The organism is Pseudomonas sp. P135 (genome assembly GCF_020312125.1).
In the GTDB taxonomy this organism is placed as follows: Bacteria; Pseudomonadota; Gammaproteobacteria; order Pseudomonadales; family Pseudomonadaceae; genus Aquipseudomonas; species Aquipseudomonas fragariae.
Genome location: NZ_JAGPYR010000003.1, coordinates 402,077 through 459,747, shown reverse-complemented (window position 1 = coordinate 459,747; position 57,671 = coordinate 402,077). Strand labels below are relative to the sequence as shown.

Here is a 57,671-nt window from a genome sequence, read left to right as displayed (position 1 = left end):
ATTACTGATGCCCGATTCTGTCGCAGCCAACCTACGCCTGGCGCCCAACGCGCTGACCCGTCCGTTTTCCGCTGAGCAGTTCAGCTTTGCGACCACCCACGAGCTCGAACCCTTTCGCGGTGTCCTTGGCCAGGAGAGAGCCGTAGAGGCCCTGCAGTTCGGCGTTGCCATGCCGCGCCCCGGTTACAACGTGTTTGTCATGGGCGAGCCCGGCACCGGGCGCTTTTCGTTCGTCAAACGCTACCTCAAGGCCGAAGGCAAGCGGATGCAGACGCCGTCGGACTGGGTCTACGTCAACAACTTCGACGAGCCCCGCGAACCCAAGGCGCTGGAGCTGCCACCAGGTACTGCTCATGAGTTCACCGCCGACATCGGCGGTCTGATCGACAACCTGCTGGTGACCTTCCCGGCGGTTTTCGAGCACCCCTCGTATCAGCAGAAGAAAAGCTCGATCGACCGTGCGTTCAATCAGCGCTACGACCGTGCTCTTGATGTCATCGAGCGCCTGTCGCTGGAGAAAGACATCGCGCTGTATCGCGACAGCTCCAACATCGCGTTCACGCCGATGGCCGACGGCAAGGCGCTGGACGAGGCCGAGTTTTCGCAGCTGCCCGAAGCGGATCGCGAGCGTTTTCACGAAGATATCTCCGCGCTCGAGGAGCGTCTCAACGAAGAGCTGGCCAGCCTGCCGCAGTGGAAGCGCGAGTCCAACAATCAGCTGCGTCAGTTGAATGAAGAAACCATCACCCTGACCCTGCAACCCTTGCTGGCACCGCTTTCGGAAAAGTACGCCGAGAACGCTGCGGTCTGCGCCTACCTGCAGGCCATGCAGGTGTACCTGCTCAAGACGCTGGTCGAGCAGTTGGTCGATGATGCCAAGACCGATGCCCAGGCGCGCAAGCTGCTGGAAGAGCAGTACAGCCCGAGTCTGGTGGTCGGGAATACCCGTGATGGCGGTGCGCCGGTGGTTTTCGAACAACACCCCACCTATGACAACCTGTTCGGGCGCATCGAATACAGCACCGATCAGGGCGCGCTGTACACCACGTATCGGCAACTGCGCCCCGGCGCGCTGCATCGCGCCAACGGCGGTTTCCTGATTCTGGAAGCCGAGAAGATGCTCGGCGAGCCGTTCGTCTGGGATGCGCTCAAGCGTACCCTGCAATCGCGCAAGCTGAAGATGGAGTCGCCGCTGGGCGAGCTCGGCCGTGTTGCCACCGTGAGCCTGACGCCGCAAGTGATTCCGTGGAACGTCAAAATCATCATCATCGGTTCGCGTTCGCTGTACTACACCCTGCAAGACCTCGATCCTGACTTCCAGGAGATGTTCCGGGTGCTGGTCGACTTCGATGAAGAGATTCCGATGGTCGATGAAACGCTCGAGCAGTTCGCTCAGTTGCTCAAGACCCGGACCTCGGAGGAGGGCATGGCACCTCTGACCGCTGACGCGGTGGCACGACTGGCGACTTACAGCGCCCGCTTGGCCGAGCATCAGGGGCGTTTGTCGGCGCGTATCGGCGACCTGTTCCAGCTGGTCAGCGAGGCCGATTTCATCCGCCAGCTGGCCAACGACGACAAGACCGACGCCGGGCATATCGAGCGTGCGCTCAAGGCCAAGGCCACCCGTACCGGGCGAGTTTCGGCGCGGATTCTCGATGACATGATGGCTGGCGTGATCCTGATCGACACTGACGGCGCGGCAGTCGGCAAGTGCAACGGCCTGACGGTGCTGGAGGTCGGTGACTCGGCGTTTGGCGTGCCCGCGCGGATTTCCGCCACGGTTTACCCGGGCGGCAGCGGGATCGTCGACATCGAGCGCGAGGTCAACCTTGGCCAGCCGATCCACTCCAAGGGCGTGATGATCCTTACCGGCTACCTCGGCAGCCGTTATGCCCAGGAATTCCCGCTGGCGATTTCCGCGAGTATCGCCCTTGAGCAGTCCTACGGTTACGTGGACGGCGACAGTGCGTCGCTGGGCGAGGTCTGCACGCTGATCTCGGCGCTGTCACGCACGCCACTCAAGCAGTGCTTCGCGATTACCGGCTCGATCAACCAGTTTGGCGAAGTTCAGGCGGTGGGCGGGGTCAATGAAAAGATCGAGGGCTTCTTCCGCCTCTGCGAAGCACGTGGGCTGACCGGTGAGCAGGGGGCGATCATTCCGCACGCCAACGTCACCACGCTGATGCTGGATGAGCGTGTGGTACAGGCTGTTCGTGCCGGGCAATTCCACATCTACGCAGTACGTCAGGCCGATGAGGCGCTGAGCCTGCTGGTGGGCGAACCTGCCGGTGCGCCCGACGAGCATGGCGAATTCCCTGAGGGCAGCGTCAATGCGCGTGTCGTGGAGCGTCTGCGCGATATCGCAGAGATGCTCAGCGACGAAGACCTCAAGGAAGAGCTGGAAAAGGAGCCTGCGCAGTTGCAGCCTGAACTCAAGGTCTGACTGCGCAGGAACCGGGCGATGCCAAACCGTCCGGTGCTCCGTTCATCAGAGATGGTTTCTCGCCGGGTGGTTTTCTTCTAGTCTTGAGGTGATCGCAGTGGCCAAAGAGATTGGCGTGCATTCTGCTTCATGGGACGGATGAATACTGTTGCTGAACAGGAGCGCATCATGCCGCGTAGCCTTTGCCTTACCCGAGAATGCATGGGGCTGATGACCCGCATCGAGTGTGTCATCCGGCCTCTTCCTCATGACAACGGACAGTGGATGGTGTTCTTCGCCGCCGGTATGGCCGAAGAACAGCCTTCCGCAATCAAGTCCCAGGGGCCTTTCAAAGGCCTGCCCGCAGCGCAAACGGTGCTCACCAGCGTTATTGAAAGCCTGTCGTTGCATGGTTATCAATGCGCCGATGACGTGCCTATCTGGACGCTGCACATCCAGGCTGAATTGCGCCGTATCGATAGCGACAGGACTGTCTGTCAGAGTTCGTCGCTGTTCTAGCCTTCAACCCGTTTCCTCAAGTGCGCTAACTGCCGCTGTGCGATATTTTGTCGCACGCTCAGAGCGGCGCATTACCGCTGATATACTCGCCCGCTCTTTTAAAACACCTTGCGAGTATCAATGGAACGTTTTTTTGAAAATGCCATGTACGCATCGCGCTGGCTGCTGGCGCCGATCTATTTCGGCCTCTCCCTTGGTCTGTTGGCGTTGTGTCTGAAGTTTTTCCAGGAAATCTTTCACGTCATTCCCAACATCTTCTCGCTGGCCGAAGCTGACCTGATTCTGGTGTTGTTGTCGCTGATCGACATGGCGCTGGTCGGTGGCTTGCTGGTGATGGTGATGATCTCCGGCTACGAGAACTTCGTATCGCAACTGGACATCGACGAGGACAAGGAAAAGCTCAACTGGCTGGGCACCATGGATTCGTCTTCATTGAAGATGAAAGTCGCAGCATCGATTGTCGCGATTTCTTCCATCCACCTGTTGCGGGTGTTCATGGACGCCACCAACATCAAGCCCGAATACCTGATGTGGTACGTGATTATCCACATGACGTTCGTGATATCGGCGTTTGCGATGGGCTATCTGGACAAGGTCACCAAGCACTGAAACTACATGGAATGACAGGGGCGGGCGTTATCGTTTCTGGCATGTCGACGCTGTGTGTTGTAAAACGTCCGTTCCGATGCATCAGGCATTTGCGCAGGAGGTTCGATCATGAATTATCAGGAATTTACCGACCACGCCCATGCCGGGCGGGTCGATGAGCTGAACCTGATCTCCATCGAAGGCGGCATCTATCTGCTGGATGTGCGCATGAATGGCACTTCGGTGATGCTCAAGGACCCGGCGGGTAAAACGCTGCACCTTCGCTCGGTAGAGCATGCCCGGGAGTTGCTCAAGGACATACCGGTGGTGCCTTTTTACCTGGTCCATTGCGTGGTCCATGATGAGCTGTGCGGCATGCCGGTCAATGACCGTTCCGAAATGCGCCTGCCGATCTCGTTTCATTCTTCATGGTCCTGATCGTCAGAAGTTAGCCACCGCTGCTGTAGGACGTTTCCGGTCTGTTGTGCTAGGCTGCTCGGCCTTTTGTCCGGGGTGTATCAGCGAGTGTCGAGGTGATGGCCATCAGGCCTCAACCGCTCACTGACTGTATGCCCCCATGCGGAGCAGTGTCATGTCCGAAGTCAATCTGTCCACCGACGAAACCCGCGTCAGCTACGGCATTGGCCGTCAGTTGGGCGATCAGTTGCGCGACAACCCGCCACCGGGTGTCGACCTGGAAGCCATCGTGGCAGGCCTGCGCGATGCGTTTGGCGGTCAGCCAAGCCGTGTCGGTCAGGAAGAAATGTCCGCCAGCTTCAAGGTCATCCGCGAAATCATGCAGGCTGAAGCAGCCGCCAAGGCTGAGCAGGCTGCGGGCGCCGGCAAGGCCTACCTGGCTGAAAACGCCAAGCGCGAAGGCGTGACCACGCTGGCTTCGGGTCTGCAATTCGAAGTCGTGACCGCTGGTACTGGCGCCAAGCCAACCCGTGAAGACCAGGTACGCGTTCACTACCACGGCACGTTGATCGACGGTAACGTCTTCGACAGCTCCTACGATCGTGGCGAGCCGGCCGAATTTCCGGTCAGCGGCGTGATTGCCGGCTGGACCGAGGCGCTGCAACTGATGAACGCCGGCAGCAAATGGCGTCTGCACGTGCCGAGCGAGCTGGCTTACGGCGCTCAGGGCGTAGGCAGCATCGCACCGCACAGCGTGCTGGTGTTTGACGTGGAACTGCTGGACGTTCTGTAAGCGACCCGGTCGATGCAGACGGTCGCTGAGCGAATCGCGCCGATTCGCTCAGCGACGCAGCTGTGCTGATGCTTCATGCTCAGTGCAACTCACCCATGGGGCGCAACGCCCGCGCGTAGCAGAACAGAAACAGGTTTCTCACCAGTTCCTTGAGCACCAATGGCTCGCTGGAACTCAAGCTGCACACATCCAGATCGCCCTGATCGCGTAACTCCTCCAGCGCTTCCTCTTCCAGTACGGCACACACTTCCCCTGTCTCGCGATGGAGAATTCTCAGGTAAGGGTGGGGTCTGTCCAGCCATGCATCGATCAAATAGGTCATGTCTCATCTCCTGTGCAAGTCAGATGAGAATAATTCTTATCGGGATAATAGCAAGGCTCTATTGAGATTAATTCTCATTTTGCGCTGAATGGTTGATCCAGATCAGCGAATGCCAGCCAGAAGAGGACGCAGGGCGTACTTTTGGGCACGCCCATCGTTCCTCACGCTCCCGCGTGGGAATGCCGTGGGTGACGCTCCGCGTCACAGATCTGCGCCGCGCCGCAAGTTCGGGACAGGACGCGGAGCGTCCAGAAATGCATGCCGACGCGGAGCGTCGGCACGATAGGTGTTCTCTCGGACGCTTATCATTCCTCACGCTCGACGCGGAGCATCGGCACGATAGTTAGAGAACTATCGTTCCTCACGCTCCCGCGTGGGAATGCCGTGGGTGACGCTCCGCGTCACAGATCTGCGCCGCGCCGCAGGTTCGGGACAGGACGCGGAGCGTCCAGAACTGCATGCCGACGCGTAGCGTCGGCACGATAGGTGTTCTCTCAGACACCCATCGTTCCTCACGCTCGACGCGGAGCATCGGCACGATAGTTACAGACCTATCGTTCCTCACGCTCCAGCGTGGGAATGCCGTTCGTGACGCTCCGCGTCACCCAGCGACGCCATCGGCCGGTCAGTGGTGCTCGCGGGTGGCGCGGAATTTTACGTCGGGCCAGCGTTCTTCCATCAGCGCCAGGTTCACGCGGGTAGGGGCGAGGTAGGTCAGGTGACCGCCGCCGTCCACTGCCAGGTTTTCCACCGCCTTGTTCTCAAACTCTTCGAGCTTCTTCTTGTCGTCGCAGTCGATCCAGCGCGCTGACCACACAGTGATCGGCTCGTAGGCGCATTCGACCTTGTATTCTTCCTTGAGGCGGCTGGCGACCACATCGAACTGCAGCACACCGACGGCGCCGAGGATGATGTCGTTGCTACGCTGCGGGAAGAAAACCTGTGTGGCGCCTTCTTCGGCCAGCTGTTGCAGACCCTGACGCAGTTGCTTGGATTTGAGCGGGTCCTTCAGGCGGACGCGACGAAACAGCTCCGGGGCGAAGTGCGGAATACCGGTGAAGCCCAGCGCTTCGCCTTCGGTAAAGGTATCGCCGATCTGGATGGTGCCGTGGTTGTGCAAGCCGATGATGTCGCCGGCGTAGGCTTCTTCCAGCTGCTCGCGCTCCGACGAGAAGAACGTCAGCGCGTCGCCGATCCGTACGTCCTTGCCCAGACGCACATGGCGCATCTTCATGCCCTTGTCGTAACGGCCCGAGCAGATACGCATGAAGGCGATGCGGTCGCGGTGCTTGGGGTCCATGTTCGCCTGGATCTTGAACACGAAACCGCTGAATTTCTCTTCCGCCGGCTCGACGGTGCGCTCGTTGGCCACACGTGCCAGCGGCTTGGGCGCCCAGTTCACCACGGCATCGAGTACATGATCGACACCAAAGTTGCCCAGCGCGGTACCGAAGAACACCGGGGTCAGCTGACCGTCGATGAATTCCTGCTGGTTGAATTCGTGGCAGGCGCCCTGTACCAGCTCCAGTTGCTCGACGAAGCGCTCGTATTCATCGCCCAGGTGGGCGCGGGCTTCGTCCGAATCGAGCTTCTCGATGATTTTGGTTTCGGTGCGCTCGTGGCCGTGGCCTGCGGTGTAGACAATGATGTAGTCGTCGGCCAGGTGATAGACACCCTTGAAGTCCCGGTAGCAACCGATCGGCCAGGTGATCGGCGCCGCCTTGATCTTGAGGACCGCTTCGATTTCATCGAGCAGCTCGATCGGGTCGCGGATATCGCGGTCGAGCTTGTTGATGAAGCTGACGATAGGCGTGTCGCGCAGACGGCAGACATCCATCAGCGCGATGGTGCGTGGCTCGACGCCTTTACCGCCGTCGAGGACCATCAAGGCCGAGTCGACCGCCGTCAGGGTGCGGTAGGTGTCTTCGGAGAAGTCTTCGTGGCCCGGGGTGTCGAGCAGGTTGATCATGTGGTCGCGATACGGAAACTGCATCACGGACGTGGTAATGGAGATACCACGCTGTTTCTCCATTTCCATCCAGTCGGAGGTGGCGTGACGGTCGGATTTACGCGACTTGACCGTACCGGCGACGGAAATGGCCTTGCCCATCAGCAGGAGTTTTTCCGTGATGGTGGTTTTACCCGCATCCGGGTGGGAAATAATGGCGAAAGTGCGGCGTTTCGCGACTTCGGCGGCCTGTTGGGTCATGGGAAATCGCCTGGGATGGGATTGAAAAAGGGCGCAGATTATAGCTCAACTCGCGGCAATAACCGAACCGTTCAGACAATAAACGATGGCCAGATAATGTCTCGTGTGGGAACCTTTCAGGTCGTGGAGACGTCCACTCCCCCGTCAAGGCTCGCAACGAAGCCAACGCAAGGGGCTGATTCATCAGCATGTTGGTTTGACGAAGCTGCGCTTATGGCTTGTGTTTTCGCCGAGGTTAAACCCTTACCGGCGACCCACCCGCTGCTCTTCGCGAACGTTATTGCCGGCGTCCTTTCCGGACGTCCAGGTCAACGCGTTCGCCGACTGAAATAAGGAGTCCGCCTGTGGCAAATCGCTATGGCAAGGGGCTATTGGGAGGTGCGGTTGCGATCGCACTCCTGGCCCTGCTGATCCACTGGATCGGCATCAGTACTATCAAGCAATACCAGGATGACCTGCTGTTCTACCTTCAGGCTCACCTGATTCTGGTTCTGGTTTCGATGTTGGCGGCCTTGGTGGTCGGCATCCCTGCAGGCATTGCCCTCAGCCGACCAAGCATGGTTGGCCGCGCCGAACGCTTCATGCAGATATTCAACATTGGTAACACCGTTCCTCCTCTCGCCGTTCTGGCCATTGCCCTCGGGATTCTCGGGATCGGCAGCGGGCCGGCGATCTTCGCGCTGTTCCTCGCCTCTCTGTTGCCTATCGTGCGTAACACCTACGAGGGCCTGAAAAACGTCCAGGGTTCACTCAAGGAAGCTGCCGTCGGTATCGGCATGACCCCGCGCCAGGTGCTGTGGCGTGTCGAGTTGCCCAATGCCGTACCGATCATTATCGGCGGTGTGCGTGTCGCGCTGGCGATCAATGTCGGGACCGCGCCGCTGGCGTTTCTCATCGGTGCCAACAGCCTTGGCAGCCTGATTTTCCCGGGCATTGCCTTGAACAACCAGCCGCAACTGGTGCTGGGTGCGGCGTGTACCGCTCTGCTGGCGCTGCTGCTCGATGGTCTGGTGACACTGGCCAGTCGTCTTTGGCTGGAACGCGGACTGGCTCGCTGAGCGAAGGAATCCTCATGAAAAGAATATGCTTGTTTTTAGGCTTTGCCTTGCTGTTTCCGGCATTGGCCCAGGCTGCGGAAAAGCCGCTGTTACGTGTCGGCGCACGGGTGTTCACCGAACAGACCATGCTTGCCGAACTGACTGCGCAATACCTGCGGACCAAGAACTACGACGTGCAGATTACCGGCGGTCTTGGCAGCAATCTGGCGCGCAGCGCTCAGGAAAGCGGTCAGCTGGATCTGCTGTGGGAATACACCGGTGTGTCGCTGGTGGCCTACAACCATATCGATGAAAAACTCGACAGCGCCCAGACCTATGCGCGGGTGAAAGAAGTGGATGCGAAGAAAGGCCTGGTCTGGCTTTCTCCGTCGAAGTTCAACAACACCTACGCGCTGGCACTGCCGCAAAAAGTGGCTGACAAGTACCCGCAGGTCAACACCATGACCGACCTGACCAAAGTGCTCAAGGACGAAGCCAAAGAGGGTCATGTCGTAGCGCTGGACACCGAGTTTGCCAACCGTTCCGACGGGCTGATCGGCATGGTCAAGCACTACGACATGAATCTCGGTCGTGAAAACACCCGGCAGATGGACGCCGGGCTGGTCTACACCGCGTTGCGCAACGGTCAGGTTTTTGCCGGTCTGGTGTACACCACCGACGGTCGTCTGAATGCGTTCAAACTGAAAGTGCTGGAAGACGACAAGCACTACTTCCCGGACTACACCGCGGCGCCGGTGATCCGTCAGGAATATCTGGATAAGCATCCGGACATCGCCACGCTGCTCAAGCCGCTGGCTGACCTGCTGGACAACCAGACCATGATCGACCTCAACGCTCGCGTCGACGTCGGCCATGAAAGCCCATCCGTTGTTGCCGCAGATTTTCTGCGCCAGCATCCATTGAACTAAGGAAGGAGACGATATGAGTTTCTTGAGCGCCTTCTCCCATCTGGACTGGGCACAGGTCCTGCAACTGACCTGGCAGCACATCACGCTGGTCGGCATCGCCGTGACCCTGGCGATTGTCGTCGGTGTGCCGCTGGGCGTGTTGATGACGCGTTTTCCAGCGCTGGCGGGCCCCTTGCAGGCCAGCGCCACGGTGCTGCTGACCGTGCCGTCGATTGCTCTGTTCGGCCTGCTGCTGCCGTTCTATTCCAAATTCGGCCAGGGCCTTGGCCCGATGCCGGCGATTACCGCGGTGTTCCTCTACTCGCTGCTGCCGATCATGCGTAACACCTATCTGGCGCTGACCGGGGTAGAACCGGGTATTCGCGAAGCCGCCAAAGGCATCGGCATGACCTTCGGCCAGCGTCTGCGCATGGTCGAACTGCCCATCGCCGTGCCTGTGATCCTCGCCGGTGTGCGCACTGCCGTGGTGATGAATATCGGTGTCATGACCATCGCCGCGACCATCGGCGCCGGTGGCCTGGGTGTACTCATTCTCGCTTCAATCAGCCGCAGCGATATGTCGATGCTGATCGTCGGCGCGGTCCTGGTCAGCATTCTGGCCATCATCGCCGACCTGCTCCTGCAATGGCTGCAACGCACGCTGACTCCAAAAGGATTACTGAAATGATCGAACTCCAGAACCTCTCCAAGACTTTCCAGAGCAACGGCAAAGAAGTGAAGGCTGTCGATTCGGTCAGCCTCACGGTCAACGAAGGCGAAATCTGCGTCTTCCTCGGCCCGTCGGGCTGCGGCAAGAGCACCACGCTGAAAATGATCAACCGCCTGATCATGCCGACCTCCGGCAAAGTGCTGATCAATGGCGAAGACACCACGGGCCTGGACGAAGTGACCCTGCGTCGCAACATCGGCTACGTGATTCAGCAGATCGGTCTGTTCCCGAACATGACCATCGAAGAAAACATCGTGGTCGTGCCCAAGCTGCTCGGCTGGGACAAGCAGCGTTGCCATGATCGTGCTCGCGAGCTGATGAGCATGATCAAGCTGGAGCCCAAGCAGTACCTGCATCGCTACCCGCGCGAACTGTCCGGTGGTCAGCAGCAGCGCATCGGCGTGATCCGCGCGCTGGCCGCCGACGCGCCGTTGCTGTTGATGGATGAACCGTTCGGCGCGGTCGACCCGATCAACCGCGAGATGATCCAGAACGAGTTCTTCGAGATGCAGCGCGCGCTGAACAAGACCGTGATCATGGTCAGCCACGACATTGACGAAGCCATCAAGCTGGGTGACAAGATCGCGATTTTCCGTGGCGGCAAACTGCTGCAGATCGATCACCCGGACACCCTGCTCGCGCATCCGGCTGACGACTTCGTCAGCAGCTTCGTCGGTCAGGACAGCACCCTCAAGCGCCTGCTGCTGGTCAAGGCCGAAGACGCCGCCGACAACGCGCCGTCGGTCAGCCCGGAAACCCCGGTTGCCGACGCTCTGGAAGTGATGGACGAAAACGACCGTCGCTATATCGTTGTCACCGACAGCGAGAACAAGGCGATGGGCTATGTGCGTCGTCGTGACCTGCATCGCCAGCAGGGCACGTGCGCGCAGTTCCTGCGTGAATTCAACGCCACTGCCGCTTACGACGAGCACTTGCGCATCCTGCTGTCGCGCATGTACGAGTTCAACCGCGCCTGGCTGCCGGTGCTGGATGCCGAGAACGTATTCCTCGGTGAGGTGACGCAAGAGTCGATTGCGGCGTATCTGAGCTCGGGCCGTTCGCGTGGCATGAAGACCAGTATCGTCTCGCCAGCGGAAGCGGCGGCAGACGCGCAGGCTTGATGTAAAAATGCATAGCCCGGTGCTGCAAAGGCCTGGGCTAAGCTGATCAGATAGCGTTTGCCCTTTCACACCTCACAATGTAAGTCAACTCTCAGATCTGTCAGTAGCGTTGCGAGGGTCGCGAGTCTAACGTGGCTTCACGCAGCACCGTTTACTTTCGTGGCTTTACGTGCTGTTTTATTCAAGTGAGGGAGTGAGTGATGGCCACGCTTACGGATAAGCAGTTGGCGCGAGTGCGCGAAGACTTCTACCGCTACGATACGAATGGCGATAAAAAAGTAACCGTCGCAGAGTTTCGTTTAACGATGGAAAAGTATCTGACTCCGGAAGATTTTGACGTCTTGCTTGCCAAGATAAATTCGGATGGCAATGACGAAATAAGCTGGGAAGAGTTCCTGAAGGATTATGAGAGCGACCTGGGTTAGTGTGGCAGCGTCATCGATGCAGAATGACGACGTTCGATAGGCTGTTTTACGTCGGGACGTTATACTTTAAGCCCTGCCCGAGTTGAGTCAGGGCTTTTTTCGTCGATCTTTTTTGTGGGTGATGAGGTCAGAGGGGACATGCGGTCTTTTCGAAGTCGGGCCGTTCGCGCGACATGAAGACCCGTATTGTTTCGCCTGCGGAGCAAGTGGCTTCCTGACCGGCTGCATTGCCGTCAGCGTCATGGCTGGCGGCAATGGTCAGATTTAAAACTTTTCCAGGCCACACTGAGTGACGTCGCCTTCCTGTAACGCAGACGCAGTCATTGCGTCTGCGGCATTGCTCTCATACAACGTTGTCACGACCCCCTGATACTCGACGTCCACTCTACAGTGGTCATTACCCTCAAACTTTTCGCGGCTGGTCCAGACCCGATTGGACACAGTTGAATAGTAGGCCCTGCCTTGGGTGATCTCGGAGGCATAGAGGTCGTTGACGAAAAGCTTGTAGTTGTGATTTTTGAACGTGTCGCCCTCGAAATATACGTCCAGCACGTCATCTGTTCTGATGACCTTCGCGACCGTCAATCGCAACAACATGCTCTGGGCAATAACCAGATAAGAACGGTAGAACGCCCGGTTTGTCACGCTGATAATCGGGTTGCCATTGACGGTCATATAAAGGGCATCAACGCTTGCCTGATCGACACCTTCTGCCAGTCGAGTCATCGTATGGTCGGTGAAGAGCTGGCGGATGGGCAGGGCGATTTTTGCCTGTTCGACGTTGCCGGAGAACAGGGTATAGGTTTTCCCGATGCCTCCAGCTGCCGTGATGGTCACCTCTTGATGGCCTACTCCACACGGGCATATCCAAGCGTTGTTGGCGAGTTCGGATCCGCTGGGGTAGCCCTTTTCAAGCGTTGCGTAGGGCGTGGCTCCCAGCAGGATCGTGTAATCATGATTCTTGAAAACCTCATCCTCGAACGTCACCTGGACACCTCCTGCGCTGACGATCACGCTTCTTATCGTTTTTTGCAGGAGTAACCGTTGTGCACGGTTCAATAGTCGGCCGTGCAGTTCATCGGTCTTTTCTTCATCCAGATTGAAGAAAAGCACGTCAAGCCTTGGCTGGGTAATGCCGGGCCTGAGTTCAGCGCAACGGTCATCGGTAAACATGGCCTTGATATTGAACAGCAGGATGGGGCGTGATGCCGTACTGGCCAGAGCGTATAGCTTGCCCCCAGCAAACACCTTGACCGACGCTTCGTCCCCTTCGGAGATGGGGGCGCTGGCTTCAACGTAGGCGATGCCTTCTTCGATGCGGGCTTCACAGCCCACGCATTCACCATGGTCAACCGATGCCACTAACGTTCCGTTGAGCGTTATTTCGTAACGGTATGGCGTGTACCATTGCTCGGCAACGGTAAACTTTATCCGGTCTTGAAAGGTGCCGTTCACACTGGACAGAATATGCGCGAGTTCCGGAATATAAGTAGACAACGGCAAAGGGATTGGAATCGTCGTGTCAGCGTCGGTTTCCCAAATAGCCAGTGTCAGTGCGGGCAGGTCTGCGATCTGGTTGAGGGTTTCAGGGTTTGGGTACAATCCCCAGCGATCAAAGAATTCCGCCAGATTGACGTGGCTCAGCAGCGAGGTTTCGACGATGAAGCGCTGCGCTTTATCGTCGCTGACGGTGGGCGGGTTGTGCATAAGCCGATAGCGCTGGTGCAGTTGCGGGTAGAACGAAGTACCAAAGCTAAGGCGCAATTGCCAGAGCATGACAAGCTTGTGCCCGGAATCCTTGATGTTGTCGTACTCTCGCAGGCTACTGGCCAGGTACTCTTTCATGGGGGCGTAACTGGAGTCAGCGCCTGTAGCACGGCCGAGGAAAACCTCCTGGGCGGCCATCGAGTAGAGATTGACCGTGACCTCTGTCATTCCGGTGCCGGTGCCCCATGTCATGGGGCTGAGTTGTCGTTGATGGCCGCTTTCGTGCCAAGGGCCCCAACCATCTTCAGGGGCGGTTGACAGTAATCGCGCGAGCGCGGCCGATCCGTTAAACCCCATATGACCGTCCATAGCAAACATGTAAAGCCGGTCCGCTTCCACGTAGAAATGTTTACTCGGATCGAGCGCCCACTCCGTCGTGCTGTAATTGATCACGCCTGAAATACCATCCTGCGCGCTAATGGCATCATCGAAATTGCCCATCAGCTTTGCGGGATCGGTCAGGTAAAGCTGTGCGCTCTGATAGCGCACCACGACAATAGCCCTCGGGCTGGTAAGCAGCACGACAGGCGCATTGCTGTATTGCGCCATCTGCTGTTCCCATTCCAGGTTGGTCATATCCATTCTGAAAAACGGCACATGGTTGTACTGTCCTGTTATGTCCAGTACCACGTGACCAAGCGGGTCCAGATTGGTAAAGCCCAGTAGGCCTGTGTTGGTAGCGACAAGAACGTTCAGGCCACGTTGCAGCGGGTACGAGGTGGGAGTATCCAGTTCCGGCACCCCGATCACTGCGGATACCCGATTCATGTACAGACTGGTTGCTGTTATTTCCAGTTGATCGCCTTTCGTTACATAAATGTTGGTCGGCTGAAAGTCGGTGTGTGCCCTGGCACGGGCGTGACGTTCGCGATGACTTTCGGCAGATCCGAAGCCGAAGGCTTGCCACCGGGTTTGGGCTTGAACTGCACTGGCCGCCACGGAACTCGCGGCGTGAGGGTGTCGGTCATCCATGATCGTTACCTGATAAGGCGGTCTGAGCTGTTTATTGAGCGCGCTACCTCTGCGTCCGTCTACTGACAGAACTGACAGAACTGACAGGCTGATTTGCTTTGCGTGCCGGTGAATAAGGTGATGCCCAGAGTGCTGCGAAAAGGCATTGGCGACGGAGGTGGGGAACATCTGCCTGTCATGCAGGTCGGTTAAACAGGTCCTTGGGAAGGCAACTCGAGAGCCCTGTGCAAAAACGCGACATTTTTTGTTGATATCCGGCCCCTCAGGTCCTAAAGTTCGCGCCGAACGTCCATGCTGGAAACGATCCATCCGGCTCAAGTACTGACGACGAGACAGCAAGGCCAGGAAGGCAGCCCTTCAGGGCCTTTTTGCTTTCGGCGACATGCCTTGGGAAGTAGGCGAACCAAAGTGGGGATACGGAGGGCGTTCATTTGTACCCATTGACCAATACCGTTTGCCAATAGGAGTTCCAGCAGCATGCCGATCAATGTCGAAGACTACTACTCAGCCGAAACCTTCAAGAAAATGAAGGCGTTCGCTGACAAGCAAGAAACCCCGTTCGTGGTCATTGATACTGACATCATCAGCAAGGCATATGACGACCTGCGTGCGGGCTTCGAATTCGCCAAGGTTTACTACGCGGTCAAGGCCAACCCTGCCGTTGAAGTCATCAATCTGCTCAAGGAAAAGGGTTCGAGCTTCGACATCGCCTCGATCTACGAGCTGGACAAGGTCCTGAGCTGCGGCGTTGGTCCGGAGCGCATGAGCTACGGCAACACCATCAAGAAATCCAAGGACATTCGTTACTTCTACGAGAAGGGCGTGCGTCTGTTCGCCACCGACTCCGAAGCCGACCTGCGCAACATTGCCAAGGCTGCACCGGGCGCGAAAGTCTATGTGCGCATCCTGACCGAAGGGTCGACCACCGCCGACTGGCCTCTGTCGCGCAAATTCGGCTGCCAGACCGACATGGCCATGGACCTGCTGATTCTTGCCCGCGACCTGGGGCTGGTGCCTTACGGCATCTCGTTCCACGTCGGCTCGCAGCAGCGCGACATCAGCGTCTGGGATGCTGCCATCGCCAAGGTCAAAGTGATCTTCGAGCGTCTGAAAGAAGAAGACGGCATCGTTCTCAAGCTGATCAACATGGGTGGCGGCTTCCCGGCCAACTACATCACCCGCACCAACAGCCTGGAAACCTACGCTGAAGAGATCATTCGCTTCCTGAAGGAAGACTTCGGTGATGACCTGCCGGAAATCATTCTCGAGCCAGGCCGTTCGTTGATCTCCAACGCCGGTATTCTGGTCAGCGAAGTGGTACTGGTTGCCCGCAAGTCGCGTACCGCGGTCGAGCGTTGGGTATACACCGATGTGGGCAAGTTCTCCGGCCTGATCGAAACCATGGACGAAGCCATCAAGTTTCCGATCTGGACCGAAAAGAAAGGCGAAATGGAAGAAGTGGTCATCGCCGGTCCTACCTGCGACAGCGCCGACATCATGTACGAAAACTACAAGTACGGTCTGCCCCTCAACCTGGCCATCGGTGACCGCATGTACTGGTTGTCCACCGGTGCCTACACCACCAGTTACAGCGCAGTGGAATTCAATGGCTTCCCGCCGCTGAAGTCGTTCTACCTGTAAGCGCTGTCCTGATATAAAAACCCGCGAGTGATCGCGGGTTTTTTTTGCGTTTCATCCGGGGTCAGGCAGTCAGCTCCTGCCCAGTGTCGAACCCTTTGGAAAGACGCTGGATTTCCCGCACGTTGACCAGTAGCAGCCCTGATGCCAGGCGGTCACGCGAAGGTGTGTCGGCTTTACGTACGCCGATAATGCTGCCCACACAGGCCCAGAGCAGTTCCCACATTCGCGACAGGTAGGCACCCAGATTACTGGCGGCCGTGTAAGCGCGGGTGTACCACCCTGACGCTCGGTACGCATAACCTTGTGCACGAAACAGTCGTTCTTGCGCGTCGATCGCATCCGGTGCACCGAATGACAGCGGCAGGGCGTTTGCCAGATTTTCCCGGAGAGGGTTGCCCGGCTTCAGTCCGAACTTGCGGCTATAGCGAGAGATAGCGTCGTTCAGGAAGTCAATAAGTCGCGGCAGAATGGTGCAGATACCCTGGGTCAGTTTCTGTACGGTCTGTTCCTCGTTATCGAACTCGTTCTCGAACGCTATCAGCCGATCGCCTGCGGAGCCCCTCAGTTGCACGGCCAGCTTCTGGTGCTGCGTTGCATTTCCGGAAAACTGCGTGAGTTCTGCCGTCAGGGCGTCAAGTCGTCTGTGCATCGCCATCAACTTGGGCATAAGCGTCGACCAGACGGATAAGTCCTTGTCGGCCCTGTCAAGCACATTGCGTAGTTCGGGAATGGGGTCGGCGCTGCGTCCGGCCAGCGGCACCTGATCAAGATGGACCTTGAAAGAGCGGGTCAATGCCGGAAGCCTCTGCAAGACCTGCAGGTAAGTGGTGAGGTCCTTGAAGTCGCTTTGGTACAAGAGTTGTCCTGTCATGCTGGCCCCTCGAGAGTTGATGACTTTTTGGCTGCTGTCGAACGGCAGGTGTATAAACGCGGGTTGCAACGGGCGTACAGGCCATTCCCCTTGCAACCCGGGCTACGCTGCTATCAGCGAATGCGGCTCAAGTAGCCGATCAACTGTCGGCCCGACTCGATCAGGCGCATGCTGCGTTGACTGTCATCGGATGTACCCGTGGTGTTGACGTCCAGAAAGCTGTCCAGCGCGTTTTTGATTTTCTGGTATTGCTCGACATAAGCGGCCCGTTGCTCGTCAAAAGCGTTGAAGCATTCAAGCAGTTCAATGCGCTGTGCGAACCCCATTTTGTCCTTGTCCAGGCTTGCCAATTGCTGGGACAGAGCATTGATGCGCTCGCGAAAACCATCACGGCGTTTGATCATCGCGATGAGGTTGATTCCCGCTGCCCCCTTTTCCAGGGTCGCCTTCATTTGCTCAAGCGCCAGCATGATCACGGCGAGTTGCGGGGGCTGCATTCCCAGGCCGAGCACCTTCTCCGCAGTGATCAAGGTGTCCTTGGCAATACTCGCCAGCCCCTTGCTTTCCAGGGCGTCGATAGCGCTGCTCAGCACTTGACGCTCGTCTTTCAACTTCGCCAGGCTGGTGTGTGAAACATCGAGTTCGATGCCGACTTTTGCCATGTCACCTTCCAGACTCTGTACAAACTCAGCGGTCTGCTGTCGATCGATACCTTGCGTCAGTCCACTCACAGCATTGGCCAGTTGATCGGCCGTTGCAGTGACATTGTTCACAAGGCGCTGACACTGAGCGTCAATATCTTCCAGATCCTCGGCATCTATGGGAGTAGCGGAGGGTTGAGCGTACTGCGTCAGCAGGGTGGTCTTCGACTCGATATCAATGATCAGCCGTTCAGCGTGTTCTCCGAGGCGCTGCTGTTCAGTGACGGCCAGGATGTTCAGGCGCGTGAGCTTTTCATAAAGGTTGGGCAGGTACTGGGTCTTGGCAAACAGCAGGTCTGCCTTTACCAGACTGTTACGCATGAGTTGCAGGCTGCGAGTCATGGCGGCGCGGTCAGGTGCTTGAGCCGAGAAGGCGGTGTCATTGAGCGTGAGCGTATTTTTCATTGTCGAGTTATCCATAAATCCGTTTATATTCTTCATCGGCTTCCTTGAACACATTAAGCAAGGCGTCCGAGTCATCTTCGATGGTCTTCCAGGGTTGAACGACTTGTCTGAAGTGATTCATAAATTGCCTTAAGGACAAGGCGTCGTTTATCTCGGACGCCGATCCCACAGACGCCTCAATGAACAGAAAAAGCTTGTTCCATACGGTAATCAGGTTTTTAGTGGCCACGTCGGCATCGACCACAATCGTCGCCAGGTTCTGCAAATTAAACTTTACCCTGCTCAATGAGCCCAGAATATTGTTCTTGTCTTGCAAGGTGTCTATGTCGGCGGCTTGTTGTGCGATTAATTCATTGCGTGCGTACCTGGCATTCTCAGCCTCGACGCCAAAGTAAATGCCCAGTGCCAGACCCGCAATGTTCAAGCTACTGACCGAATTCAACGATTGTTGTACCGTCGCCTTGTATTCCTTGTTCTTTTCATCGATGTCCTTTGCGCGCTGCTCGATATCCAGGGTCAGCTTCGCCACGTCGGCTGGCAGTGAGCTGTTGTCGATGGCAACCATCTTGCGTTGTATCTCGGGCCCGACATGCAGCGACAGGTCCAGGCCGAACTGATCCAGCTCCTTCTTGATGGTTTGGGCATCGGCCAGATTGGCGGTGATCAGGTCCAGTATATCGGTGAGGTGGTAGCCTATTTCCTTGGTGATCTCCTTATCGTTTTCATCCAGCGCGATGCCCGGGAAGTCCTTGCCCAGTTCAAGGGTCAAGCGTTTAACATCCTCCAGTGTCTTGATCTGATAATGGTCAACGATTTTCCCGGTCCGGATGTCGTCGTTGATCTCCTCCATGCTTTGGCCGTACACGAGCATCTTGCCTGCGAAGACTTTCAGTTTGCTGCCTATGCCCAGAAGGTCGGTGCGCAGAGGACTCCAGCGACGTGCATGCCGGTGGATAAGGTTGAAACTTTTCAGAAAGTCTTCAGGTTCAAGCCCGACACCGGCACCTTTTGAATAGCCGAGATAAACAATGACATCGTCCAGTTCAATGGGCAGAGCGAGGCCCGCCAATTCATATTTCTTGAGGTTGATAATCTGCTCTTTGGTCAGAATCAGACCGGGTGCACGGGTGACCTGCTTGTTAGTGGCAGACGACATCGTACCGAACAGTTCGGCCGTTTTTATCGCCTCATCCGCCTTGAGGTCACCGGATAAAGGTTCTGCCTTCACGACGTCATAAAACATTGGGTGCATGGATATGTCCTTATTTCCACTGGGAGAACAGAAATTGATCCCCTCCACGAGTTAATGTTCTCGTGCTGAAAAAGATTAGAGTTTCAGGGCGGAGGGCGTCAAAGCAGAAACATGGTTTAAAGATGTAAGACACCTGACTATTTGCAGTCAGCCGTCGTGGGCAACTGCCTTTTTAAATGGAGGTGGTATAGGGGTAGATTTAATGTTCTTTATAAGGATGTTTTTACTCGTCAGCGGCGCGACTGGACAGGGAAACCCGCGTTGCCTCGATTTAAAGATGAGAATGTGTCGCGGTTGGAGCATAATGCGCGCCGCAGCCCGCAGAGGGGGGAGCGTCGGCGTTGAAGAAAGTCCTGTTTCAACTGCACTGGTTCTTCGGGATCACGGCAGGTCTGGTGTTGACCCTCATGGGGATGACCGGTGCGCTGTATTCGTTCGAGGACGAAATTCTCGATGCGCTGAATCCGAATGTGCTGTTGGTCGAGTCGCGAGGTGCCACGCTGCCGCCCGTCGAACTGGTGCGCAGGCTGGAAGCTGCGACCGGCCTGACGGTCGCTATTCTGCGTGTCGAAACCACCGGCAATCGTGTCGCTCAGGTCTTCTTCACGCCCAAAGCGGGCGAGCGTCGAGGCCCCAAGCGCAATTTCGATCCCTACACCGGCGAGCTGAAAGGCAATGCGGTGGGGGAAGGGTTTTTCGACTTTGTCCTGAAGCTGCACCGTTATCTGGCCGTGGGCGAGGCGGGCAAGCAGGTCACGGCGGCGTGTACGCTGATTCTGGTGTTCTTTTGCCTGTCCGGACTGTACCTGCGCTGGCCTCGCGCAGTGCGGAACTGGCGGGTCTGGCTGACGGTTGACTGGGCGAAGAAGGGGCGCAGTTTTAACTGGGACCTGCATTCGATCTTCGGCACCTGGTGCTTGTTGTTCTACCTGTTGTTCGCCATCACGGGGCTCACCTGGTCATATGACTGGGTGAGCAACGGCCTGAATAAACTGATCGGGGATCCGCCGCTCGAGGAGGGCATCGCTGCCCCAGCCAAGGCTGCCGGAAGATTGCCGCTGGTGGTCGATTACGTGGCGGTCTGGGACAGTATCCGGAAGACCGCAGGGCCGGACTTGCGGGCTTATAACCTGCGCCTGCCTGCTGCAGGCGGTCAGCCTGCAACCGTGTTTTACCTGCTCAAGGATTCTCCGCACCCGCGTGCGCTGAACACCATCACCCTTGATCCGGCCAATGGTCAGGTCAGCTCGGTTGTACGCTATGCCGAACGCAGTTTCGGTGCGCAATTACTGGCCAGCAATTACGCGCTGCACGTCGGCAGTTACTTCGGGCTCGTCGGGCGAATCATCATGACCGGCGCATCGTTGCTGATGCCGCTGTTCTTTATTACTGGCTGGTTGCTGTACCTGGATCGACGTCGCAAGAAGCGCGGTATCGAGCGTGCACGCGGCGATGTTCAGGGTGGTGATCACGACGATGAAGCGTCCTGGCTCGTCTGTTTCGCCAGTCAAAGCGGTTTCGCCGAGCAATTGGCCTGGCAGACCGCCGGCCAGTTGCAGGCTTCGGGATTGTCGGTACGCGTGAAGCGGCTGGGCGATCTGAGCGAAGAAGAACTATGCCGAAGCCGTAATGCCCTGTTCGTTGTCAGTACCTTTGGTGACGGGGAGGCGCCGGACAGTGCCCGACGTTTCGAGCGCAAGCTGCTGGGTAGTCCGCTTTCACTGAACCAGCTCGATTATGCCGTTCTGGCGCTGGGCGACCGGCAGTACCCGCATTTTTGCGGCTTTGCCCATCGTTTGCACGGCTGGTTGACCGAGCTGGGCGGACGCAGCCTGTTCCCGCCCGTTGAAGTCGACAGCGCCGATCCTGCAGCCCTGCAACACTGGCAGCAGCAATTGGGGCAGGTGACCGGTTGCGCGCCTGCAGCGCACTGGCAGGCACCGGTTTTCGAGAACTGGACGCTGACTCGGCGCGCGCTATTGAACGCTGGCAGCAGTGGTTCGAAGGTCTATCTGCTGGACTTGACGCCACCTACCTCGGCGCACTGGCAGGCGGGGGATCTGGTCGAGGTGATGCCGCGTCACACGCTGCGGGTCATCGAGCCGTTTCTCGCCGGGCTGGGTGTCGATCCGGATGCATTGGTCAGCGTGGATGGTTTGCAGGAGCCGCTCGCGCAGGCGCTGGCAAGCCGCCAGCTACCGCAGAACCGTGCGCATCTGGTGGGGCTGCATGCGCAGGCGTTGATCGATGCGCTGGTGCTGGTCTCCGTACGCGAATACTCGATTGCCTCGATTCCAGAGGACGGCTGTCTGCAGCTCATCGTGCGCCAGGAAGTGCATGCCGACGGCAGCCTGGGGCTGGGCTCGGGATGGCTTACCGAACACTGTGCCCTGGGCGGTGCCGTCAGCCTGCGTTTACGCCGCAACAGCAGCTTTCATCTGCCTGCCGAGCCGCTGCCATTGATCCTGCTGGGCAATGGCACGGGGCTGGCCGGTTTGCGTAGCCTGCTCAAGGCGCGTATCGCTCAAGGGCGAGTGCGCAACTGGTTGTTGTTCGGCGAACGTAACCGCGCGCATGACTTCCATTGCGGTGCTGAACTGCAGAGCTGGTTGCAGGCTGGCCATCTGACGCGTCTGGACCTGGCTTTTTCCCGGGATCAGGCAGAAAAGATCTACGTGCAGGATCGCTTGCGCGAGGCGGCCGATGAACTGCGTCTATGGCTCGACAACGGTGCAGCGATTTACATCTGTGGAAGCTTGCTGGGTATGGCGGCGGGCGTGGATCAGGTGCTGAACGAGGTGCTGGGCGAGCAGGCAGTCAGGGAACTGATCGAGGAAGGGCGTTATCGGCGGGACGTGTATTGACTAGCGAAGATCGGACGCAGAGCGTCCAGAACTGCGTGCCCACGCTGGAGCGTGGGCACGATAGTCTTGTAGCTTGTAGCTTGTAGCTTGTAGCTTGTAGCTTGTAGCTTGTAGCTTGTGGCTTGTGGCTTGTGGCTTGTGGCTTGTGGCTTGTGGCTTGTAGCTTGTAGCTACGCCGCTACGAATTGCTCGGCGTAATGGCACGCCACCTGGCGGTTATCCACCAGACGCAGCTCCGGCACTTCTGCTGCACAACGCTCGGTCGCATAGGGGCAGCGCTTGTGGAAGGCGCAGCCGCTTGGCGGGTTGAGCGGATTGGGCAGCTCGCCGACGATCTTGATCTTCGGCTTGAGCGGGTCCGGGTGGATGGTCGGGGTCGCCGACAGCAGCGCCTGCGTGTACGGGTGCAGCGGACGGTTGTAGATCTCTTCCTTGGGACCCATTTCCGCAGGCCGGCCCAGGTACATCACCAATACCGTATCGGCGACATGACGCACCACCGACAGGTTGTGGGAGATGAACACATAGGCGGTGTTGAATTCCTGCTGCAGGTCCATGAACAGGTTCAGTACCTGGGCCTGAATCGATACGTCCAGCGCTGAAGTCGGCTCGTCCGCTACCAGCACTTTGGGCTGCAGCATCATTGCCCTGGCCAGCGCGATACGCTGACGCTGACCGCCGGAGAACATGTGCGGGTAGCGCTGATAGTGCTCAGGGCGCAAACCGACCTGGGCCATCATCGCCTGCACTTTCTCGCGGCGTTCGGCGGCCGACAGATTGGTGTTGATCAGCAGCGGCTCGCCGAGCTGATCCCCGACTTTCTGCCTTGGGTTGAGCGAGGCATAAGGGCTCTGGAAGACCATCTGCACGTCCTTGCGCAACTGCTTGCGCTCGGCCTTGCTGGCCCCGGCAACTTCCTGACCGGCGATTTTGAGCGAGCCGGATGAAGGCTCTTCAATCAGTGTCAGCGCGCGCGCCAGTGTCGATTTGCCACAGCCGGACTCGCCGACCACAGCCAGAGTCTTGCCGGCTTCCAGTTCAAAGGACACCCCGTTAAGCGCACGCACCAGCGCCGAGCCCTTGAACAGGCCGCGGGAAACTTCGTAGTGACGGGTAAGGTCGCGGGCGGTCAGTACGACGCTCATTACGCCACCTCCTGATTCAAGGGATAGAAGCAGCGCGCCAGGCTGTGCGCCTTGGGATCAAGGGCAGGGCGTTCGGTACGGCAGTTGTCGCGTACGTACGGGCAGCGCGGAGACAGCAGGCAACCCTGTGGACGGTCATAGCGGCCCGGGACCATGCCCGGCAGCGTGGCGAGGCGCTCGGCGCCCATGCTGTGCTCGGGAATGGCGGCCAGCAAGGCTTCGCTGTAGGGGTGGGCAGGGACATCGAACAGCCCCGGCACCTGACCGACTTCGACGGCCTGACCGGCGTACATCACGCAGACTCGCTGGGCGGTTTCGGCCACGACAGCCAGGTCGTGAGTGATCAGCACCAGTGCCATGTCCTGCTCTTTTTGCAGGCTCAGCAGCAGCTCCATGATCTGCGCCTGGATGGTCACGTCCAGCGCGGTAGTCGGTTCGTCGGCGATCAGCAGTTTCGGTTCGCCGGCAATCGCCATGGCAATCGCCACACGCTGGCTCATGCCACCGGACAGTTGGTGCGGGTAGGCATTCAGGCGCGCAGCGGCGCCAGGGATCTCGACCTTTTCCAGCAGTTCCAGTGCACGCTGGCGTGCGGCCTTGCCCGACATGTTCAGGTGCTGGCGCAGCACTTCCTCGATCTGGAAACCCACGGTATAGCTGGGGTTCAGAGCGGTCATCGGGTCCTGAAAGACCATCGCCAGGTCTTTGCCGATGATGCGTCGACGCTGCCGCGAGTTGAGCTTGAGCAGGTCGTTGCCGTCGAAATTGAGCGCGTCGGCGGTGATGATGCCGGGGGAGTCGATCAGCCCCATCAGCGCCATCATGGTCACCGATTTACCGGAACCCGATTCGCCGACGATGGCCAGTACTTCTCCCTTTTCGACGCTCAGGGACAGGCCGTCCACAACAGGTACGGCCTTGGCGTCGCCGAAGCGGACGTTGAGATTCTTGATTTCAAGAAGTGACATGCGAATCTCCTCAGGCGGCGTTCTTGAGTTTCGGGTCCAGCGCATCGCGCAGACCGTCGCCCATCAGGTTGATTGCCAGCACGCTGAGCAAAATGGTCAGACCGGGCAGGCTCACGACCCACCAGGCACGTTCGATGTAGTCGCGCGCCGAGGCGAGCATGGTGCCCCACTCAGGCGTCGGTGGCTGTACGCCCAGACCCAGGAAGCCCAGCGCTGCGGCATCGAGAATCGCCGACGAGAAGCTCAGGGTCGCCTGAACGATCAGCGGTGCCATGCAGTTGGGCAGCACGGTGATGAACATCAGGCGCGGCAGTGTGGCGCCGGCCAGACGGGCAGCCGTCACGTAGTCGCGGTTCAGCTCGCCCATCACCGCAGCGCGGGTCAGACGAACATAGGAAGGCAGCGACACGATGGCGATGGCGATTACGGTATTGATCAGGCCTGGGCCGAGGATCGCCACGATGGCCACAGCCAGCAGCAGCGAAGGCAGGGCGAGCATGATGTCCATCAGGCGCATCACCGAAGGGCCGAGCACGCGAGGGAAGAAGCCCGCCAGCAAGCCCAGCAGAATGCCGGGGATCAGCGACATGACCACCGATGCCAGACCGATCAGCAGCGACAGACGCGAACCCTGGATCAGACGTGACAGCAGGTCGCGGCCCAGTTCGTCGGTGCCGAGGATGAATTGCCATTGGCCGCCTTCGAGCCACACCGGAGGCGTCAGCAGGAAGTCGCGGTATTGCTCGCTCGGGTCATGGGGTGCAACCCAGGGCGCGAACAGGGCGCAGAACACGATCAGGATCATGAACAGCAGGCCGGCAACCGCGCCTTTGTTTTTCGAGAAGGCTTGCCAGAATTCTTTGTACGGGGATGGGTAAAGCAGGCTTTGATCGACTGCTACCGCAGGAGTAGGGGTGCTCATATCGATGATCTCAGCGCTGGTGACGAATGCGTGGGTTGGCAAAGCCGTAGAGGATATCCACCACGAAATTGACCAGGATCACCAGACAGGCGATCAGCAGAATGCCGTTTTGCACGACCGGGTAGTCCCGGGCGCCAATGGCTTCGATCAACCACTTGCCGATACCCGGCCAGGAGAAGATCGTTTCGGTCAGTACCGCACCGGCCAGCAAGGTACCGATTTGCAGACCGAACACGGTCAGTACCGGAATCAGCGCATTGCGCAGGCCATGAACGAATACCACACGGGCAGGCGACAGGCCTTTGGCTCTGGCGGTACGCACGTAGTCTTCACGCAGCACTTCGAGCATCGACGAGCGAGTCATCCGGGCGATCACCGCGAGCGGGATGGTGCCCAGTACGATGGCCGGCAGAATCATGTGGTGCAGGGCATCGAGGAACGAACCCTGTTCGTCACTGAGCAGCGTGTCGATCAGCATGAAGCCGGTGACCGGCGGAATGTCGTACAGCAGGTCGATGCGCCCGGAAACCGGGGTCCAGCCCAGCGTTACCGAGAAGAACATGATGAGGATCAGGCCCCACCAGAAGATCGGCATGGAATAACCGGCGAGGGAAATCCCCATGACCCCATGGTCGAACAGGGACCCTCGCTTGAGTGCGGCGATCACCCCGGCCAGCAGGCCGAGAATACCCGCGAAAATCAGCGCCGCCAGCGACAACTCCAGGGTTGCCGGGAACAGCGAAGTGAATTCGGACCAGACACTGGTGCGCGTACGCAGCGATTCACCGAGGTCGCCCTGGGCGAGCTTGCCGATGTAATCGATGTACTGGGCGTAGAGGGGTTTGTTCAGACCCAGACGCTCCATGGCCTGAGCGTGCATTTCCGGATCGACACGGCGCTCACCCATCATGACTTCGACCGGATCGCCCGGAATCAGACGAATCAGGGCGAAGGTCAATAAGGTGATGCCGAAGAAAGTGGGTATCAGCAACCCCACTCGGCGGGCGATAAAACTAAACATCTTGGTGTGTACCTCATCAGCCGGTTAGGCGTGCTCCGGCGAGTCTCGGGTTATGAGCTCGCCGGATTATTTTTCTACTTCACCTGGGTAGTGGCGAAGTTGTTATTGGTCAAAGGGCTTATTTTAAAGCCTTCGACATCTTTGCGCATTGCAACGAAAAGTTTCGGGTAAGCCAGGCTGATCCAGGGCTGTTCTTGATTGAACACTTGTTGAGCCTGCTTATAGAGGGCGGCACGTTCCGCCGGTTCGGTTATTTTTCGTGCTTGAGTGATTGCGTCCTCGAACGCGTTGTTGCACCAGCGGGCATAGTTCTCGCCATTTTTGGCCGCGTCACAGCTCAGGTTGGGCGTGAGGAAGTTATCCGGGTCGCCATTGTCGCCAGCCCATCCGGCAAAAACCATGTCGTGTTCGCCATTTTTGGCGCGCTTGAGCATTTCGCCCCATTCCATGATGCGAATGTCTATCTTGATCCCGACCTTGGCCATGTCCGACTGAAGCATCTGTGCGCCTACCATCGGGTTCGGGTTGGTCACCGCGCCGCCATTTCGAGCAAACAGGGTGAATACCTGACCCTCAGGTACGCCGGCTTCCTTGAGCAGCGCACGGGCCTTGTCAGGATCGTATGCGGGGCTCTTGCTAGCGGTGTCGTAACCCATCATGGTCGGTGGATACGGGCCTACACCCTCAGTGGCCTTGCCTTCGCCAAACAGTGCCCTGATGTACGATTTCTTGTCGAAGGCCAGATTGATCGCCTGCCGCACGCGCACATCGCTCAGGTATTTGTGCGAGGTGTTCATGGCCAGGTAGCTGGTCATCATGGACTCCATCTCGTCGATCTTGAGATTGGGGTCAGCCTTGATGTTGGCAATATCGTCAGGTTTTGGGTAAAGCGCAACCTGACATTCATTCGCCTTGAGCTTTTGCAGGCGTGTGTTGTTGTCCAGAGTGATGGCAAAGATCAGTGCTTCACTCGGCACTTTGCCTTTCCAGTAATTCGGGTTGGCTTTATAGCGGACTTGGGCATCCTTGGCATAGCGAGTCAGGATGAACGGGCCGGTGCCAATCGGTTTGCTGTTGAGTTCGGCGGTCTTGTTGCTCTTGAGCAACTGGTCGGCGTATTCGGCGGAATAGATCGAGGTGAACGGCATCGCCAGATCACGCAGGAATGGCGACTCGGGATGCGCAAGGGTGAACTTGACGGTGGAGTCGTCAACTTTTTCGACGTCCTTGAGCAAGTTCTGGAAGCCCATGCTTTCAAAATAGGGGTAGCCGACCAGCGAAAGTGCGTGCCACGGATGCTTGGGGTCCAACTGGCGCTTGAAGCTCCAGACCACGTCATCGGCATTCATTTCGCGGGTGGGCTTGAAGTAGTCGGTGGTCTGGAATTTGACGCCCTTTCGCAGTTTGAAAGTGTACGTCAGACCGTCGGGGCTGATGTCCCAGCTTTCAGCCAGGCCCGGTACGGTATCAGTGGTGCCTGGGGTGAACGCTACCAGACGTTCAAGAATGGTTTCGGCCGAGGCATCTGCCGTGACGGCGGTCGTGTACTGCACGATATCGAAACCTTCAGGGCTCGCTTCGGTGCAGACCACCAGCGGTTTGGCCGAAACGGTTGCGGCGGCGCTAAGCAGCGCAATGGCAATCGACGCGCGGAGCGATAGCAGTTTCAATAGAAGCCTCCTTGTTGATCGAAGAAGCCGTGACTGACCCTGTGTCAGCCACGGCTACGGGACCGCTTAAAGAATGTTGAACGGAACGGTGGTCACCAGACGGAATTCGTTGATGTTGCCATCAGCCTGATTCTCGCTGGCGCGGTGGGTGGTGTAAGTGGCGCGGATGGCAGTAGCCTTGAGCGGGCCGGACTGCACGGAGTACGACGTACCGATACCGTATTCGTAGTGAGTCTCGCCGTCCATTGCGTTTACGCCGCTCGGTGTCCGAACGCCATTGATGGTCTGGACGTCGCCGTAGACGTTGCCTTTGTATTTGGTGCCGTCGATGTCCCAGCCACGAGCCTGGTAGATGTTGAATTTCAGACCCGGCACGCCGTATTCGGCCATGTTCAGTACGTAGGCGATCTGCAGGGATTTCTCGTTCGGGCCGTTGAAGTCCGAGAGCAGGGAGTTGGCCAGGAAGATCGCGTTGGTGTCGTGCGCATAGTCGAAGTACTCATCGCCAGATACTTGCTGATAGGCAAGGCTGATGCTGTGAGCATTGTGTGTACCGGTGAAGGACAGGCTGTAGGTATCGTTGTCGATAGGGCCCTGTTTGCTTTGACCGGAGTCCTTGGTCTTGTAGTAGTTCAGGTTGGTGCTGAGCGCCAGCGCCTTGCTGTCACCCAGTTCGTGGGTGAAACCGAAGTAGTACTGGTGCCAGAAATCTTCCAGATTCGATGCGTAAAAGCTGGTTGTCAGGCTGTCGGTCGGCTTGTAGTCAGCGCCGAACATGTCCAGACGGTCGGCGGTCTGGCTGCGATCACCGTACTCGGAGCGGAACTTGTCCAGGCTCTGCTCCATACGTGGCGATACGCGGTCGAAACTACCGGCTTGAAAGGACAGGTTATTCAGCTCGTCGCTCTGTACGGCAACACCCTGGAAGCTGGAGGGCAGTGCGCGGTTGCCGATGAAGGCGATGACCGGGGTGTTCACCGATTGGCGACCCATGGTCAGTACGGTGTTGGAAACCCGCGCCTTGACGTTGCCCAGGCCCATCTTGCTCCACTGACCGACTGCATCGCCGTCGCTGTGTGCCAGGGTACGGTTGGAGTTGCCGGCAAAGTCGTCGGTGTCACGGTCCAGCGCAATGGCGTTGTACAGCGCCAGTTCGGTGGAGAAACCTACAACACCCTGGGTGTAACCCGAGGTGTAGTTGACGATGGTGCCCTGCTGCCAGTTGATACGACGCGAGGTCTGCTCGGCAATGCCGTTGTCGTTGTAGCGGAACACTTCGCCGCGACGTTTGAGTTCATTGGCGTACCAGTTACGGGTCGTGCCGGTCAGGTGTTGATCTTCGATAAAACCGTTGGCGTCGGCCTGTGCATTCTTTGAACTCAGCTCGGTCGGTACGAACGTCTGGCTTGCCGGTTCAGCCTGAACCAGTGCGCCAAACGACGAGAGAGACAATGCCAATAACGCAGTGCTAGTTGTTTTCACGATGTGCAGCTCCCTTTATCACTTTTTTATATGCCAGTTCTTTGAGCCTGGCTTTTGGTGGTGCAGGACTTTGGGTCCTGCGTTGTTATAGGTATCGACGCGCAAGTACCCGCTCTCGCCGTGACACATGACGGCGAGGGCGTGCGGAGTTTTCGATCAATCGACGATGCTGACGCCTGAAAAGTTGTTGCGACCGAACGGGCTGACGTGGAAGTCCCTGACCTCGGCGCGCAATGGCTGATTGACGGTCGAGTGGGCAATCGGTGTGATCGGCACCTGCTCCTTCAGGTAGCGCTGCGCCCGTTGGTACAGTTCGGTACGCTTCACGCGGTCAGTGGTCGCAACCGCGTCCTTGATCAGGTCGTCGTATTTCTTGTCGCACCACATCGAATAGTTGTTGCCGCCAATCGCGTCGCAGCTGTAAAGCGTGCCCAGCCAGTTGTCCGGGTCACCGTTGTCGCCGGTCCAGCCGATCAGCGAGATATCGTGCTCGCCGTTTTTGGTGCGTTTGAGGTATTCACCCCATTCGTAACTGACGATCTTGACCTTGATACCGACCTTGGCCCAGTCGGCCTGAAGCATTTCAGCCATCAGTTTGGCGTTGGGGTTGTACGGACGCTGAACCGGCATGGCCCACAGGGTCAGTTCCGTGCCTTCCTTGACGCCAGCGGCACGCAACAGGGTCCTGGCTTTTTCCGGGTCGTAGGGGGCGTCCTTGATGCTGTCGTCATAGGACCACTGGGTCGGTGGCATGGCGTTGACTGCCAGTTGCCCCGCGCCCTGATAAACCGCGTTGATGATCGCCTTTTTGTTGACGGCCATGTCCAGCGCCTGACGGACTTGCAGCTTGCCCAGCGGTTCGTGGCGCACGTTGTAAGAGATGTAGCCGAGGTTGAAGCCTGGCTTCTCGATGACCTGCAGGCTTTTGTCTGCCTTGAGGCTGGCGAGGTCCGCCGGACGCGGGTTGACCGAGACCTGGCATTCGTTGGCCTTGAGCTTTTGCATGCGCGCGGAGGCGTCGGTCACGATGGCGAAGATCAACTGGTCGATTTTCACCCGGCTCGGGTCCCAGAATTCCTTGTTGCCCTTGTAGCGAATCTGCGAATCCTTCTGATAGCGCTGAAACACGAACGGCCCTGTACCGATAGGCTGCTGATTGATGTCGCGCACGTCGCCCTTGGCCATCAGCTGTTCGGCGTACTCGGCGGAGAGAATGCCGGCGAAGTTCATCGCGATGTTCTGGATGAATGCCGCATCGACCGTATTGAGGGTGAAGACGACGGTCAGCGGGTCGGTCTTCTCGACGGACTTGATCTTCTTGTTCAGGCCCATGCCGGTGAAGTAGGGGAACTCGGTCGGGTAAGCGACACGGAACGGATGATCGGGCTTGAGCATGCGATTGAAGGTGAACAGCACGTCGTCGGCGTTGAAGTCACGGCTGGGCTTGAAGTTCTTGTTGCTGTGGAACTTCACGCCCTCGCGCAGATGAAACGTGTAGACCAGGCCGTCTTCCGAGGTGTCCCAGGAAGTCGCCAGCGCTGGAACCACGGTGGTATCGCCTTGCTTGAATTCGGTGAGTCGATTGTAGATCGGCTCGGATGCATCGTTATCGGTGGAGGAAGTGTATTGCGCACCGTCGAAGCCAGCCGGGCTCGCTTCGGAGCAAAACACCAGATTGCTTGCCGCCTGGGCAAACGGGGCCAGTGCCAACAGTCCCAGGCACGACGTCATCGCAAGAGTTTTACGCATGATGATCCCTATCCTCGAAGGATGAGCCGAGGCTCTAATATCTAACTGGCCCAAAGGCCTCGCCCCACGCAATTTTGCACGACATGCCCGGTACACCTGGACACGAAGCGGCGTGCTTCCCGCCATTGCCGCTGCCCTTCGACGGTAAGTCGTCAGAGGCACGCGGTATATAGGCTCGAAGGCTGCAAAGCTCGTAGGAAATATCTTAGTGATAGTAGAAGAATGCCGTTATCGGCACGTTTCAACCCATCACTCGGGGCTTATATTCAAGTAGAGCGGTTTGCTGCGCCGGGTGAGCGGCGCAGCAAACAGTCGCTTTTACTTGCCGCTCACGCTCACACCGTAAAAGGAGTTCAAGCCAAACGGGCTGATCTTGAAGTCCTGTACTTTGGAGCTCATGGGTTGATAGACCGTCGAGTGCGCAATAGGCGTCATTGGCACGGCGTCTTTCAGGAGGTGTTGCGCCTGCTTGTACAGTTTGGTGCGCTCGGTCTGATCGGACGTTTGCTTGGCCTGATGGATCAGCGTGTCGAACGCCTTGTCGCACCATTTGGCAAAGTTGTTGCCATTCAGGGCGTCGCAGCCGAACAGGGTGCCGAGCCAGTTGTCCGGGTCACCATTGTCACCGCTCCAGCCGATCAGCATGGCACCGTTCTCGCCATTCTTGGCGCGCTTGATGTACTCGCCCCATTCATAGCTGACGATCTTGGCGTTGATACCGATCTTCTTCCAGTCGGACTGGAGCATTTCGGCCATCAGTTTGGCGTTGGGGTTGTAAGGACGCTGAACCGGCATCGCCCACAGGGTGATTTCGGTGCCTTCCTTGATGCCGGCTTCCTTGAGCAACTGGCGAGCTTTCTCGGGATCGTACTTGGCGTCCTTGATGGTGGTGTCATAGGACCACTGGGTCGGCGGCATGGCGTTGACCGCCAATTGACCTGCACTCTGGTAAACGGAGTCGATGATCTGCTGCTTGTTGACCGCCATGTCCAGCGCCTTACGCACTTCCAACTGAGCCAGCGGGTTTGGATGGTCTTCGCCCTTGATCTGAGGCATCACGTTGTAGGCGATGTAACCCAGGTTGAAGCCCGCCTGATCAGGCATCTTCAGGCTTTTGTCTTCCTTGAGGATTTTGACGTCGGCAGGACGCGGATAAGCCGTGATCTGGCATTCGTTTTTCTTGAGCTTCTGCATGCGCACCGAAGCATCGGTGGTGATGGCGAAGATCAGATTGTCGACCTTGACGTCCTCAGGCTTCCAGTAATCCTTGTTGCCGGTGTAACGGATGTTGGAGTCTTTCTGGTAGCTCTTGAACACGAACGGGCCAGTGCCGATCGGCTGCTGATTGATCAGCTCCGGCTTGCCTTCCTTGAGCAGCTTGGCGGCGTACTCTGCGGACTGGATGGACGCGAAGCTCATCGCCATGTTCTGGATGAACGCGGCGTCGACCATGCCCAGCACGAACTTGACGGTGTGATCGTCGATCTTCTCGATCTTCTTGATGTTGGTGTCCATCGCCATATCGGTGAAGTACGGGAATTCGGTCGGGTACGCTTTGCGGTAAGGCATGTCCTTGTCGATCATGCGATTGAACGTGAACAGCACGTCATCGGCATTGAATTCACGGGTCGGCTTGAAGTATGGCGTGGTGTGGAATTTGACGCCTTCGCGAAGATGGAAGGTGTACGTCAGACCATCTTCGGAGATGTCCCATTTGGTCGCCAGGCCCGGCACTACGGCGGTGCCGCCGCGCTCAAACTGACTCAGGCGGTTGAAGATGGTCTCTGCCGAGGCGTCGAAGTCAGTACCAGTGGTGTATTGACCCGGATCGAAGCCCGCTGGGCTGCCCTCGGAACAGAACACCAGATTCGATGCCGCGTGAGCGAAAGGTGCGCTGGCGAGCAAGCTGGCGCCGACCAGAAACGGAATGACCGCGTGTTTGAGCATGGTTGCCTCAGTTGTTGTCATTTTTGATTAGAGGGAACGACCTCGTGAGCCGATCCGTCCGATACTTATGCAGGGGCCATACCCAAAGCAAGACAGTGAGGCGAAAGAAGCGACAAAGAGTGGCACGATCGTACAGGAATGTCGCGAAAGTGTAACTTTCTTGGTAGTTGATCGTTTGCGCGACGCTTTTTCGATTATTTCGCGCACCAATAAGGCGCAACCGGGTGAGAAAAATGCACCCGGTTGGCGCTGTGTTGTTACTTCACTGTTCCCAGGCTGACACCATAAAAGGGTGTCAGACCGAAGGGACTGATCTTGAAGTCCTGCACTTCCTGGCGCATCGGCTGAAACACCTTGGAGTTGGCAATCGGGGTGATCGGCACCTGCTGCTTGAGAATGTGTTGAGCCTGTTGATAGAGCTTGATGCGTTCATCGCGGTTGCTGGTCAGCTTGGCCTGCTGCACCAGCTTGTCATAGGCCGGGTCGCACCATTTGGCGTAGTTGCTGCCTTTGACGGCTGCGCAGCTGTAAAGCACGCCGAGCCAGTTGTCGGGGTCACCGTTATCACCGGTCCAGCCGTAAATCATCGCGTCATGCTCGCCGGCCTTGGCGCGCTTGATGTATTCGCCCCATTCATAGCTGACGATGTTGGCCTTGATACCGATTTTCTCCCAGTCGGACTGGATCATCTGTGCCGACATGCGTGCATTGGGGTTCGACGCGCGCTGCACAGTCATGGCCCACAGGTCGATTTTGGTACCCGGCGCTACACCTGCTTCCTTGAGCAGCTGCCTGGCTTTGGTCAGGTCGTGCGGGGCGTCCTTGATGGTCGGATCGAAGCTCCACTGACCCGGCGGCAGCGCATTTTCAGCCAGCTGGCCCGCGCTCTGATAAACCGCTTTGATGATCGCCGGCTTGTCGATGGCCATGTCCAGCGCCTGGCGGACCTTGAGCTGATCCAGCGGCGGATGCGTAACGTTGTAGGCCACGAAGCCCAGGTTGAAGCCTGGCTGGCTGAGGACCTTGAGTTTCGGGTCCTTTTTCATCTCCTCGATGTCCTGCGGACGCGGATAGCCGCTGACCTGGCATTCGTTGGCTTTGAGCTTCTGCAGACGCACGGCGGCATCACTGCTGATCGAGAAGATCAGGTTGTCGATCTTCACATCCTCCGGCTTCCAGTACTGGGTATTGCCGACGTAACGGATCTGCGAATCCTTCTGGTAGCGCTTGAAGACGAACGGACCAGTGCCGATGGGCTTCTGGTTCAGGTCCTCGGCCTTGCCTTCCTTGAGCAACTGGTCGGCGTATTCAGCGGACTGAATGGACGCGAAGCTCATGGCCAGGTTCTGCACGAAGGCCGCATCGATGTTGCTCAGGGTGAACTTGACAGTCAGCGGGTCGACTTTCTCGACGCTCTTGATTGTCTTATTCAGGCCCATGTCGGTGAAGTAGGGCGACTCGGACGGATACGCCTTGCGGAACGGGTGGTTGGCATCGAGCAGGCGGTTGAAGGTGAACAGCACGTCATCGGCGTTGAACGTGCGCGTCGGGGTGAAATAATCCGTGGTATGGAATTTCACGCCGTCGCGCAGGTGAAAGGTGTAGGTCAGACCATCCGGCGAAACGTCCCAGCGTGTGGCCAGACCCGGCTCCACTTCCGTACCGCCACGCTTGAACTGGGTCAGACGGTTGAAAACGGTTTCGGCCGAGGCATCGAAGTCGGTGCCGCTGGTGTACTGGCTGGGGTCGAAACCGGCCGGGCTGGCTTCAGAGCAATACACCAGCGTGCTTGTCGCGTGGGCCAAAGGCGCGCAGGCCAGCAGCGCGGTGGTCAGCAGCAGCGGTTTGAAAAGTGTGTGTCCCATGGATCCCTCGCGTGGTACGGCAGTAACCGTGCTTGAAAGTCGACAATCAGCTAGACAACGGATAGTGCCGTACTTGGTCGGGGTCGGACAATACGCTTACTTGCCGGTAATCCTCGCCCAAAGGTCTGCCAGCGACACACTTTCAAAAAACACGTCCAGAAAATTGCTGCCGTCCTGACTAAAACGCTGCAAGTCCTTTTTCGTGCTTTGCTGCAATTGGATTCTGGACTGGTCCAGCTCGCTCTTGAGTGTCGCCCGCTCGACCTGTTCTGGATTGGCCTCGGCCCATTCCCGGACAATCGCGTCCTGCCAGTCGCAGTCCATGGGATGAGTGAAGAACCGCGTGGCTACCCGGACCGGATGTTCGGCGCCTTCCTTGCCATGCCATTGGCCCAGAACGGCCTGACCTACTTGCAGCACGGCCTTTCTGGCGAGGGTTGCGGCAAGCACATGCAGCGGGTGCTGCGCATGATCCTTGGCCAGTTGCGAATGTGACGGATCGGTCGAGCCGCTGCTATTGGGGTCTTCGTCGAGCAGGGTCTGCAGGTCGTCGACGCTGTTGCCAAGCCAGATGGCCAGACTTTGCATGACGGTGCCAAATGCATTGCCAAGCAATCGCCCCGGCGTACCGATAAAGGCGTAGAACTGTTCGACCTGTTCGGAGAACGGCTGGCTGGCCCACTGGTCCCGCGCTTCGAGAAAGGCCTCGTAACCCGTGAGCAGTCGCGGATCAGGGTGCTCGCCCAGAACGATCTGAATAATCTGGTCGCGCTCGTAACGTTCTCCAGCCTTGATCGCTTCGAACGGCTTTTCGTCTGTCGAGAACAGAATCCTGCCAAGCGGCTCAGCGAGGCTGGCGATGATATCGCTGCCACCGAACGTACCGGTTACCAGCGGCAGACGGTGCTTGCAGTCTGCTTCGGACGTCCAGGGCAGAATGCGCTCATGGCCGAGTTTGATCAGGCTGAGCTCGGCGAAGTTGGAGTGGGCGAAGAAGTCTTCGAGAATGTGCAGCGCCGCGCCCATGTCGCGCAAACCGTCTGTAGAGCCGGGGCCGCCATTGACGGCCGATTCCAGCCCCGCAGCCATCACCTCCACCGAGCGCTGAATGTAGCGTTTCATCGAGGTGTCAGGGTCGACCTTCAATAGCGGATCGTCAGGCAGCACCCAGGCGTCGAAGTCGGCGTCGCGTTCTTTTGGATTGGCCGGTTTGGGGTCGGGGGTTCTGGGGTTGTCGATGTGTTCAGCAGGACGATAGACGCCGAGGCGCTCTGCGTTCACGACGAAGCGCGAGCGGTCTGCCTTCATCAGATCGGTGAATTCCTTGACTGCCAGCACGTCCACAATGCGCGTCAGTGCGTCACGGGAAAGCAGGTCAGGGAAGCTTTTCGGCATGCTTGTCGCCCTGACGATTTTCGGATCAAGCAACTGCGAGTAGTCGCGCAGCCAGTTGCCGAAATAGATCGCGCGGATTTCCTCAGGCCTGAAACCTGCAGATTCGAGAACGGCTTCGATAGCGCCATGGGTATGTTTGTGTTTGTCGCCATCACCGGCTTCGAATCTCAAGGGGGTTGGAAGCGGTTCGCGATGGGTATTCATGTCCTGATCGTTGACAGTGGCAGGGTTGCGGGAAGCGTTATGCGGGGGATTCATCCTTGATTCCTTGATGGCAAGTGCGCGTTGGCCGGTTCGCTCAGCCAAGGCGATAGTGCTCGGAAGTGAGATGGCAAGTTTCGCGAGCCGCGAGATTACCGACAATCAGGCGGGGCATCAGCCAACGTAGGAGATTGCCGAGCAAGAGGGGGGAGTCAGGAGGAGGGGAGCGTGGAAAAGGGCGGCAGTCGATACTACCGCCCTGTCATTCACGGAATCGCGACTTCAATCACGCCATCTGCCGCAACGCTGACCTGGCTGGTGCCCGCTTCGACATCGGGTGTCGGTGCCGAGTCTGCACGCGAAGACTTTGCCATCATCATGACCGGCGCGCGCAGATACGGCTGCGGGTAGCCCGAGGTATTCAGGTTCAGGTTGACCAGCTTGTAGCCCGTACCACCCAACGCTTCGGTGACCAGTTGCGCGCGAGCCTTGAATGCGGTCACCGCGTCCTTGAGCAGGGCGTCTTCGCTGGTCTTGCGCGTCGATGGCGAGATCGAGAAGTCCATGCCGCCCATTTTCAGGTCGGTCAGCAGCTCGCCGGTCAGCTTGGACAGCACGGCGAAGTCTGCACTTTCCAGGCGCAGTTCGGCACGTTCACGCCAGCCGGTGATCTTCTGGCCTTTATCGTCGTAGACCGGGTAGCTGTTGCGGCTGCCCTGGCGGATCTTCACGTCCTTGACCTGGCGCGCCTGACCCAATGCCTTGTTCAGCGTCTCGGTGATCTGCGCGGCCAGTTTGGCCGGATCGCTGTCCTGCGCTTCGGTGTACAGCGTGACGAGCATCAGGTCGCGCTGCACCTCCTGATTGACCTCGGCGCGCAATGAAATCTGGTTGTAACGGGCTTCTTCAGCCATGGCGGGCAGGCTGGACAGAGCAGCGGCCAGCGCGACAAGGGTGGCGGCAGGGCGAAGGTTGAACATGAGAGCTCCTTGTTATCAAACGGCCGCCGACAGTTGTCGGGCGGCGCAAAGTGTTCTGACTGTAGCGCTTTGGTCCGGTTCCTGCGATGACCGAGTGCCCTGGCGTGCGGTGCGTTGACGCACTTTTTCAGTTTTGCCTCCCGCTTGGTTATACTCGCTGCGATCCGCCTGGAGCACTCATCAGGAGAGCTCATGCTCGCCCCCGTTCAAATGCTTTCAGCCACACGACAAAACCTGTGGCGCCTGACATTCATCCGTATTCTGGTGCTGGCCGCGCAGGCCGGCTCGGTTGGTATGGCCTGGCTGTTCGACTTTCTGCCGTTGCCCTGGCTGCAACTGTCGATCACCCTGGGCTGCTCATTGGTGCTCTGCGGGCTGACGGTCATCCGTCTGCGCACCTCGCTGCCGCTCACCGAGCTTGAATATGCGCTGCAACTGGCGCTGGACCTGCTGATCCACAGCGCGCTGCTGTATTACTCGGGGGGCTCGGCCAACCCGTTCGTTTCCTATTATCTGGTGCCGCTGACTATCGCCGCTGCCACGCTGCCGTGGCGCTACTCGCTGATCCTGTCCGGCTTTGCGCTGAGCATGTACACCTTGTTGATGGTGCGTTCCTACCCGCTGGAAACCGACTCCATCGCCCGGGAAAACATGCAGATCTACGGCATGTGGCTGAGTTTTGCCCTGGCGGCGGCAGTCATCACCTTCTTTGCCGCGAAGATGGCCGAAGAGTTGCGTCGTCAGGAGCAACTGCGTGCCGAGCGTCGCGAAGAAGGCCTGCGTGATCAGCAGTTGCTCGCCGTCGCGACCCAGGCCGCAGGGGCTGCCCATGAATTGGGAACGCCGCTGGCAACCATGAGCGTGCTGCTCAAGGAAATGCGCCAGGATCACAGTGACCCGGCCTTGCAGGATGACCTGTCCGTGCTGCAGGAGCAGGTCAAGCAGTGCAAGCAGACCCTGCAGCAACTGGTGCGCGCCGCCGAAGCCAATCGGCGTATGGCTGTCGAATATCAGGCTGCCACCCGCTGGCTGGATGAGTCCCTCAACCGCTGGCATTTGATGCGCCCGGAAGTGAGTTACCGTTTCTATAAGCTGGGCAAGGGCGAAGCGCCGATGCTGGCGCCGCCGCCGGACCTGACTCAGGCGCTGCTCAACCTGCTCAACAACGCTGCCGATGCCTGCCCCGATGGCCTTGAAGTCAACCTGGACTGGGACAGTGCGGAAATCTGCATCAGCATTCGCGACCATGGCGCGGGTGTGCCGCTGGCGATTGCCGAACAGATCGGCAAACCGTTCTTTACTACCAAGGGCAAAGGTTTCGGCCTGGGTCTGTTCCTGAGCAAGGCCAGCGTCACCCGTGCGGGTGGCTCGGTGAAGCTCTACAGTCATGAAGAAGGCGGTACGCTCACCGAGCTGCGCTTGCCCCGAGATACGCGAGGAGAAGAAGCATGAGTGACGATGACATCCAGGTCGAAGGCGAAGAGCTGCCGCACCTGTTGCTGGTCGATGATGACGCGACGTTCACCCGTGTGATGGCGAGGGCCATGAGCCGTCGTGGTTTTCGCGTGAGCACCGCCGGCTCGGCTGAAGAAGGGCTGGCCCTGGCGCAACAGGACATCCCCGAATACGCCGCGCTGGACCTGAAGATGGACGGCGACTCCGGTCTGGTGCTGCTGCCCAAGCTGCTGGAAATGGACCCGGAGATGCGCGTGGTGATTCTCACCGGTTATTCGAGCATTGCCACGGCGGTCGAAGCGATCAAGCGTGGCGCGTGCAACTACCTGTGCAAACCGGCTGACGCTGATGACGTACTGGCAGCGCTGTTGTCCGAGCACGCCAACCTCGACACGCTGGTCCCGGAGAATCCGATGTCGGTGGACCGCTTGCAGTGGGAGCATATCCAGCGCGTGCTGACCGAGCACGAGGGCAATATTTCAGCGACTGCGCGTGCGCTGGGCATGCATCGCCGGACCTTGCAGCGCAAGTTGCAGAAACGCCCCGTGCGACGTTGATGAAGGTTTTTTCATAGTGATCGATTAGGCGTTTTTTTGCTTCATTGTGCTCAGGCATCGTACGTTCAAAGAGAGCGAGCCTGAACCACATGAATCGCAATGCTGAATATTCTGCCGTCAACGATACTGTGCAAGGAGCATTTTTACCCCGCGTCTGGAAGCTGATAACGCCATATTGGCGCAGTGAGGAAAAGACCACTGCCTGGCTGCTGCTGGTCTCGGTGATCGCGCTGTCGCTGTTCAGCGTGCAGGTCTCGGTGTTCTTCAACAGCTGGTACCGAGACTTCTACAACGCGCTGCAGAACAAGGATCTGGCTGCGTTCACCCACCTGATCCTGTACTTCAGCGGCATCGCCGCGATCGCCATTCTGGCTGCGGTCTATCGCCTGTACCTGACCCAGTTGCTGACCATCCGCTGGCGTCGCTGGCTGACGGAGCAACACTTCGCGCGCTGGCTCGCCGACAAGAATTACTACCAGCTGGAGCAGGGCGGTTACACCGATAACCCTGACCAGCGCCTGTCCGAAGACCTCAACGAGTTCACCACCAGCACGCTCAGCCTGGGGCTGGGGCTGATGAGCGCGGTGGTCAGCCTGGTGTCGTTTTCGGTGATTCTCTGGGGCGTATCGGGCAGTATCGAGCTGTTCGGCGTGACCATTCCCGGCTATATGTTTTGGGCGGCCTTGCTCTATGCGCTGGTGGGCAGCCTGCTGACCCACTGGATCGGCAAGCGGCTGATCCCGTTGAACAACCAGCAGGAGCGATTCGAGGCGGACCTGCGTTTTGCCTTGGTGCGTGTGCGCGAGAACGCTGAAAGCATTGCCTTGTCCGAAGGCGAGCGCAACGAAAACCAGCGCCTGAGCGCGCGCTTCATGATGATCTGGAATAACTTCCGGGCCTCGATGAAGGTCCAGAAGCGGCTGACGTTCTTCACCTCGGGCTATTCGCAGATTGCGCTGATCTTTCCCTTCATTGTGGCCGCGCCACGCTATTTCGCCGGCAAGATCGAGCTGGGTGATCTGATGCAGATCAACTCGGCATTCGGCAATGTGCAGGAGAACTTCAGCTGGTTCATCAGCGCCTATGGCACGCTGGCGTCATGGCGCGCCACCAGCGACCGTCTGCTGAGCTTCCGCCAGGCCATGACTGACAATGAAGGTCGGCAGCCGGCCATCGAAAGAATTCACGGCGACGACACGCTGGACCTGCGCAATCTGGGCTTGAGCATTGCCGGTGGGCGTCAATTGCTGAGCGACGCCAGTCTGCAGGTCGGTGCGGGAGAGCGGGTCATGCTCAGCGGTCGCTCGGGCAGTGGCAAAAGCTCGTTGCTGAGGGCGCTGGGCGGTCTCTGGCCTGAGGGTTCGGGGCAGATTCGCTTGCCCACCGGCACGGCGCTGTTTCTGCCGCAACGGCCTTACCTGCCCATCGGCACCTTGCGTGAGGCGATGAGTTATCCACAGCCCGTCGAGCATTACCCGGCACAGCGCTTTGCCGAGGTACTGAATCAGTGCCGTCTGGAGCATCTGATACCGCGCCTGGACGAAAGCAACCACTGGCAGCGTTTTCTCTCACCGGGCGAGCAGCAGCGGGTGGCGTTCGCGCGTGCCCTGCTGGTCGCGCCGAGCTGGCTGTATGTGGATGAGGCCACCTCGGCCATGGACGAAGATGACGAGACGGCGATGCACTGCGCCATCATCGACGGACTGCCCGGCCTGACGCTGATCAGCGTCGGGCACCGCAGCAGCCTGAAACGCTTCCATGACCGGCATGTGCGCGTCGAGAGCGGCAAATTGATCGAGCAAGCGTGATCCGCAACGTTTTGAGGTCGATGCTATAGGGGACACGGCGCTTTTGAGGGTGTGATCATACAACCGCTGAGCTATGATTAGCCCATGTTTAGCAGTCCAGAGATCGATGTTGGATGGAAAATCAAAGCGCTCTGCCCCGCGCCCGCAGAAAACACCGCAGCCTCGCGCAGGAGCTGGTGACAGAGCTGTCCGAGCGTATTCGCAGCGGTCAGCTCAAGCGCGGCGACAAACTGCCCACCGAATCCGCAATCATGGAAGAGCAGGGCGTCAGCAGGACGGTCGTGCGTGAGGCGATTTCGCGTCTGCAGGCCTCCGGTCTGGTCGAGACCCGCCACGGCATCGGCACCTTCGTGCTCGATACGCCAAGCCCCAGTGGCTTCAGGATTGACCCGGCGACCATCGTCACCCTGCGCGATGTACTGGCGATTCTCGAATTGCGCATCAGCCTTGAAGTCGAGTCGGCAGGCCTGGCAGCCCAGCGGCGTAGTGATGAACAACTGGCAGCCATGCGTTCGGCGCTGGACGCGCTCAATGAAAGTGCGGCACACGCCACCGATGCCGTGGCCTCGGACTTCCAGTTCCATCTGCAGATTGCCTTGTCGACCGGCAATCGCTACTTCACTGACATCATGACCCACCTGGGCACCAGCATCATCCCGCGTACCCGGCTCAATTCCGCGCGTCTGGCACATGATGACCAGCAGCACTATATGAATCGGCTGAGCCGCGAGCACGAAGAAATCTTCGACGCCATCGCCCGCCAGGATTCCGATGCGGCCCGCGCCGCCATGCGCCTGCACCTGACCAACAGCCGCGAACGCCTGCGCCATGCGCATGAAGAGGCCGAATCGCAGCGGGCTTGAGGTTTGAAAAGAGGACGCAGAGCGTCCGGAACGGCATGCCCACGCTGGAGCGTGGGCACGATAAGTGTTCTCCCTGACATCTATCGTTCCTCACGCTTGACTATCGTTCCCATGCTCCGCGTGGGAATGCAGTTCGTGACGCTCTGCGTCACACAGCGGCTTTTCTTTGTCAGGTGGATTTGGGGTTGGCTCAGGTCACCTTTTCGCCCCTCGGCGAGTTACTTTGATGAGGCCAAAGTAACCAAAGCCTTTCGCTCCGTTTCCGGCCCGACTTCGTCGGGTTCCTTCGCCCTGTCACTAACGTCGCACTCTGCGTCGTCCGTGCCATCGTGGTAGAAAAGCACTTTTGCGGCAGTGGCTGCGATTTTGACTATCGTCCCCACGCTCCAGCGTGAGAATGCCTTTCGTGACGCTCGGCATCACACATCTACGTGGCATCGCAGGAGTCAAAACCGGGCCCCGTGCGCTCCCTCTGAAAAAACCCGAAATCCCTGTTGAGTGATTTTATTATCAGTTGTACGATGACTTACGACATCGGCGCTGACCCGGTGATCCTCTAACAATTATGTCCTCCAGGGTGTTCGAATAATGAATCCACAAGAACTGAAGTCCATCCTCTCTTCCGGTCTGCTGTCTTTCCCGGTTACCGATTTCAATGCCCAGGGCGATTTTCATCGCGCTGGCTACATCAAACGCCTCGAGTGGCTGGCTCCGTATGGCGCAAGCGCTCTGTTCGCCGCCGGCGGCACGGGTGAGTTTTTCTCCCTGGCTGCCAGCGAATATTCCGAAATCATCAAGACTGCCGTCGACACTTGCGCCACCAGCGTGCCAATCCTCGCCGGTGTAGGCGGTGCGACCCGTCAGGCCATCGAGTACGCTCAGGAAGCCGAGCGTCTGGGCGCCAAGGGCTTGCTGCTGCTGCCGCACTACCTGACCGAAGCCAGCCAGGACGGTGTTGCCGCTCACGTCGAAGCCGTGTGCAAATCGGTGAAGATCGGTGTGGTGGTCTACAACCGTAACGTCTGCCGCCTGACGCCAACCCTGCTGGAACAACTGGCCGAGCGTTGCCCTAACCTGATCGGTTACAAGGATGGCCTGGGTGATATCGAGCTGATGGTTTCGATCCGCCGCCGTCTCGGTGACCGTTTCTCGTACCTGGGCGGCCTGCCGACCGCTGAAGTCTATGCCGCTGCCTACAAGGCGCTGGGCGTGCCGGTCTACTCGTCCGCAGTGTTCAACTTCGTACCGAAACTGGCGATGGACTTCTACCACGCCATCGCTCGCGACGATCATCAGGCGGTCGGCAAGTACATCGACGATTTCTTCCTGCCTTACCTGGAAATCCGCAACCGCAAGGCCGGTTATGCCGTGAGCATCGTCAAGGCCGGCGCGAAGATCGCCGGTTATGACGCAGGTCCGGTGCGCGCACCGTTGACCGATCTGACGTCAGACGAGTGCGACATGCTCGCTGCACTGATGGACAAGCAGGGCAAGCAGTAACACCTGCCACGTCAAAGCCGCTGAGCGATCAGCGGTTTTTTCGTTGCACGGCATGACCCTTACAGGTGGCAGATGTCGTCGCCGTGACGCTGCCAAGGGGCCTGTAACGCTACACCCAAAAACAGCTTTACCCGCGTAAAAAAATAATCAGTGGGAGCTCTACCATGCAAAAGTCCAAGCCGACGCATGTCCGCTATTTGATCCTGTTGATGCTGTTTCTGGTCACCACGATCAACTACGCCGACCGCGCCACCATCGCTATCGCTGGTTCCAGCATTCAGAAAGACCTGGGCATCAGTGCCGTCACGCTGGGCTATATCTTCTCCGCATTCGGCTGGGCCTACGTGGCCGGTCAGATTCCCGGTGGCTGGCTGCTCGACCGATTCGGGTCGAAGAAAGTCTACGCCATGAGCATTTTCACCTGGTCGCTGTTCACTCTGCTGCAAGGCTATGTGGGCGAGTTTGGTGTCTCCACGGCCATCGTTGCGCTGTTCATGCTGCGCTTTCTGGTCGGTCTGGCCGAAGCGCCGTCCTTTCCGGGTAACGCGCGCATTGTCGCCGCCTGGTTCCCGACCGCCGAACGCGGCACCGCCTCGGCGATTTTCAACTCGGCGCAGTACTTCGCCACCGTGCTGTTCGCTCCGCTGATGGGGTGGATCGTCTACACCTACGGCTGGCAGCACGTGTTCGTCGTGATGGGCGCGTTCGGTATCGTGTTCTCCATGATCTGGATGAAGGTCATCTACGGCCCGCGCAACCACCCCATGATCAACGAGGCCGAACTGGAACACATTTCCAGCAATGGCGCGCTGGTCGATCTGGATCAGGACAAGGGTAAAGGCGCGCAAAAAACAGCCAGCAGCGGCCCCAAGTGGGATTACATCCGTCAGTTGCTGACCAACCGTATGATGCTGGGTATCTACCTCAGCCAGTACTGCATCAACGGCATCACCTACTTCTTCCTGACCTGGTTCCCGGTGTACCTGGTTCAGGAGCGCGGCATGACCATCCTCAAGGCCGGCATCATCGCGTCTCTGCCAGCGATCTGCGGCTTCATCGGCGGTGTGTTGGGTGGGATCATTTCCGACTACCTGCTGCGCAAGGGCCATTCGCTGACCTTTGCGCGCAAGGCGCCGATCATCGGCGGCCTGCTGCTGTCGACCTCGATCGTGACCTGCAACTACGTCGACATCGAATGGGTGGTCGTGGGCTTCATGGCCCTGGCATTCTTCGGCAAGGGCGTGGGCGCGCTGGGCTGGGCTGTGATGTCCGACGTGTCGCCCAAGCAGATCGCCGGTTTGAGCGGCGGCCTGTTCAACACCTTCGGTAACATTGCATCGATCACCACCCCGATCGTGATTGGCTACATCATCAGCAGCACCGGCTCGTTCAAATGGGCGCTGGTGTTCGTGGGCGCCAACGCGCTGCTGGCGGTGATCAGTTACATTTTCATCGTGGGTGAAATCAAGCGTGTGGAATTGAAAGAGCCGCCTGCCAAGGGGCCATTGCTGAACGACTCGGTCAGCGACCTTTCCGAAGCAAAATCCTGAGGAAACCGTGATGAACCTGATTCAACATGCCGATTCGCCACGCTATATCCGGCTGCATCCGCTGGATAACGTCGTGGTCGTGGTCAACGACCAGGGTGTGCCGGCCGGAACCGAATTCGACAACGGCCTGGTCACTGTCGATAACGTACCGCAGAGCCATAAGGTCAGTACCGTTGACCTGGCCGTGGGCGAGGCCGTGATTCGTTACGGCCACACCATCGGCTATGCACTGCAACCGATACCGCGCGGCAGTTGGGTCAGGGAAGACCAGTTGCGCATGCCTTCCGCGCCTGCGCTCGACAGCCTGCCGATGTCCGATGCCGTGCCGGAAAAGCAGGCCCCGCTCGAGGGTTACACCTTCGAAGGCTATCGCAACGCCGACGGCACCGTGGGCACTCGCAACATTCTCGGTATCACCACCACCGTGCAGTGCGTGACCGGTGTGCTCGACCATGCGGTCAAGCGCATCCGTGACGAGTTGTTGCCCAAGTACCCGAACGTCGACGACGTCGTGGCGCTGACCCACAGCTACGGCTGCGGCGTGGCGATCACTGCCACTGATGCTTACATCCCGATTCGTACGGTACGTAACCTGGCACGCAACCCGAATCTGGGCGGCGAGGCACTGGTGATCAGCCTGGGCTGTGAGAAGTTGCAGGCCGGGCAGGTCATGCATGAGGGCGACAGCTCGGTGGACCTCAGCGAACCCTGGCTATATCGCCTGCAGGACTCCAGCCACGGCTTCAACGAAATGATCGAACAGATCATGGAGCTGGCCGAGACGCGTTTGAAAAAGCTGGATTTGCGGCGTCGCGAGACGGTTCCCGCTTCGGAGCTGATTCTGGGCATGCAATGCGGCGGCAGTGATGCGTTTTCCGGCATTACCGCCAACCCGGCATTGGGTTACGCCTCGGACCTGCTGCTTCGCGCCGGTGCAACGGTGATGTTTTCCGAAGTGACCGAAGTGCGCGATGCCATCTACCTGCTGACTTCACGCGCACAGGATCAGGACGTCGCGCAGGCGCTGGTGCGGGAGATGGACTGGTACGACCGCTATCTGGCCAAAGGCGAGGCTGATCGCAGCGCCAACACCACGCCGGGCAACAAGAAGGGCGGGTTGTCGAACATCGTCGAGAAGTCTCTGGGATCGATCGTCAAGTCAGGCAGCAGTGCCATCAACGGCGTACTCGGCCCTGGCGAGCGGGTCAGCGGCAAGGGGTTGATCTTCTGCGCGACACCGGCCAGTGACTTCGTCTGCGGCACCTTGCAACTGGCTGCCGGCATGAACCTGCATGTATTCACCACCGGGCGCGGTACTCCGTATGGTCTGGCAATGGCGCCGGTAGTGAAGGTCTCGACCCGCACCGAACTGGCCCAGCGCTGGCCTGACCTGATCGATATAGATGCCGGGCGCATCGCGACCGGACGCGCGAGCATCGAGGATCTGGGCTGGGAGCTTTTCCACTTCTACCTGGACGTGGCCAGCGGCAAGAAGAAGACCTGGACCGAGCATTACCGGCTGCACAACGACATCACGCTCTTCAACCCGGCACCGATTACCTGACTGGAGTGGGACGCGGAGCGTCACGAACGGCATGCCCACGCTGGAGCGTGAGGAACGATATGTGGGTGAATACCCCTATCGTGCTCATGCTCTGCCTGGGCATGCCGTTCTGGACGCTCTGCGTCTGCGCTGAGCACCCGGTCACAATCCGAAATATTCTCTGAACTTTAAGGCTCTTTGTGACCTCTTCTACAGTAGGGCAGCCGGTCTGGCTGCCTTCGTTGATGGTGCAGGAGATTTCAAATGGGTTGGATATCGGAAAATCATTTGTGGTTGTTCGCAGCGCTGACCGCCCTGATCGTGATTTCGGACATCTGGGCAGTACTGCGTATTCGCAAGAGCAAGACACAATCCAGCAACAAGCTGATGTGGATCATTGTCGTTGTTGCCGTGCCAATCGTTGGCGTGCTGGCCCTGCTGGTTGCGGGTCCGCGTCATGTGGACACACCGGCAAGACCTGAGCAGCAAAACACCAAGTACTGACCCCGCTTTTCAAAAATACCCCGCCTGCGGGCGTGGGTATTTCCTCTTGTAGATCGCCCCTCCTGTTTTTTGACACCTTTGCTCACAAAGGTGAAATGCCGGCTGGCAAAAATAAAAATCTCTGCAATTCTTCTGCAATGGTGGGGTGTTTACATGCTTGCCATTCAGACCTGAACAAGGAGAACGCGTATGTCGATCATGACCAAGTGGGCATTACAGGCAGCTGCATTGTTTGTGCTGGGCTGGATGGCAATGTCGGTAGCGACCTGGAGCGATCACATTGCCAATGGCACCGGCAGTGATCGGCTGGCAGAGCTGAATACCGACGTATTGAGCAGCCAGGTGCTGGCAGTGTCATCGTCGCCCGGAGCGCGAGGCGAGTGATCCTGCCGGATCAGCGGGGGAGTACCGGCACTTTTCTGCAGGCAAAAAAATGGCCCACAACGTGGTGGGCCAAATGGGATTCATCAAAGGAGTAGGGTCAATTTACGCAGCCGGACGTGAAGGGGATGTGAAACGGATGTCATGGAATCGAGAAGTGGATCGATAATAAAGCGGCGTCATGACGGGGTGAAACAGCGTCGCCGGTTGCGTGGCAACGCTGTGTCGAATGATTCGCGGGGGATTGAGTCGGTCTAGCGGGCAATCGCCTGTACGCTTCTTTCAGGGACTGCGCGGTGTGCCAGATGCGGCAGCGAATGAGGCGCATCGATTCTGGATTTCATGCGGTCGGCAAATTCTCTGGCTTCCTGCCAGCTCCGGCATTTGACCGGGTAGTCGTCCAGTATTACAACCCAGGCATCGCCATATACACCTTCTTCAATTCGGATGAGCATTGTTGGCATCTCCTTTCAGTGAGGGTAAGTCTTTGCCGGGTCATCGGCGCTAGAGCAGACGCACGAAATCCTGCGCCGAAAATCGGTGTCTCGCTACAAAAAATTACAATTCCCCGATGAGCGCACACGGCCTGAAAGCAAACCGGCTCTGCAGCTTTCAAGGCTGTGTTCGTGGAGAAGCCTGACTCAGAAATGTGACAGGCTGATGGATAAGCGCCGATCAGAACGCCAGCTTGAAGCCGATCGTGCCCAGCATAATCGCCAGGAAGGGCCGTAGCAGGTCATCGGAGACACGACCGGCCATATGGCTGCCCAGGTAGATGCCGGGCAGTGAGCCCATCAACAGCCAGCCCAGCAACTCCCAGTTCATGTTGCCCATGCTCGCATGGCCAAGGCCTGCGACCAGCGTAAGAGGGACTGCGTGGGCGATCTCCGTACCCACCAGACGCCGGGTTGGCAGCAGTGGATAGAGGATGAACAACGCTACCGTGCCCAGCGCGCCCGCACCGATCGAGGTGAGTGCAACCATGGTGCCGAGAATCAGGCCGGTGATCACGGTCAATACCGTCAGGCTGGTGCCGCTGAAAAACGAGTAGCCGTCTTCGCGTCGGTGAGCGAAGGCCAGCAGTTTTTTCTTGAACAGGACGGCGAGGGCGGTGAGCAGCAGCACAAACCCCAGCGCCTGCTTGATGATCGCGTTGAGCGCTTCGGGAGCGGTATGCAGGGTGCTCAGAAACCACAGCGTCATGAGCACCGCCGGGACGCTGCCCAGGGTCAGCAGCCCGGTGACTTTCCAGTCGATGTTGTCGTTCTTGCGATGGACCAGAACCCCGCCGGATTTGGTAATCGCCGCGTACAGCAAGTCTGTGCCGACCGCCGTCGCCGGATTGATGCCGAACCACAACAGTATCGGCGTCATCAGCGAGCCGCCACCGACTCCGGTCATACCAACGATGAAACCGACTACCAGCCCTGCAATGACGAAACCCAGACCACCCGCTTCCATATCCAACCTTTTTCAAGCAAACGCATAGGCAAAAAGTGGCGGGCAGCATAACGGCTTGTGTGGTAAACGGTTATGAAGATGTGTTCTAAGGTTATAACCGTTTGTCGCGGACGACTGCCGCCTCTGCGGCTTGGGCAGCACTCTGCAGGCGTTGGTTCGGGCCGATCCAGTTCAGCAGCGCCTCGGCTTCCATGGGTTTGGCGATCAGGTAGCCCTGACCCTCATCGCAGCCCCATTGCTTGACCAGACAACGAATCTCGTCGGTTTCGATGCCCTCGGCCACGACGCAGTATCCGAGTTTCTTGGCCAGACCGATCAATGCCTTGACCAGACGCTGATCGGTCTTGTCGGACGCCAGATTGCGGATCAGCGACTGGTCGAGCTTGACCGTCGTCGCGGGCAGCTGCCGCAGGTAATTCCAGTTGCTGTAGCCCGTACCGAAGTCATCGATCGCCACATCCATGCCCATCTGACGCATGCGCTCCAGCTGATGGCGCACCTCTGCCGGGTTGTGCATCAACGCGCCTTCGGTGAACTCCAGCTCAAAGCGGGTAGGGTCTATCTTGTGCATGCCCAGCAGGCGGATCATCCGGTCGGTGAACGCCGGGCCGGTGAGGTCTTCGGGCGTCACGTTGATCGCAATACGGAAATCGAAGCCCTGCTGCTGCCAACGAGCGGCCTGCTCGATGGCACTGGTCAGCACCCAAAGGCTCAGCGGGCGCATCAGTGCGGTCTTCTCGGCCAGCGGCACGAACTCGGCCGGTCCGATGGCGCCGAGCGTCGGGTGATTCCAGCGCAGCAAGGCCTCTACCGACGTACACAGGCCGGAGTCGAGGTCGATGCGCGGTTGATAGACCAGACGCAGTTGATCATGAGCGTACACCGCTCTGGTCAACGAACTGAGCAGTTTGAAAGCGCGCTGCTGGGCAGCGTCGAAGTGCGGTTCATACATCGCCCAGCCGAGATCGCGGTCGCGGGCATCGTCGGCAGCGCTGATCACCATGCGCATCCAGTCCTGCTCTTCGACTGCACCCTGGTTCAGGGTCACGACGCCCAGACCGACCTGCATCTGTACCGGAATACCCCGGCACTCAACGGGTGTCTCGAAGTCTTTGAGGATGGTGCGAAACAGGTGCTCAGGCGTGCGGTCGCCCGCCAACAGAAAGCCGAATCGCGTAGGGCTGACCTTGTACAGGGAACAGGTCGGCGGCAGCAGGCACTCCAGGCGGCCCTTGATTGCCGTCACCAGGTCCTGGGAGAAGCTGTAACCCAGCGCCTTGACGATGTCGTTGAGGAACGCGGAGGTAATCATGTCCACCACGACCAGTTGATAATCGACACTGGATGCCACTGCCTGATGAATATCTTCCTGCAGGCGTGAACGGTTGTACAAGCCGGTGGGCTGGTCGATGAAGCAACTGAGCCTGAGGCCGACGATGCGCTTCATGACCAGCGACGCAAAGCGCTTGAGCATCTGCGTCTGGTATTCGCTCATCGGCTCGCGCGGCTTGGTGTCGATCACACACAGGCTGCCCAGGGCAATGCCATCATCGGTGATCAGTGGCGCGCCTGCGTAGTAGCGGATGTCTGGGTGGCCGGTCACCAGGCCGTTGTTCACGAAGCGCGCATCAAGCGTCGCGTCGGGAATCTCGAACAGCGTGTCGGAAAGGATGGTGTAGGCGCAGAAGGACACGTTACGTGGCGTTTCACGAGCTTTCAGGCCCACCCTGGCGCGGAAAAACTGACGGTGCTCATCGACGATCGAGATCAAGGCAATCGGCGCCTCGAAAAAAGCAGCGGTCATCGCGACGAGTTCATCGAATACGTCATCGGACGTATCCTCAAGCACGCACAGTTCCCGGATGCGCAACAGACGTTGCGTTTCATTCAGAGGGATGGGGGCACTGGCGTTCATGACGATTCTCAATGGGTACTCGATGATGACTATATGACATCACGAAACTCACTTTAACAGACGAAAAGATTCCGACCACAGCGGCGAGATCCCAATTAATCGGCCGCAGATCGGATTTTTTGAACGCTATCGTTGTTCAAGCCGCGCACGGCGAGGGGTTGACCTTTTATTTACGGTATCTTGCGAGCACTACCATTCGTCGACTGGACGGAAAAAAGTGAATCGAGCATCGTCCCGCAGGCTCTTTGTCTGCATTTCTTGCGTGCGCGGTGAGCACATCATTCATCGCATGGGTTTGTGTGTTGCTTGTCACTTTCGCTGGAAACGAGCTCACCCATAGCAATTTAGCCAGGAGGCACGTCATGAATATCGAGGTGCGACCCGCCCGCATAGCCGACGCCGATGCCATCAGTCGCGTGGTATTGGCGGCCTTGCGAATCAGTAATGCCAGGGATTATCCCGCCAGCGTGATCGAGCGCGTGCAATTGAGTTTCAGCCCGGCTGCGATCGAGCAGCTCATACAGCAGCGACGGGTATTCGTGGCGTCAGAGGGCAACGTGGTGGTGGGCACTGCCAGCCTGGAGGGGGAGGTGGTGCGCTCGGTGTTCGTCGACCCTGACCGCCATCGGCGGGGTGTCGGGCGTTTGTTGATGGCAGAACTGGAGCGCGTGGCCCGCAAGGCTGGCGCGGTGCGGATGGTTGTACCGTCATCCTTGACTGCGCAGGGGTTCTACTGGGCGCTGGGTTTCAACGTGGTGCGGGAGCATCTGGAGGGAGAGGAGCGTACGTTGATCATGGAGCGGCAACTGTGCGTCTGAGGCATTCCATGCCTTAAGCGGTAACTTCCTGCATTTCCTGCAGTTGATAGTGCGCGTACAGCGTGCTGGCGATCAGCGTGCAGAATACTTTCAGGGTATCGAGGGTATTGGCGTCATCGAGTGGCGCAGGCTTGGTATCCAGGCCGCACAGGGTGCCGAAGAAATCTCCGTTGGGAAAAATGATCGGCAACGAGAAGTAGCTCTGGAAACCGTACATTTTAGTAATGGGATGCTCTGCGTAGACGGGGTCGGTCGCGACTTCGTTGATTACGATAGGCTTGCGGTGCAGACGCAGCTCATTGCAGAACGTGGTCTCCAGCTTGAGCTGATGACCGGCTTCCAGCCCGAACTGGATTTCGTCGTAAACAGCGCATGCGGTCCAGCTGGCCTCGGTTACTTTGGCAATTGCCGCAAATCTTAGCCCGGTCAGCCGGGTTACCAGTCGTAAAAGACTGGAAGTGGCCTCGATTTCACTGATGACTGCCAGCTCTGCTGAAGTCAGGTTGTTGTTCAAAATTTGTCACCCTGGTCATAAAAAGCACTGATGCGGCCTTGGCAGTACGCCGGGCGCTGCCGATCCCGTGCAGGAAGTGATCGTGTCATACCTGATCGTGGCTTACATGAAATATCGTGTTGTTCACCGCCAACTATTGAATGAGTTTTATGCCCATGTCAACGTTGCGGGCTTTTTCAAATAGCCTGTGCTCATAAATAGGCCTTTATGGATCCTATTTCAACTAATGGAGGCAATGCGTCTGAAACGCTGTCAGCAGAGAGGCGCGGCTGACAGGTTTTGAAAGGAGGGCTGTCGGTAGGAGAAGCCATTGCCGGTTTTTTGCCGAAACTGCACTGACTCCATAAAAGAAGGGCAGCAGACGAATCTGCTGCCCTTGTGTCATGGCCGGTAGACGTGAAGGCCTGGATTACGTCTTGAAGCGCAGAACCAGATCATTCAGGTTGACCGCCAACTGCGAAAGTTCGGTACTGGCGATCAGGGTCTGCCGGGTGCCTTCGCTGCTCTGCACGGCCAGGTCGCGAATGCTGACCAGGCTTCTGTCGACATCGCGCGCTACATGCGCCTGCTGCTCGGACGCCGCCGCGATCTGCAGGTTACGGTTATTGATCTCGAGTACCGAGTCGGTGATCTGGCGCAGCGATTCGCCGGCATCTTCTGCGGTCTTGCGAGTGACGTGAACTTCCTGAGTGCTCTTGTGCATCGACTCGACGGTGGCGGAAGAGCCGGCCTGAATTGCCGAAATCATCTGCTCGACTTCCTGCGTGGACGTCTGTGTACGATGCGCCAGAGCCCGCACCTCATCGGCGACCACAGCAAAGCCGCGACCCTGTTCGCCGGCACGCGCAGCTTCGATGGCAGCATTGAGTGCCAGCAGGTTGGTCTGTTCGGCAATGCCGCGAATCACGCCCAGCACTTTGCTGATGTCCTGAGCCTGACCGGCCAGCGCAGTAACTTGCGCGGAAGACCCCTCGACCAGGCCTGTCAGGTTTTGCATGGCGGTCAGGGTTTCGTTAACACGCTGGTTACCCAGATCGGCGGAAAGGCTCGACTGTTGGGCGGCCTGCGAGGTCGACGTAGCATTACGAGCGACCTCTTCTACGGCAGCACTCATTTCGTTTACCGCAGTCGCTGCCTGCTCGATTTCGCTGTTCTGTTGCTGCAGAGTGCGGTCGGCGCTTTCGGTGATCGATGTCATCTCGACGGCGGCAGTGCTCAACTGCGCGGACGCGCCGGAAATTTCGTGAATGGTGGTGCGCAGGTTCCCCGACATGGTGTTCAGGGCCGTCATCAAGCGTGATGCTTCATCGCTGCCGCTAACGCTCAATTGCCGGGTCAGGTCACCGGCGGCGATGTCTTCCGCCAGTTTCAGCGAGGCGCTGATCGGGTCGACAATGCTGCGTGTCAGGGCAATCGCGAGTACCACGGTAAGCAGGAACGCTGCGATCAGCACAGTCATCAACACGTTGACGCTGTGGTCGTAGACTGCAGTGGCATCTTTACCGGAGACGACCGCTTCTTCAGCATTGTGCCCGCGTAGCGCAGTGAGTTTTTCCTGATAGGCAGCGGCCTTTAGGGCCTGTTCTCCGTTGGCAAGGGAGACCGCTCTTTCGTGATCAGCGCTGTCCAGTGCGACGACCTGTTTCAAGCCGTCAATGTAGACGCCCATCTTGTTATTGGCTTCTTCGAATTGCGCCCGGTCGGCTTCTCCCGACAGCAGGTGCTTCTGATAGAAGTCGCTGTTGGCACGTAGCGCCTCGATCGCTTCCCGTACCTTGGCTTCTGCGGTGGCGTGTACGGTCGGATCGTTGCTGGCAAGCATGCGGATGCTTTCCAGACGGGCGTGAAGCAGTGCGATCTGAATGTCGTCGACGACCTGAACGCTGGGCAGTGAGTTTTCTTCTATGTTCTGCTCGGCTACGCGCAGGTGGCCGATCTGTACGTAGGAGAAGGCACCCAGACCGATCAACAGCAAGGTAATGATGCCAAAACACAGGGAGGCCCTGCGTGAAATGCTTAACGATCTGAGGTTCATGGTTGCCTCCAGCGGCAAAACAGACGAAGGCCAATACTTTCCTTCCAGTAACTGGTTTTCTGCTGGAAACGAGAGAGCTTTAATGAATAGCGATGAAAGTTATTTCATGAAGTATTCACGTGTCGTTAGGCGACGTTAAGCAACGGTGTGCGTCGAAAAGTTCCAGTCGTACGACCAATAAAGTTAACTTTCGCTATTAGCGTTACTAAAGTATTAACTCTAATGACGTGGCTTCCCGGGGCGGATCAAATGAGGGCTTATGGTTAAGCCGCAAACTCGTTACCCGTAACGACCAGCTTGTCCAGAAAACCTGCGATGCATCCCATACAGGCCATTCGCTCCTCTACATGGGGCATGTGACTGGACTCTTCGAAGACAGACCAACTGATGTCGGGGACGTTATCCACATAGGGCTTCACGACCAGCGGTGTGGCTTCGTCGTACTTCCCGGAAATCAGTAAGGCAGGAACATTGATGAGCTCCAGGCGATCAACGATGGTCCAGTCCTTCATCGTGCCGATGACGTGAAACTCGGTAGGACCATTCATGGCGTGGTACACGGTCGGATCGGCGTCAATCGCGTCGAAGGTACGTTTTACCTCTTCCGGCCACGGTGTGATGCGGCAGACATGACGGTCATAGAATGCTCGCGAGGCTTTCAGGTATTCCGGGTCTTTCAATGTTCCCGCCTCTTCGTGCTTGAGCAACGCAGCCTGCACGTCGGCTGGCAGATCCTCGCGCAGCCGGTTGGCCTCGCTTACCCAAGTGAGCATGTCTGCGGGGGAATTGGCGATGATCAGTGCCTTCAGCCCTTTGGGCTGGCGCACGGCATGCTCTGCCGCCAGCATCCCGCCCCACGACTGGCCCAGCAATGCGTAGTTGTTTTTGATACTCAGGTGCGCAAGCAGATTGTCGAGTTCGCTCAGGAACAGATCGACCGTCCAGAAATCGCACCCCTTATGGGGCAGTCGAGTCGACTTTCCGTTACCCAACTGGTCGTAATGGATAACGGCCCGGCCAGTGCTGGCGATGTCCTTGAACGCATCGACGTAATCGTGCGTACAACCGGGGCCGCCGTGCAGAATGACCAGTGGTGTGCCGGGACCGTGCAGGTCGCCTGTGATGCGATACCACGTCTGATAGTCGCCAAAGGGCGCAAAACCTTCCTTGATCGTCATATCTGCCATGTCGCCGGTCCCTGCTGGATAGTTTGGGGGCACCATAGCGCGGCGTCTTGCGCCTCATAACTATAGAAAATGATAGGTTTTGGCCGATAATCCGGTCAGTGGTCGAGTAAACGGTAGTGAACGGCACGTACTACCGCCTGCACACGGTTTTTTGCCCCCAGCTTCTGCATGGCCGAATTCAGGTGCAAGGTCACCGTGGCGACAGAACGGTTGAGCTGATCGGCGATCTCCCTGGCCGTCAGGCCCTCGGCAGACCAGCTCAGGCATTCGCGCTCACGCGGGGTCAGCCTGATCGCATTGCATGAGCGTATTTTCTGGTCGAACAGCGGGTAGGCGACCTCCTGAAAGGCGTGAGCGAGCAGGCCGAACTCGGCGAGGCTCTGGCGGGCGTCCTCAAGGGCGACATCGCTGCCGTCCGCACACAGCCCGGTCAGCGTGGCGAAACCGCCCTTGGGCATGTGGATCGGCACCGTTACGCCACAGGTCATGTGTGAGTCATGCAGATAGCGCACCACCGGCTTGTGCATATCCGTGATGAAGGTTTTCAGCACCGTCTCGGCCCTGGGCTGGTATGACCATACAAACGGCGAGACGCTGGCGACGGCCAGGTGTTGCACCGGATCGATCTGGTAATAGCCCTGACTGCACCAAAGCGCGTGCCAGTCCGCAGGTGTATTGCGCAATGAAAGCAGCGACGGGGTGATCAGTGCTCCATCATGGGACACTGGCACCGGGCTGTAGTCGTAAATCACGGCATCGAATCCGAGATCCGATGCCAGCAGCAGCGCGCAATCCATTTGCTGATCCAGCGTAGATGCAGACTGCAGCCGCGAATTGAAATCCGACAACCTGATATGCATGGCATGACCTCCTTTGTCATTGAGCCGATGTAGGGCTCTAATATAGCAATTAGCAAGGACGGTGCCACGCGTGCGTCCAATCGGCTGCCAGTCCTGTAAAACCTATAAGAATTGCTAGCTGTCTGCGCTCGCCTTGCAGGATAGGGTTGATGCCATGAGCGTCGTCCGCAGAGGTGCAATGCAATGGGCTATGAACACAGGCCGGATGAGCTGAAAACAATCGAAGTCGACGGATGGTCAATGTTCGACTACAACGTTGCTCTGCCCTTTTACGTAGAGGGGGCGGCGGCGTACTTTCCGGTCCTGCTGAATTTTCTGTCACAGCATCGGGGCGTCTGATGAATCTGGGTCGTTATCGTTTTATTCTCCAGCGTCCGCTGCAGCTGCTGCCGGTGCTGTTCGGCATCAGCCTGGTCACCTTCATTCTGGTGCGTTCGATCCCCGGCGATCCGGCGCGCATGCTGCTGGGTTCGCGTTCCACACCACAGGCCCTGGCCAACATCCGCGCCCAGTATGGTCTGGATGAGCCTCTGTGGACACAGTACGTGTATTTCATGAAAAACCTGGTGCAGGGCGATATGGGCAAATCGCTGCTGTACAAGATAGACGTACTCAAGCTGATCAGCACACGGATCGAGCCCACCGTATTTCTGGTGTCGGGCAGCGTTCTGCTGGCGCTGCTGATTGCCGTGCCCCTGGCCACGCTCGCTGCGCGTAACAAAGGCAGTTGGAGCGACAACCTGATCCGCGTCTTTACCACCACCGGGCTGGGCATGCCGGCGTTCTGGCTGGGCATCATGCTGATCCTGCTGTTCAGTGTGCAGCTCGGCTGGTTTCCGGTGTCGGGCTACGGCAGCGACTGGCTGGACAAGGCCCATCACCTGGTGCTGCCCTGTCTGACCATCGCGCTGGCCCTGTCCGCGGTGCTGATTCGCAACCTGCGCGCGAGCATGCTCGTGGAGCTGCAAGCCGATCATGTGACGGCAGCCCGGGCGCGTGGCCTCAGTGAAGGGGCGCTGTTTCGGCGCCACGTGTTGCCCAATTCGCTGGTGCCCTCGATCAACCTGCTGGCGGTGAACATCGGCTGGCTGATCAGCGGCACCGTGGTGATCGAAAGCCTGTTTGCGATTCCCGGCATCGGTCAGCTGCTGGTGCGCGGGATCTTCAGCCGCGATTACATGGTGGTGCAGGGGGTGGCTATGGTGCTGGCCTGTGCCACGGTGATGGTGAACTTCCTCGCCGATGTGGCCACGGTAGCCATCGACCCGCGGGTAAATATCAAATGACCGTGGCCCATGCTGATCTTCGTCCGCACTGGCGTTCCCGGCTGCGTGTGCGTTTGCGCAACGGCCGGCTGGCGATGCTGCTGGGCGGTTCATTACTGGGGGGCTGGCTGATACTGGCGCTGTTT

49 protein-coding genes and 1 pseudogene (1 of these 50 cut by a window edge) are annotated in these 57,671 nt (G+C 58.4%); 25 read left to right on the top strand and 25 right to left on the bottom strand.

The features are described 5' to 3' along the window. Positions 1-7 precede the first annotated feature (7 nt). The 5 genes from KBY08_RS06850 to KBY08_RS06830 all read left to right on the top strand — a co-directional run bounded on the left by KBY08_RS06850 (position 8) and on the right by KBY08_RS06830 (position 4,739). Positions 8-2,443, top strand: a complete 2,436-nt coding sequence (locus KBY08_RS06850; protein ID WP_011268923.1) for a Lon protease family protein — start codon at positions 8-10, stop codon at positions 2,441-2,443. 168 nt (positions 2,444-2,611) lie between these two features. Further along, a complete protein-coding gene (locus tag KBY08_RS06845; RefSeq protein WP_032607618.1) occupies positions 2,612-2,941 on the top strand; it encodes a hypothetical protein in 330 nt (109 codons plus the stop codon). Between the two features lie 120 nt (positions 2,942-3,061). Next, on the top strand, positions 3,062-3,550 hold the full coding sequence (locus tag KBY08_RS06840) for a TIGR00645 family protein (RefSeq protein ID WP_003313787.1): 489 nt from the start codon (positions 3,062-3,064) through the stop codon (positions 3,548-3,550). A gap of 108 nt (positions 3,551-3,658) precedes the next feature. Continuing rightward, positions 3,659-3,967 carry a DUF6482 family protein gene (locus tag KBY08_RS06835; protein ID WP_058398969.1) on the top strand — a complete coding sequence of 103 codons (309 nt, stop codon included), beginning with the start codon at positions 3,659-3,661 and terminating at the stop codon, positions 3,965-3,967. 154 nt (positions 3,968-4,121) lie between these two features. After that, positions 4,122-4,739 carry an FKBP-type peptidyl-prolyl cis-trans isomerase gene (locus KBY08_RS06830; RefSeq protein WP_003419060.1) on the top strand — a complete coding sequence of 206 codons (618 nt, stop codon included), beginning with the start codon at positions 4,122-4,124 and terminating at the stop codon, positions 4,737-4,739. A 79-nt stretch (positions 4,740-4,818) separates the two neighbouring features. On the opposite strand, the gene KBY08_RS06825 is transcribed toward KBY08_RS06830, so the two are convergent. Together KBY08_RS06825 and KBY08_RS06820 are read right to left on the bottom strand one after the other, a co-directional pair. After that, positions 4,819-5,061, bottom strand: a complete 243-nt coding sequence (locus tag KBY08_RS06825) for a hypothetical protein (RefSeq protein WP_002555214.1) — start codon at positions 5,059-5,061, stop codon at positions 4,819-4,821. A gap of 625 nt (positions 5,062-5,686) precedes the next feature. Then, entirely contained in the window at positions 5,687-7,270 is a 1,584-nt protein-coding gene (locus KBY08_RS06820; protein WP_003396266.1) for a peptide chain release factor 3, read from the bottom strand. Between the two features lie 344 nt (positions 7,271-7,614). On the opposite strand from KBY08_RS06820, the gene KBY08_RS06815 reads away from it, so the two are divergent. The 5 genes from KBY08_RS06815 (at position 7,615) to KBY08_RS06795 (ending at position 11,491) form a co-directional block, all read left to right on the top strand. Continuing rightward, the gene (locus tag KBY08_RS06815; protein WP_024640031.1) at positions 7,615-8,328 is read left to right on the top strand and encodes an ABC transporter permease; all 714 of its coding nucleotides are present in this window, start codon (positions 7,615-7,617) and stop codon (positions 8,326-8,328) included. Between the two features lie 14 nt (positions 8,329-8,342). After that, positions 8,343-9,236: a glycine betaine ABC transporter substrate-binding protein gene (locus tag KBY08_RS06810; protein WP_011268920.1), complete on the top strand. Its 894-nt coding sequence runs from the start codon at positions 8,343-8,345 to the stop codon at positions 9,234-9,236. A gap of 13 nt (positions 9,237-9,249) precedes the next feature. Continuing rightward, a complete protein-coding gene (locus KBY08_RS06805; protein WP_003400010.1) occupies positions 9,250-9,903 on the top strand; it encodes an ABC transporter permease in 654 nt (217 codons plus the stop codon). Next, a complete protein-coding gene (locus KBY08_RS06800) occupies positions 9,900-11,066 on the top strand; it encodes a betaine/proline/choline family ABC transporter ATP-binding protein (protein ID WP_011268919.1) in 1,167 nt (388 codons plus the stop codon). Before KBY08_RS06805 ends, KBY08_RS06800 begins: the two co-directional genes overlap by 4 nt. Before the next feature lie 200 nt (positions 11,067-11,266). Beyond that, entirely contained in the window at positions 11,267-11,491 is a 225-nt protein-coding gene (locus KBY08_RS06795) for an EF-hand domain-containing protein (RefSeq protein WP_103359950.1), read from the top strand. Positions 11,492-11,755: 264 nt separating this feature from the next. On the opposite strand, the gene KBY08_RS06790 is transcribed toward KBY08_RS06795, so the two are convergent. Further along, complete coding sequence (locus tag KBY08_RS06790) at positions 11,756-14,230, bottom strand: M60 family metallopeptidase (RefSeq protein WP_111522126.1); 2,475 nt, start codon at positions 14,228-14,230, stop codon at positions 11,756-11,758. Between the two features lie 477 nt (positions 14,231-14,707). Here KBY08_RS06790 and KBY08_RS06785 point away from each other — a divergent pair, with 477 nt between their 5' ends. Then, a complete protein-coding gene (locus KBY08_RS06785) occupies positions 14,708-15,871 on the top strand; it encodes a type III PLP-dependent enzyme (RefSeq protein ID WP_003368674.1) in 1,164 nt (387 codons plus the stop codon). Positions 15,872-15,932: 61 nt separating this feature from the next. Here the strand turns inward: KBY08_RS06785 and KBY08_RS06780 are convergent, their stop codons facing one another. From KBY08_RS06780 to KBY08_RS06770, 3 genes are all read right to left on the bottom strand, one after another. Next, positions 15,933-16,742, bottom strand: a complete 810-nt coding sequence (locus tag KBY08_RS06780; protein WP_104684555.1) for a hypothetical protein — start codon at positions 16,740-16,742, stop codon at positions 15,933-15,935. A 113-nt stretch (positions 16,743-16,855) separates the two neighbouring features. After that, the gene (locus KBY08_RS06775) at positions 16,856-17,848 is read right to left on the bottom strand and encodes an alpha-xenorhabdolysin family binary toxin subunit B (RefSeq protein ID WP_060409562.1); all 993 of its coding nucleotides are present in this window, start codon (positions 17,846-17,848) and stop codon (positions 16,856-16,858) included. Between the two features lie 7 nt (positions 17,849-17,855). Beyond that, on the bottom strand, positions 17,856-19,100 hold the full coding sequence (locus tag KBY08_RS06770; protein WP_003400026.1) for an alpha-xenorhabdolysin family binary toxin subunit A: 1,245 nt from the start codon (positions 19,098-19,100) through the stop codon (positions 17,856-17,858). Between the two features lie 341 nt (positions 19,101-19,441). Between KBY08_RS06770 and KBY08_RS06765 the strand changes: the two genes are divergently transcribed. Next, positions 19,442-21,964 (top strand): PepSY domain-containing protein, encoded by a 2,523-nt coding sequence (locus tag KBY08_RS06765; RefSeq protein ID WP_096135004.1) that lies wholly within the window; start codon positions 19,442-19,444, stop codon positions 21,962-21,964. Positions 21,965-22,134: 170 nt separating this feature from the next. Here the strand turns inward: KBY08_RS06765 and KBY08_RS06760 are convergent, their stop codons facing one another. The 11 genes from KBY08_RS06760 to KBY08_RS06710 form a co-directional block, all read right to left on the bottom strand. Continuing rightward, the gene (locus tag KBY08_RS06760; protein ID WP_003400031.1) at positions 22,135-23,109 is read right to left on the bottom strand and encodes a peptide ABC transporter ATP-binding protein; all 975 of its coding nucleotides are present in this window, start codon (positions 23,107-23,109) and stop codon (positions 22,135-22,137) included. Beyond that, on the bottom strand, positions 23,109-24,077 hold the full coding sequence (locus KBY08_RS06755; RefSeq protein ID WP_010436785.1) for an ABC transporter ATP-binding protein: 969 nt from the start codon (positions 24,075-24,077) through the stop codon (positions 23,109-23,111). Before KBY08_RS06755 ends, KBY08_RS06760 begins: the two co-directional genes overlap by 1 nt. Positions 24,078-24,087: 10 nt before the next feature. Then, positions 24,088-24,999, bottom strand: coding sequence for an ABC transporter permease subunit (locus tag KBY08_RS06750; protein WP_002555194.1), 912 nt, complete (start codon positions 24,997-24,999; stop codon positions 24,088-24,090). Positions 25,000-25,009: 10 nt separating this feature from the next. After that, positions 25,010-26,020, bottom strand: coding sequence for an ABC transporter permease subunit (locus KBY08_RS06745; protein WP_003400038.1), 1,011 nt, complete (start codon positions 26,018-26,020; stop codon positions 25,010-25,012). A gap of 74 nt (positions 26,021-26,094) precedes the next feature. After that, positions 26,095-27,690, bottom strand: a complete 1,596-nt coding sequence (locus tag KBY08_RS06740; protein WP_024642524.1) for an ABC transporter substrate-binding protein — start codon at positions 27,688-27,690, stop codon at positions 26,095-26,097. A gap of 66 nt (positions 27,691-27,756) precedes the next feature. Further along, positions 27,757-29,172, bottom strand: a complete 1,416-nt coding sequence (locus tag KBY08_RS06735) for an OprD family porin (protein ID WP_024640036.1) — start codon at positions 29,170-29,172, stop codon at positions 27,757-27,759. A 156-nt stretch (positions 29,173-29,328) separates the two neighbouring features. Next, on the bottom strand, positions 29,329-30,921 hold the full coding sequence (locus tag KBY08_RS06730; RefSeq protein ID WP_011268912.1) for an ABC transporter substrate-binding protein: 1,593 nt from the start codon (positions 30,919-30,921) through the stop codon (positions 29,329-29,331). A 318-nt stretch (positions 30,922-31,239) separates the two neighbouring features. Then, positions 31,240-32,868, bottom strand: coding sequence for an ABC transporter substrate-binding protein (locus KBY08_RS06725; protein WP_225651093.1), 1,629 nt, complete (start codon positions 32,866-32,868; stop codon positions 31,240-31,242). Between the two features lie 257 nt (positions 32,869-33,125). Further along, positions 33,126-34,733 carry an ABC transporter substrate-binding protein gene (locus KBY08_RS06720; RefSeq protein ID WP_111522119.1) on the bottom strand — a complete coding sequence of 536 codons (1,608 nt, stop codon included), beginning with the start codon at positions 34,731-34,733 and terminating at the stop codon, positions 33,126-33,128. Between the two features lie 96 nt (positions 34,734-34,829). Then, positions 34,830-36,386: an HET-C-related protein gene (locus KBY08_RS06715; RefSeq protein ID WP_111522118.1), complete on the bottom strand. Its 1,557-nt coding sequence runs from the start codon at positions 36,384-36,386 to the stop codon at positions 34,830-34,832. A gap of 209 nt (positions 36,387-36,595) precedes the next feature. Further along, a complete protein-coding gene (locus tag KBY08_RS06710) occupies positions 36,596-37,309 on the bottom strand; it encodes an SIMPL domain-containing protein (RefSeq protein WP_024652357.1) in 714 nt (237 codons plus the stop codon). A gap of 192 nt (positions 37,310-37,501) precedes the next feature. Between KBY08_RS06710 and KBY08_RS06705 the strand changes: the two genes are divergently transcribed. The 9 genes from KBY08_RS06705 (at position 37,502) to KBY08_RS06665 (ending at position 47,473) form a co-directional block, all read left to right on the top strand. Continuing rightward, on the top strand, positions 37,502-38,761 hold the full coding sequence (locus KBY08_RS06705; protein ID WP_024640040.1) for an ATP-binding protein: 1,260 nt from the start codon (positions 37,502-37,504) through the stop codon (positions 38,759-38,761). Continuing rightward, on the top strand, positions 38,758-39,321 hold the full coding sequence (locus tag KBY08_RS06700; protein ID WP_003400057.1) for a response regulator transcription factor: 564 nt from the start codon (positions 38,758-38,760) through the stop codon (positions 39,319-39,321). The genes KBY08_RS06705 and KBY08_RS06700 overlap by 4 nt, the downstream gene beginning before the upstream one ends. An 89-nt stretch (positions 39,322-39,410) precedes the next feature. After that, positions 39,411-41,129: an ABC transporter ATP-binding protein/permease gene (locus tag KBY08_RS06695; protein WP_111522117.1), complete on the top strand. Its 1,719-nt coding sequence runs from the start codon at positions 39,411-39,413 to the stop codon at positions 41,127-41,129. 113 nt (positions 41,130-41,242) lie between these two features. After that, the gene (locus tag KBY08_RS06690; protein WP_003400058.1) at positions 41,243-41,992 is read left to right on the top strand and encodes a FadR/GntR family transcriptional regulator; all 750 of its coding nucleotides are present in this window, start codon (positions 41,243-41,245) and stop codon (positions 41,990-41,992) included. Positions 41,993-42,580: 588 nt separating this feature from the next. Continuing rightward, positions 42,581-43,492 (top strand): 5-dehydro-4-deoxyglucarate dehydratase, encoded by a 912-nt coding sequence (gene kdgD, locus KBY08_RS06685; protein ID WP_004411794.1) that lies wholly within the window; start codon positions 42,581-42,583, stop codon positions 43,490-43,492. A 164-nt stretch (positions 43,493-43,656) separates the two neighbouring features. Further along, a complete protein-coding gene (locus tag KBY08_RS06680; RefSeq protein WP_003431603.1) occupies positions 43,657-45,042 on the top strand; it encodes an MFS transporter in 1,386 nt (461 codons plus the stop codon). A 10-nt stretch (positions 45,043-45,052) separates the two neighbouring features. After that, the gene (garD, locus tag KBY08_RS06675) at positions 45,053-46,606 is read left to right on the top strand and encodes a galactarate dehydratase (protein ID WP_003368648.1); all 1,554 of its coding nucleotides are present in this window, start codon (positions 45,053-45,055) and stop codon (positions 46,604-46,606) included. A 243-nt stretch (positions 46,607-46,849) separates the two neighbouring features. Then, on the top strand, positions 46,850-47,089 hold the full coding sequence (locus KBY08_RS06670) for a PLDc N-terminal domain-containing protein (RefSeq protein ID WP_003400063.1): 240 nt from the start codon (positions 46,850-46,852) through the stop codon (positions 47,087-47,089). Positions 47,090-47,278: 189 nt separating this feature from the next. Continuing rightward, the gene (locus KBY08_RS06665) at positions 47,279-47,473 is read left to right on the top strand and encodes a hypothetical protein (RefSeq protein ID WP_111522116.1); all 195 of its coding nucleotides are present in this window, start codon (positions 47,279-47,281) and stop codon (positions 47,471-47,473) included. Positions 47,474-47,724: 251 nt separating this feature from the next. On the opposite strand, the gene KBY08_RS06660 is transcribed toward KBY08_RS06665, so the two are convergent. The 3 genes from KBY08_RS06660 to KBY08_RS06650 all read right to left on the bottom strand — a co-directional run bounded on the left by KBY08_RS06660 (position 47,725) and on the right by KBY08_RS06650 (position 50,846). Beyond that, a complete protein-coding gene (locus KBY08_RS06660; protein ID WP_003400066.1) occupies positions 47,725-47,925 on the bottom strand; it encodes a hypothetical protein in 201 nt (66 codons plus the stop codon). A gap of 220 nt (positions 47,926-48,145) precedes the next feature. Further along, positions 48,146-48,931 (bottom strand): sulfite exporter TauE/SafE family protein, encoded by a 786-nt coding sequence (locus KBY08_RS06655; protein ID WP_011268904.1) that lies wholly within the window; start codon positions 48,929-48,931, stop codon positions 48,146-48,148. A 91-nt stretch (positions 48,932-49,022) separates the two neighbouring features. Further along, positions 49,023-50,846: an EAL domain-containing protein gene (locus tag KBY08_RS06650; protein WP_011268903.1), complete on the bottom strand. Its 1,824-nt coding sequence runs from the start codon at positions 50,844-50,846 to the stop codon at positions 49,023-49,025. 362 nt (positions 50,847-51,208) lie between these two features. On the opposite strand from KBY08_RS06650, the gene KBY08_RS06645 reads away from it, so the two are divergent. Beyond that, positions 51,209-51,664, top strand: coding sequence for a GNAT family N-acetyltransferase (locus KBY08_RS06645; RefSeq protein WP_011268902.1), 456 nt, complete (start codon positions 51,209-51,211; stop codon positions 51,662-51,664). Between the two features lie 13 nt (positions 51,665-51,677). Here KBY08_RS06645 and KBY08_RS06640 read toward each other — a convergent pair whose 3' ends face one another. The 5 genes and pseudogenes from KBY08_RS06640 to KBY08_RS06625 form a co-directional block, all read right to left on the bottom strand. Next, on the bottom strand, positions 51,678-52,178 hold the full coding sequence (locus KBY08_RS06640; RefSeq protein ID WP_011268901.1) for a GAF domain-containing protein: 501 nt from the start codon (positions 52,176-52,178) through the stop codon (positions 51,678-51,680). A gap of 409 nt (positions 52,179-52,587) precedes the next feature. Then, the gene (locus KBY08_RS26665) at positions 52,588-53,376 is read right to left on the bottom strand and encodes a methyl-accepting chemotaxis protein (protein WP_371134825.1); all 789 of its coding nucleotides are present in this window, start codon (positions 53,374-53,376) and stop codon (positions 52,588-52,590) included. A gap of 69 nt (positions 53,377-53,445) precedes the next feature. Then, positions 53,446-54,213, bottom strand: a pseudogene (locus tag KBY08_RS26660) (MCP four helix bundle domain-containing protein); the annotation flags it as partial. A gap of 263 nt (positions 54,214-54,476) precedes the next feature. Further along, positions 54,477-55,400 carry a proline iminopeptidase-family hydrolase gene (locus KBY08_RS06630; protein WP_111522115.1) on the bottom strand — a complete coding sequence of 308 codons (924 nt, stop codon included), beginning with the start codon at positions 55,398-55,400 and terminating at the stop codon, positions 54,477-54,479. A gap of 95 nt (positions 55,401-55,495) precedes the next feature. Then, positions 55,496-56,260: a LuxR family transcriptional regulator gene (locus KBY08_RS06625; protein ID WP_024643150.1), complete on the bottom strand. Its 765-nt coding sequence runs from the start codon at positions 56,258-56,260 to the stop codon at positions 55,496-55,498. A gap of 183 nt (positions 56,261-56,443) precedes the next feature. Here KBY08_RS06625 and KBY08_RS06620 point away from each other — a divergent pair, with 183 nt between their 5' ends. The 3 genes in view from KBY08_RS06620 to KBY08_RS06610 are tightly spaced (each overlapping or abutting the next) and all read left to right on the top strand, a layout consistent with a single transcriptional unit that may run on beyond the window. Continuing rightward, positions 56,444-56,599, top strand: coding sequence for a hypothetical protein (locus KBY08_RS06620; RefSeq protein ID WP_162887126.1), 156 nt, complete (start codon positions 56,444-56,446; stop codon positions 56,597-56,599). Continuing rightward, complete coding sequence (locus KBY08_RS06615; RefSeq protein WP_024640295.1) at positions 56,599-57,546, top strand: ABC transporter permease; 948 nt, start codon at positions 56,599-56,601, stop codon at positions 57,544-57,546. The genes KBY08_RS06620 and KBY08_RS06615 overlap by 1 nt, the downstream gene beginning before the upstream one ends. Continuing rightward, positions 57,543-57,671 carry the 5' end (the start) of an ABC transporter permease gene (locus KBY08_RS06610; protein WP_024640294.1) on the top strand. 735 nt of this gene lie beyond the right edge of the window, so only the first 129 of its 864 coding nucleotides appear in the window; it begins with the start codon at positions 57,543-57,545; the stop codon falls past the right edge of the window. Before KBY08_RS06615 ends, KBY08_RS06610 begins: the two co-directional genes overlap by 4 nt.

Bases quoted from the DNA above. Each gene is read 5' to 3' on its own strand.
- KBY08_RS06850 (WP_011268923.1), top strand. From the start codon at position 8: ATGCCCGATTCTGTCGCAGCCAACCTACGCCTGGCGCCCAACGCGCTG.
- KBY08_RS06845 (WP_032607618.1), top strand. From the start codon at position 2,612: ATGCCGCGTAGCCTTTGCCTTACCCGAGAATGCATGGGGCTGATGACC.
- KBY08_RS06840 (WP_003313787.1), top strand. From the start codon at position 3,062: ATGGAACGTTTTTTTGAAAATGCCATGTACGCATCGCGCTGGCTGCTG.
- KBY08_RS06835 (WP_058398969.1), top strand. From the start codon at position 3,659: ATGAATTATCAGGAATTTACCGACCACGCCCATGCCGGGCGGGTCGAT.
- KBY08_RS06830 (WP_003419060.1), top strand. From the start codon at position 4,122: ATGTCCGAAGTCAATCTGTCCACCGACGAAACCCGCGTCAGCTACGGC.
- KBY08_RS06825 (WP_002555214.1), bottom strand. From the start codon at position 5,061: ATGACCTATTTGATCGATGCATGGCTGGACAGACCCCACCCTTACCTG.
- KBY08_RS06820 (WP_003396266.1), bottom strand. From the start codon at position 7,270: ATGACCCAACAGGCCGCCGAAGTCGCGAAACGCCGCACTTTCGCCATT.
- KBY08_RS06810 (WP_011268920.1), top strand. From the start codon at position 8,343: ATGAAAAGAATATGCTTGTTTTTAGGCTTTGCCTTGCTGTTTCCGGCA.
- KBY08_RS06805 (WP_003400010.1), top strand. From the start codon at position 9,250: ATGAGTTTCTTGAGCGCCTTCTCCCATCTGGACTGGGCACAGGTCCTG.
- KBY08_RS06800 (WP_011268919.1), top strand. From the start codon at position 9,900: ATGATCGAACTCCAGAACCTCTCCAAGACTTTCCAGAGCAACGGCAAA.
- KBY08_RS06795 (WP_103359950.1), top strand. From the start codon at position 11,267: ATGGCCACGCTTACGGATAAGCAGTTGGCGCGAGTGCGCGAAGACTTC.
- KBY08_RS06790 (WP_111522126.1), bottom strand. From the start codon at position 14,230: ATGGATGACCGACACCCTCACGCCGCGAGTTCCGTGGCGGCCAGTGCA.
- KBY08_RS06785 (WP_003368674.1), top strand. From the start codon at position 14,708: ATGCCGATCAATGTCGAAGACTACTACTCAGCCGAAACCTTCAAGAAA.
- KBY08_RS06780 (WP_104684555.1), bottom strand. From the start codon at position 16,742: ATGACAGGACAACTCTTGTACCAAAGCGACTTCAAGGACCTCACCACT.
- KBY08_RS06775 (WP_060409562.1), bottom strand. From the start codon at position 17,848: ATGAAAAATACGCTCACGCTCAATGACACCGCCTTCTCGGCTCAAGCA.
- KBY08_RS06770 (WP_003400026.1), bottom strand. From the start codon at position 19,100: ATGCACCCAATGTTTTATGACGTCGTGAAGGCAGAACCTTTATCCGGT.
- KBY08_RS06760 (WP_003400031.1), bottom strand. From the start codon at position 23,109: ATGAGCGTCGTACTGACCGCCCGCGACCTTACCCGTCACTACGAAGTT.
- KBY08_RS06755 (WP_010436785.1), bottom strand. From the start codon at position 24,077: ATGTCACTTCTTGAAATCAAGAATCTCAACGTCCGCTTCGGCGACGCC.
- KBY08_RS06750 (WP_002555194.1), bottom strand. From the start codon at position 24,999: ATGAGCACCCCTACTCCTGCGGTAGCAGTCGATCAAAGCCTGCTTTAC.
- KBY08_RS06745 (WP_003400038.1), bottom strand. From the start codon at position 26,020: ATGTTTAGTTTTATCGCCCGCCGAGTGGGGTTGCTGATACCCACTTTC.
- KBY08_RS06730 (WP_011268912.1), bottom strand. From the start codon at position 30,921: ATGCGTAAAACTCTTGCGATGACGTCGTGCCTGGGACTGTTGGCACTG.
- KBY08_RS06725 (WP_225651093.1), bottom strand. From the start codon at position 32,868: ATGCTCAAACACGCGGTCATTCCGTTTCTGGTCGGCGCCAGCTTGCTC.
- KBY08_RS06720 (WP_111522119.1), bottom strand. From the start codon at position 34,733: ATGGGACACACACTTTTCAAACCGCTGCTGCTGACCACCGCGCTGCTG.
- KBY08_RS06715 (WP_111522118.1), bottom strand. From the start codon at position 36,386: ATGAATCCCCCGCATAACGCTTCCCGCAACCCTGCCACTGTCAACGAT.
- KBY08_RS06710 (WP_024652357.1), bottom strand. From the start codon at position 37,309: ATGTTCAACCTTCGCCCTGCCGCCACCCTTGTCGCGCTGGCCGCTGCT.
- KBY08_RS06705 (WP_024640040.1), top strand. From the start codon at position 37,502: ATGCTCGCCCCCGTTCAAATGCTTTCAGCCACACGACAAAACCTGTGG.
- KBY08_RS06700 (WP_003400057.1), top strand. From the start codon at position 38,758: ATGAGTGACGATGACATCCAGGTCGAAGGCGAAGAGCTGCCGCACCTG.
- KBY08_RS06695 (WP_111522117.1), top strand. From the start codon at position 39,411: ATGAATCGCAATGCTGAATATTCTGCCGTCAACGATACTGTGCAAGGA.
- KBY08_RS06690 (WP_003400058.1), top strand. From the start codon at position 41,243: ATGGAAAATCAAAGCGCTCTGCCCCGCGCCCGCAGAAAACACCGCAGC.
- kdgD (WP_004411794.1), top strand. From the start codon at position 42,581: ATGAATCCACAAGAACTGAAGTCCATCCTCTCTTCCGGTCTGCTGTCT.
- KBY08_RS06680 (WP_003431603.1), top strand. From the start codon at position 43,657: ATGCAAAAGTCCAAGCCGACGCATGTCCGCTATTTGATCCTGTTGATG.
- garD (WP_003368648.1), top strand. From the start codon at position 45,053: ATGAACCTGATTCAACATGCCGATTCGCCACGCTATATCCGGCTGCAT.
- KBY08_RS06670 (WP_003400063.1), top strand. From the start codon at position 46,850: ATGGGTTGGATATCGGAAAATCATTTGTGGTTGTTCGCAGCGCTGACC.
- KBY08_RS06665 (WP_111522116.1), top strand. From the start codon at position 47,279: ATGTCGATCATGACCAAGTGGGCATTACAGGCAGCTGCATTGTTTGTG.
- KBY08_RS06660 (WP_003400066.1), bottom strand. From the start codon at position 47,925: ATGCTCATCCGAATTGAAGAAGGTGTATATGGCGATGCCTGGGTTGTA.
- KBY08_RS06655 (WP_011268904.1), bottom strand. From the start codon at position 48,931: ATGGAAGCGGGTGGTCTGGGTTTCGTCATTGCAGGGCTGGTAGTCGGT.
- KBY08_RS06650 (WP_011268903.1), bottom strand. From the start codon at position 50,846: ATGAACGCCAGTGCCCCCATCCCTCTGAATGAAACGCAACGTCTGTTG.
- KBY08_RS06645 (WP_011268902.1), top strand. From the start codon at position 51,209: ATGAATATCGAGGTGCGACCCGCCCGCATAGCCGACGCCGATGCCATC.
- KBY08_RS26665 (WP_371134825.1), bottom strand. From the start codon at position 53,376: ATGACATCGATCACCGAAAGCGCCGACCGCACTCTGCAGCAACAGAAC.
- KBY08_RS06630 (WP_111522115.1), bottom strand. From the start codon at position 55,400: ATGGCAGATATGACGATCAAGGAAGGTTTTGCGCCCTTTGGCGACTAT.
- KBY08_RS06625 (WP_024643150.1), bottom strand. From the start codon at position 56,260: ATGCATATCAGGTTGTCGGATTTCAATTCGCGGCTGCAGTCTGCATCT.
- KBY08_RS06620 (WP_162887126.1), top strand. From the start codon at position 56,444: ATGGGCTATGAACACAGGCCGGATGAGCTGAAAACAATCGAAGTCGAC.
- KBY08_RS06615 (WP_024640295.1), top strand. From the start codon at position 56,599: ATGAATCTGGGTCGTTATCGTTTTATTCTCCAGCGTCCGCTGCAGCTG.